Annotated in this window: 48 protein-coding genes and 1 other annotated feature (2 of these 49 only partly in view); of the genes, 38 read left to right on the top strand and 10 right to left on the bottom strand. The window is 43.2% G+C overall.

What is annotated here, in order from left to right; all coding sequences use genetic code 11:
- Positions 1-98 carry the 5' portion of a hypothetical protein gene (locus MKY15_RS02430; RefSeq protein ID WP_156476081.1) on the bottom strand. It extends 64 nt beyond the left edge of the window, so 98 of the gene's 162 nt are visible here — the first part of the coding sequence; the start codon lies at positions 96-98; its stop codon lies off the left edge, out of view.
- 85 nt (positions 99-183) lie between these two features.
- Between MKY15_RS02430 and MKY15_RS02425 the strand changes: the two genes are divergently transcribed.
- Both MKY15_RS02425 and MKY15_RS02420 read left to right on the top strand, forming a co-directional pair.
- Positions 184-606 carry a MarR family transcriptional regulator gene (locus MKY15_RS02425; protein WP_067211991.1) on the top strand — a complete coding sequence of 141 codons (423 nt, stop codon included), beginning with the start codon at positions 184-186 and terminating at the stop codon, positions 604-606.
- Positions 607-722: 116 nt separating this feature from the next.
- Positions 723-1,745, top strand: coding sequence for an NADH:flavin oxidoreductase/NADH oxidase (locus MKY15_RS02420; RefSeq protein ID WP_067211988.1), 1,023 nt, complete (start codon positions 723-725; stop codon positions 1,743-1,745).
- 217 nt (positions 1,746-1,962) lie between these two features.
- Here the strand turns inward: MKY15_RS02420 and MKY15_RS02415 are convergent, their stop codons facing one another.
- On the bottom strand, positions 1,963-3,960 hold the full coding sequence (locus tag MKY15_RS02415) for a methyl-accepting chemotaxis protein (protein WP_342538860.1): 1,998 nt from the start codon (positions 3,958-3,960) through the stop codon (positions 1,963-1,965).
- A 250-nt stretch (positions 3,961-4,210) separates the two neighbouring features.
- Here MKY15_RS02415 and flaG point away from each other — a divergent pair, with 250 nt between their 5' ends.
- The 19 genes from flaG to MKY15_RS02320 all read left to right on the top strand — a co-directional run bounded on the left by flaG (position 4,211) and on the right by MKY15_RS02320 (position 24,949).
- The gene (flaG, locus tag MKY15_RS02410) at positions 4,211-4,582 is read left to right on the top strand and encodes a flagellar protein FlaG (protein ID WP_342538859.1); all 372 of its coding nucleotides are present in this window, start codon (positions 4,211-4,213) and stop codon (positions 4,580-4,582) included.
- Positions 4,583-4,599: 17 nt separating this feature from the next.
- Positions 4,600-6,144, top strand: a complete 1,545-nt coding sequence (locus tag MKY15_RS02405) for a flagellar hook-associated protein 2 (RefSeq protein ID WP_342538858.1) — start codon at positions 4,600-4,602, stop codon at positions 6,142-6,144.
- Positions 6,145-6,177: 33 nt separating this feature from the next.
- Positions 6,178-6,579 carry a flagellar export chaperone FliS gene (fliS, locus tag MKY15_RS02400; protein ID WP_342538857.1) on the top strand — a complete coding sequence of 134 codons (402 nt, stop codon included), beginning with the start codon at positions 6,178-6,180 and terminating at the stop codon, positions 6,577-6,579.
- A gap of 29 nt (positions 6,580-6,608) precedes the next feature.
- On the top strand, positions 6,609-6,929 hold the full coding sequence (locus MKY15_RS02395) for a hypothetical protein (RefSeq protein ID WP_342538856.1): 321 nt from the start codon (positions 6,609-6,611) through the stop codon (positions 6,927-6,929).
- Positions 6,930-7,087: 158 nt separating this feature from the next.
- The gene (locus MKY15_RS02390; RefSeq protein WP_342538855.1) at positions 7,088-8,557 is read left to right on the top strand and encodes a methyl-accepting chemotaxis protein; all 1,470 of its coding nucleotides are present in this window, start codon (positions 7,088-7,090) and stop codon (positions 8,555-8,557) included.
- A gap of 589 nt (positions 8,558-9,146) precedes the next feature.
- Entirely contained in the window at positions 9,147-10,622 is a 1,476-nt protein-coding gene (locus MKY15_RS02385; protein ID WP_342538854.1) for a methyl-accepting chemotaxis protein, read from the top strand.
- A 63-nt stretch (positions 10,623-10,685) separates the two neighbouring features.
- A complete protein-coding gene (locus tag MKY15_RS02380) occupies positions 10,686-11,081 on the top strand; it encodes a PilZ domain-containing protein (protein WP_067211970.1) in 396 nt (131 codons plus the stop codon).
- Between the two features lie 119 nt (positions 11,082-11,200).
- The gene (gene raiA / locus MKY15_RS02375; protein WP_342538853.1) at positions 11,201-11,767 is read left to right on the top strand and encodes a ribosome-associated translation inhibitor RaiA; all 567 of its coding nucleotides are present in this window, start codon (positions 11,201-11,203) and stop codon (positions 11,765-11,767) included.
- Positions 11,768-11,990: 223 nt separating this feature from the next.
- Positions 11,991-14,498, top strand: a complete 2,508-nt coding sequence (gene secA / locus MKY15_RS02370; protein WP_067211966.1) for a preprotein translocase subunit SecA — start codon at positions 11,991-11,993, stop codon at positions 14,496-14,498.
- 38 nt (positions 14,499-14,536) lie between these two features.
- Positions 14,537-15,638, top strand: a protein-coding gene (gene prfB, locus MKY15_RS02365) for a peptide chain release factor 2 (RefSeq protein ID WP_156476176.1) whose coding sequence is annotated in 2 segments (ribosomal slippage) — positions 14,537-14,608 and positions 14,610-15,638 — 1,101 coding nt in all. Because the reading frame shifts where the segments join, the coding sequence is not laid out codon by codon here.
- Between the two features lie 326 nt (positions 15,639-15,964).
- On the top strand, positions 15,965-16,306 hold the full coding sequence (gene cccB, locus MKY15_RS02360) for a cytochrome c551 (protein ID WP_067211961.1): 342 nt from the start codon (positions 15,965-15,967) through the stop codon (positions 16,304-16,306).
- A gap of 862 nt (positions 16,307-17,168) precedes the next feature.
- Positions 17,169-17,852, top strand: coding sequence for a cell division ATP-binding protein FtsE (ftsE, locus tag MKY15_RS02355; RefSeq protein WP_067211958.1), 684 nt, complete (start codon positions 17,169-17,171; stop codon positions 17,850-17,852).
- Positions 17,842-18,726 carry a permease-like cell division protein FtsX gene (ftsX, locus tag MKY15_RS02350; RefSeq protein ID WP_067211956.1) on the top strand — a complete coding sequence of 295 codons (885 nt, stop codon included), beginning with the start codon at positions 17,842-17,844 and terminating at the stop codon, positions 18,724-18,726. The genes ftsE and ftsX overlap by 11 nt, the downstream gene beginning before the upstream one ends.
- Before the next feature lie 34 nt (positions 18,727-18,760).
- On the top strand, positions 18,761-20,074 hold the full coding sequence (locus MKY15_RS02345) for a peptidoglycan DD-metalloendopeptidase family protein (protein ID WP_342538852.1): 1,314 nt from the start codon (positions 18,761-18,763) through the stop codon (positions 20,072-20,074).
- 121 nt (positions 20,075-20,195) lie between these two features.
- Positions 20,196-20,843 carry a hypothetical protein gene (locus MKY15_RS02340; protein WP_342538851.1) on the top strand — a complete coding sequence of 216 codons (648 nt, stop codon included), beginning with the start codon at positions 20,196-20,198 and terminating at the stop codon, positions 20,841-20,843.
- Positions 20,836-21,417 carry a redoxin domain-containing protein gene (locus MKY15_RS02335; RefSeq protein WP_342538850.1) on the top strand — a complete coding sequence of 194 codons (582 nt, stop codon included), beginning with the start codon at positions 20,836-20,838 and terminating at the stop codon, positions 21,415-21,417. The genes MKY15_RS02340 and MKY15_RS02335 overlap by 8 nt, the downstream gene beginning before the upstream one ends.
- Positions 21,418-21,490: 73 nt before the next feature.
- Positions 21,491-22,939 (top strand): S41 family peptidase, encoded by a 1,449-nt coding sequence (locus MKY15_RS02330; protein WP_342538849.1) that lies wholly within the window; start codon positions 21,491-21,493, stop codon positions 22,937-22,939.
- Positions 22,940-23,489: 550 nt separating this feature from the next.
- On the top strand, positions 23,490-24,659 hold the full coding sequence (locus tag MKY15_RS02325; protein ID WP_342538848.1) for a PDZ domain-containing protein: 1,170 nt from the start codon (positions 23,490-23,492) through the stop codon (positions 24,657-24,659).
- A 38-nt stretch (positions 24,660-24,697) separates the two neighbouring features.
- Positions 24,698-24,949: a CsbA family protein gene (locus MKY15_RS02320; protein ID WP_067211939.1), complete on the top strand. Its 252-nt coding sequence runs from the start codon at positions 24,698-24,700 to the stop codon at positions 24,947-24,949.
- A gap of 432 nt (positions 24,950-25,381) precedes the next feature.
- Here MKY15_RS02320 and MKY15_RS02315 read toward each other — a convergent pair whose 3' ends face one another.
- Both MKY15_RS02315 and MKY15_RS02310 read right to left on the bottom strand, forming a co-directional pair.
- Positions 25,382-25,690 (bottom strand): AzlD domain-containing protein, encoded by a 309-nt coding sequence (locus MKY15_RS02315; protein WP_342538847.1) that lies wholly within the window; start codon positions 25,688-25,690, stop codon positions 25,382-25,384.
- A complete protein-coding gene (locus MKY15_RS02310) occupies positions 25,690-26,415 on the bottom strand; it encodes an AzlC family ABC transporter permease (protein WP_342538846.1) in 726 nt (241 codons plus the stop codon). The genes MKY15_RS02315 and MKY15_RS02310 overlap by 1 nt, the downstream gene beginning before the upstream one ends.
- A 157-nt stretch (positions 26,416-26,572) precedes the next feature.
- On the opposite strand from MKY15_RS02310, the gene MKY15_RS02305 reads away from it, so the two are divergent.
- The 10 genes from MKY15_RS02305 to MKY15_RS02260 all read left to right on the top strand — a co-directional run bounded on the left by MKY15_RS02305 (position 26,573) and on the right by MKY15_RS02260 (position 43,011).
- The gene (locus tag MKY15_RS02305; protein WP_342538845.1) at positions 26,573-27,196 is read left to right on the top strand and encodes a TVP38/TMEM64 family protein; all 624 of its coding nucleotides are present in this window, start codon (positions 26,573-26,575) and stop codon (positions 27,194-27,196) included.
- A 428-nt stretch (positions 27,197-27,624) separates the two neighbouring features.
- Positions 27,625-28,434 (top strand): alpha/beta hydrolase, encoded by an 810-nt coding sequence (locus MKY15_RS02300; protein ID WP_342538844.1) that lies wholly within the window; start codon positions 27,625-27,627, stop codon positions 28,432-28,434.
- A gap of 20 nt (positions 28,435-28,454) precedes the next feature.
- Positions 28,455-29,429: a sensor domain-containing diguanylate cyclase gene (locus MKY15_RS02295; RefSeq protein WP_342538843.1), complete on the top strand. Its 975-nt coding sequence runs from the start codon at positions 28,455-28,457 to the stop codon at positions 29,427-29,429.
- Between the two features lie 816 nt (positions 29,430-30,245).
- Positions 30,246-33,743, top strand: coding sequence for a helicase-exonuclease AddAB subunit AddB (addB, locus tag MKY15_RS02290; RefSeq protein WP_342538842.1), 3,498 nt, complete (start codon positions 30,246-30,248; stop codon positions 33,741-33,743).
- On the top strand, positions 33,721-37,428 hold the full coding sequence (gene addA / locus MKY15_RS02285; RefSeq protein ID WP_342539694.1) for a helicase-exonuclease AddAB subunit AddA: 3,708 nt from the start codon (positions 33,721-33,723) through the stop codon (positions 37,426-37,428). Before addB ends, addA begins: the two co-directional genes overlap by 23 nt.
- 2 nt (positions 37,429-37,430) lie before the next feature.
- Positions 37,431-38,627 (top strand): DUF418 domain-containing protein, encoded by a 1,197-nt coding sequence (locus MKY15_RS02280; protein ID WP_342538841.1) that lies wholly within the window; start codon positions 37,431-37,433, stop codon positions 38,625-38,627.
- A 43-nt stretch (positions 38,628-38,670) separates the two neighbouring features.
- Complete coding sequence (locus tag MKY15_RS02275) at positions 38,671-39,570, top strand: fumarylacetoacetate hydrolase family protein (RefSeq protein ID WP_067211921.1); 900 nt, start codon at positions 38,671-38,673, stop codon at positions 39,568-39,570.
- Positions 39,571-39,643: 73 nt separating this feature from the next.
- On the top strand, positions 39,644-40,018 hold the full coding sequence (locus tag MKY15_RS02270; protein ID WP_067211918.1) for a YisL family protein: 375 nt from the start codon (positions 39,644-39,646) through the stop codon (positions 40,016-40,018).
- A gap of 54 nt (positions 40,019-40,072) precedes the next feature.
- Positions 40,073-40,204 carry a hypothetical protein gene (locus MKY15_RS02265; RefSeq protein WP_255428477.1) on the top strand — a complete coding sequence of 44 codons (132 nt, stop codon included), beginning with the start codon at positions 40,073-40,075 and terminating at the stop codon, positions 40,202-40,204.
- A gap of 1,346 nt (positions 40,205-41,550) precedes the next feature.
- Complete coding sequence (locus MKY15_RS02260; RefSeq protein ID WP_342538840.1) at positions 41,551-43,011, top strand: alpha-amylase family glycosyl hydrolase; 1,461 nt, start codon at positions 41,551-41,553, stop codon at positions 43,009-43,011.
- Positions 43,012-43,156: 145 nt separating this feature from the next.
- Here the strand turns inward: MKY15_RS02260 and MKY15_RS02255 are convergent, their stop codons facing one another.
- Genes MKY15_RS02255 through MKY15_RS02245 form a run of 3 tightly spaced genes read right to left on the bottom strand, consistent with a single transcriptional unit; the run spans position 43,157 to position 46,200 of the window.
- Positions 43,157-44,482: a CoA-disulfide reductase gene (locus MKY15_RS02255; RefSeq protein WP_342538839.1), complete on the bottom strand. Its 1,326-nt coding sequence runs from the start codon at positions 44,480-44,482 to the stop codon at positions 43,157-43,159.
- Between the two features lie 14 nt (positions 44,483-44,496).
- Complete coding sequence (locus MKY15_RS02250; protein WP_342538838.1) at positions 44,497-45,363, bottom strand: DegV family protein; 867 nt, start codon at positions 45,361-45,363, stop codon at positions 44,497-44,499.
- Between the two features lie 27 nt (positions 45,364-45,390).
- Positions 45,391-46,200 (bottom strand): Cof-type HAD-IIB family hydrolase, encoded by an 810-nt coding sequence (locus tag MKY15_RS02245; RefSeq protein ID WP_342538837.1) that lies wholly within the window; start codon positions 46,198-46,200, stop codon positions 45,391-45,393.
- A gap of 135 nt (positions 46,201-46,335) precedes the next feature.
- Here MKY15_RS02245 and MKY15_RS02240 point away from each other — a divergent pair, with 135 nt between their 5' ends.
- The 4 genes from MKY15_RS02240 to MKY15_RS02225 all read left to right on the top strand — a co-directional run bounded on the left by MKY15_RS02240 (position 46,336) and on the right by MKY15_RS02225 (position 51,068).
- A complete protein-coding gene (locus MKY15_RS02240) occupies positions 46,336-47,103 on the top strand; it encodes a prolyl oligopeptidase family serine peptidase (RefSeq protein ID WP_187045530.1) in 768 nt (255 codons plus the stop codon).
- Between the two features lie 54 nt (positions 47,104-47,157).
- Complete coding sequence (locus tag MKY15_RS02235; protein ID WP_067211901.1) at positions 47,158-47,466, top strand: metal-sulfur cluster assembly factor; 309 nt, start codon at positions 47,158-47,160, stop codon at positions 47,464-47,466.
- 828 nt (positions 47,467-48,294) lie between these two features.
- Positions 48,295-48,777, top strand: a complete 483-nt coding sequence (rraA, locus tag MKY15_RS02230; protein WP_067211899.1) for a ribonuclease E activity regulator RraA — start codon at positions 48,295-48,297, stop codon at positions 48,775-48,777.
- Positions 48,778-48,932: 155 nt separating this feature from the next.
- Positions 48,933-51,068, top strand: a complete 2,136-nt coding sequence (locus MKY15_RS02225) for an AAA family ATPase (RefSeq protein WP_342538836.1) — start codon at positions 48,933-48,935, stop codon at positions 51,066-51,068.
- Between the two features lie 836 nt (positions 51,069-51,904).
- Here the strand turns inward: MKY15_RS02225 and MKY15_RS02220 are convergent.
- Positions 51,905-52,087: a DUF2929 family protein gene (locus MKY15_RS02220; RefSeq protein WP_067211898.1), complete on the bottom strand. Its 183-nt coding sequence runs from the start codon at positions 52,085-52,087 to the stop codon at positions 51,905-51,907.
- 186 nt (positions 52,088-52,273) lie between these two features.
- Between MKY15_RS02220 and MKY15_RS02215 the strand changes: the two genes are divergently transcribed.
- Both MKY15_RS02215 and fabF read left to right on the top strand, forming a co-directional pair.
- Positions 52,274-53,206 (top strand): beta-ketoacyl-ACP synthase III, encoded by a 933-nt coding sequence (locus MKY15_RS02215; RefSeq protein WP_067211895.1) that lies wholly within the window; start codon positions 52,274-52,276, stop codon positions 53,204-53,206.
- 79 nt (positions 53,207-53,285) lie between these two features.
- On the top strand, positions 53,286-54,521 hold the full coding sequence (fabF, locus tag MKY15_RS02210) for a beta-ketoacyl-ACP synthase II (RefSeq protein WP_342538835.1): 1,236 nt from the start codon (positions 53,286-53,288) through the stop codon (positions 54,519-54,521).
- 681 nt (positions 54,522-55,202) lie between these two features.
- Here fabF and trpS read toward each other — a convergent pair.
- Positions 55,203-56,189, bottom strand: coding sequence for a tryptophan--tRNA ligase (gene trpS / locus MKY15_RS02205; protein WP_187045527.1), 987 nt, complete (start codon positions 56,187-56,189; stop codon positions 55,203-55,205).
- 251 nt (positions 56,190-56,440) lie between these two features.
- Positions 56,441-56,695: a binding site (T-box leader), on the bottom strand.
- A 59-nt stretch (positions 56,696-56,754) separates the two neighbouring features.
- Entirely contained in the window at positions 56,755-57,099 is a 345-nt protein-coding gene (locus MKY15_RS02200; protein ID WP_067211888.1) for a DUF3899 domain-containing protein, read from the bottom strand.
- Positions 57,100-57,337: 238 nt separating this feature from the next.
- On the opposite strand from MKY15_RS02200, the gene MKY15_RS02195 reads away from it, so the two are divergent.
- Positions 57,338-57,671 carry the start of a peptide ABC transporter substrate-binding protein gene (locus MKY15_RS02195; protein WP_067211885.1) on the top strand. Its footprint extends 1,379 nt past the window's final position, so 334 of the gene's 1,713 nt are visible here — the first part of the coding sequence; it begins with the start codon at positions 57,338-57,340; the stop codon falls past the right edge of the window.

Genomic DNA, 57,671 nt, shown 5'->3' with positions numbered 1-57,671 from the left:
TCTGTCGCATCTGTTACAGACTGAATCGCGCGAAGTTGTTCGTCTGTTGAAGCACTTACTTTATCACAGGCTGCTGTTTCTGGTGTCGTTGTCGCCATTGTTTGGATTGAGTATAACGCTTAGTTACTCTATAATTAAGTTTGAAGTACAGAATTATTTGACTTAGAATAGGTGGAATAGTATATGACAACTAATCATGATTTTATGAATAACTGGTTATCCATAGACTCAATACAAAATAAAGTGAAGAAAGAATTGGAAAACGTTCTGCAGGCTGAGTACAGTCTATCGCTAAAAGAATTCTACGTGCTTTATTATCTTTCCATGGCGCCTGACAAGAAATTGAGATTACAGCAATTGCAAGAGATGATTGGATTGAGTCAGAGTGCACTTTCCAGATTAGTGGGGAAGATGGAAGCGAAGAACTGCGGTGCGTTAGAAAAGCATGATTGTACAGATGACCGTAGAGGTACCTATACGCATCTTACAAACCTAGGTGAGCAGAAGCTACAAAAAAGTCTAGTCTCTTTCCGTGAAATACTTAGATTGCACCTCTCCGCTATTGATGTTGAAGGATTGATAAAACAATTAGTAGAAAAGCTATAAAATGCCATGTTCTATCGAAGTGCTCAATAGAAGCACTTTGATTTGACAAGGAGAATAGATAGCACTAATATATATGTATGTGTAATGCATATATATTTTAAAAGGGAGTTTTTGCAATGAAAGATTTGTTTAGTCCATACAAAATAAAGAATTTGGAGTTAAAAAACCGGGTTGTCATGCCACCGATGTGTCAATATTCCGTTGACCAGAAAGATGGCATTGCCAATGACTGGCATTATCTGCACTATGTCAACAGAGCAATCGGTGGAGCGGGTTTTATCGTGATTGAAATGACGGATGTAGAGCCTGATGGAAGAATTTCGGATTATGATTTGGGTTTATGGTCTGACGATCAAATCCCTGCGTTGGCGAAGATAGTGGAAGCTTGTCATCGCTATGGAGCTAAGGTTGGGATTCAGATTGCACATGCTGGTCGTAAAGCAGAAGATGCAGCTGTGCCTGTTGCGCCTTCTGCAATCGCATTCGACGAGAAGTCTAAAACACCAAGAGCGCTTTCAACAGATGAAGTAAAAGAGATGGTGGAGAAGTTCCGTAAAGCAGTAAGACGCGCGGTTGAGGCTGGATTTGATTCAATCGAAATCCACGGTGCTCATGGTTACTTAATCCATCAATTCCATTCTCCACTTACCAACAAAAGGGAAGATGAATACGGACAGGATCTAACCAAGTTTGGCCGCGAAGTCATTCTAGCAGCTAAAGCGGAAATGCCTGCCGATATGCCACTATTGATGCGTATCTCTGCAAAGGAATATGTAGAAGGTGGTTATGGAATAAACGAAAGTATTGCGTTCGCTCGCGTTTATCAGGAAGCTGGAGTGGATATGTTTGACGTCTCTTCTGGTGGAGAGGGTCAAATCGCAGCTTGGGGGAGACCAGGAACACATGTAGCTTACCAAGTACCGTTAGCTAGACAAATCAAAGAAGCGCTTCAGATACCAGTCATGGCTGTCGGTAGATTGGATGATCCAAATCTAGCCAATGCAATCATAGGGAATGAAGAAGCAGACCTTATTGCTGTTGGAAGAGGTATGCTGAGAAATCCTTATTGGACATTGGAAGCTGCTAAGCAATTGAGAAAAGAAACTGCAGTGCCGACACAGTACTTAGCAGGATTCTAATGAATTTCATGTTGTCTTGTTGCCTCGTCTAAATCGTGTTTGTTTGTGAAGTGTGCATATTCGGATAGGTAAGTTGTCGTTAAAAGTAACCCCTTTTATTCTTTATATAGAAGGGGAATGGGGTTTAGGATACATTTTCGTGATTTTTTTTTGCGAGCGACGCTATAACATAAATAAAAATTGCTTACGACAAAATGTCGTAAGCAATTTTTTAAATTCACACCTTAAATCGATTAACCGCCAAACTCAATTCCTCACTTAACTCCGTCAAAGTCTCCGCAGCATCAGTTACAGATTGAATCGCGCGAAGTTGTTCGTCTGTTGAAGCACTGACTTCTTCGCATGCCGCGGCAGTTTCTTGTGAAGTTGCTGCCATTGTCTGGATTGTTTCAGCAACGTCGTCTTTGTGTGTCGCGACTTTCTGAATTTCTTCATACACTGCATCGATTGAATCTTGCATATCGGACATCAATGTTGAAATTTCACCGAAAGTGATTTCAGTGTCATGTACGACTGTACCTTGGCGTTGGAAATTTTCACGTGTTTCGTTCATTTGCTCTGAGACAAGTCTAGATTCCATTTGAAGTTCCTGAACTGTCACTTTTACTTCTTCTGTTGAACGGGCCGATTGTTCCGCCAGTTTTCGTACTTCATCCGCAACGACTGCGAATCCTTTGCCGTGTTCACCTGCACGGGCTGCCTCGATGCTTGCATTTAATGCTAGAAGATTCGTTTGCGATGAAATCTGAGTGATCGTTTCCATGACTCCGCCAATCGCATTTACTTTACCTTCAAGTGTACCGATTACTTCGGACATGGACTGTAAATTGGTTTCCCAGTCATTGAAAGACAGTTTCAGCTCTTGCATTTGCCCTTGACCACTTGTATTCATTTCGCCGGCTTTCGTTGCAATGTCAGACATGACGACGGCCTTCGTAGTGATTTCATTAATTTGTTGGCCAAGAAGATAGGCTTTTTCTGTAACGATTTCAGCATCTTCCGCAGATTTTGAAGCGCCATGTGCAATTTCAGTCACTGCATGAGCAACTTCTTCCCCTGATGCATTCGTTTCTTCCGCAACAGCGCTTAAACTTTCGGAACTTGCCCGGACGTTCGCTGCGGAACCGTTGACGACAGTAATGATAGCGTTCATGTTGTCGATCATTGTATTGAAATTATCTCCAAGTTCGCCAATCTCATCATTTGTTTTGACCTCGGAACGAACTGTCAAATCACCTTGGGATACGGAATCCATGAGTGACTTTAGCTGGCCAAGTGGTTTGATGGTGTGACTGATGATGAAATAGAGCGCTGCGAAGATGACAAGCAACGTGACAAGTGCGACGACAATCATTGAAGTACGTAAATTATTTGCCGCGGCATTGATATTTTTTTCATCATAGACGGCGGCAATTTTCCAACCGAACTTCGGTATTGTGGAATAGACGTTTATATAGGAGTTACTTTCATAATCGTAGTGGATGGCACCCTTTTCATTTCCACCTTTGTACATGTCCGCGATGAAAGGCTGGTCCATATAGTCAGCCCCTTGGCTTTCCGGGTGTGCGAGCACGATGCCTTCTTTATCGAGTAGCATTGGGTAGCCTTTATAGCCGACATCACTGGAAGCTATTTTATCAGTCAATGCACCGAGTTGAATATCAAGGCCCATAACGCCAATTAATTTGCCATTTGATAGCACGGCTTTTGAGGCAGCGATGACCAATTCTCCTGTAGCTGAGTCAATGAAAGGACTAGACCATTGGACAACGTCTGGATGTTCAACCGCATTTTTATACCAATCCCGAGTGGTCGGGTCAAAATCTGCTCCGAGATCTGCATTCGGCATGATCATTATTTCTTTAGTTGGAAGCGTCAAATAGACTGACGTTGTATCTTCGTAAAAGCCGAGGAAGCTCTCTAGTTCAGCTTCCAGTACAGAGATCGAATTGGTTGCTGTAGCATCTTCTTCAGGAAGTGTAAACCCCGTCACTGTAGGAGAGGTGGATAATTGTGCTATGCCTTTCTCGTACTGACCAAGAAAATTTTCAATTGCATAACCCATTTCATTGGTGAGTGCACCACTCGATTCGATAATACTTTCTTCGGTATTATTTTTCACTATCGTATTGCTAATGAAAGTCATAGTGGATACGCCTATGAGGAATAGCACCATTACTGTCATAATTATTTTTGTTCGGATTGATTTGAACATTTATCTTGCACCTTCGCTTTCTCTTACATTAAATGAACTACTTTATATTCTTCGGCAATTATTCTTGTTTATTTAGATAGTAGATGAAATAAATAAGAGAGAATAGTAGTGTTGAACTATTTTGATTCAAACGAGCAAACATGACTTTGGCGGAAACCCAATACTTTTTATTGCCAATTTGCTTAACTTCCTTATGGGTTTGCCGATATAAATCATATTGAATGTTGTTAAGTACAGGGAGGTTTGGCGAATGGTAAGTCGTATGGATGGCGGAGCCGTAGTGAATCAAGTGAATGTATTAGCAGGAAAAATGGCACCGGACACGGAAGTCTCGGTGGTGCAAGTGCAAGCGATTCAGGAGAAAGTGCAGCAGAAAGCCAGCAATGAACAACAGTTGCCGGCTGACAAGGCAAAGCAAATGACTGACAGCATGAACACGTTTTTAGAAAGTGCGAATACACAATTGCGATTCAAGTTCCATGAGAAGCTCAACGAATACTATGTAACAATCGTTGATTCAACCACGGACGAAGTCATACGGGAAATCCCGTCCAAAAAACTTTTGGACATCCATGCGGCAATGCGCGAATTTGTCGGCTTGCTTGTCGATCGGAAAATTTAAGGAAGGCGTGAGATAATATGCGAATTAGTGGACTAGCTTCAGGTTTGGATACGGAGAAAATGGTAACGGATTTAATGAACGCTCACCGTATACCTCTCGATAAAATTACACAGAAAAAACAATACTTAGAATGGCAGTTGGACGATTACCGCACAACAAACCGCCAGCTGTTTGATTTCAGTAAAAAGACGTTTGACACGATGATTCTTTCGACTTCATTTTCAGCGAAAACGGTGAATATTTCTTCGCCGAATGATGTAGCGATTAGGAATATGGGGTCTACTAGTGATTTTTCGGGGACTATACAGATTCATCAGTTGGCGAAAAATGCTACGATGCAAAGTAACATATCTCAAGAGCAGCGTATTTTTACAAAAGAAGCGGATATGTCGAAAAAACTTTCTGAGCTTGGCATCGAAACGCCTCAGTCTATAACTATTAAAGCAATTAATGAAAAGGGAGAACTGGATGAAAAAGGGTATACCCTAGATTTTAATCCTGCAGACGAAACACTTCAGTCAGTTCTTGAAAAGATTAATAAAAATTCGGGCGTAAATGCTTTTTACGATTCATTCTCTGGGAAAATAAGTATTGTAGCAAAACATAGCGGTGAAGTTCTTAATGGTTCTGAAATTGAAATGAGTGGTAGTTTCGCAGATATTTTACAAGTAAGTGGGACAAATACTGCTGCCGCTGCCTCCATTAATAAAGCTGGAACTACAGGTCAAAATGCCGACATCACTATTAATGGACTCAGAACACAACGTTCAACAAACACATTCCAACTGAATGGTTTTGAATTTTCATTAAAACAAATAACTGCACCATTAGGGACAGACGGCAAAGTTATAGAAGATGCGAAAACAGTCTCATTCAGTTCCGCACCAGACACCAATAAAATCTTCGACTCCGTCACTAAATTCGTCGACGAATACAACAAGCTTATCGAAGACTTGAACAAACAAATCCGTGAACCTAAATATCGTGATTTCCAGCCGCTTTCAGCTGCGCAGAAGAAAGATATGACGGATAAAGATATCGAAATGTGGGAAGAAAAAGCGAAAAGTGGTACGCTTCGTAACGATTCCACTATTTCCAGTATGCTGACGCAAATGAGGACAGCCCTTATGGGGACTGTAGGCAGCGATACATTAAAAAGTCTAGGTATTACAACGTCTAAAGACTACTTAGCTAATGGTAAGCTCGTCATAAATGAAGAAGAATTGAAAAAAGCAATTAGTGATGATCCGAATAAAGTTCATGAAATGTTCTCGAAAGATGGAGCTACTGTGGCTGAACAAGGATTTGCACGTAAACTCCGAACTATAGTTGATAAAACTCAAACGTCAATCGCTCAGCGTGCGGGAAAAGTGGGCGATGTAAACGATACGTTTTCACTCGGCCGCTCACTGAAAGAAATGAATAACCAAATTGAACGTTTCGAAGATCGATTGAAAATGATGGAAACCCGCTACTGGAAACAGTTCTCCGCCATGGAGACGGCCATCAATCGCGCAAACTCACAGTCGGCTAGTCTTATGAATGCATTTAGTAACAATTAACAACAGCAGTGAACTAAAGGAGACAGATAAGATATGGCTATCAACAACCCCTATGCAACCTACCAAAATAACTCTGTAAATACATCAACGCCAGGCGAGTTGACACTTATGCTCTACAATGGTTGTTTGAAATTCATTCTACAAGCAAAAAGAGCGATGAATGACAATAATATTGAAGAAAAGAACAAGGCTGTCCAAAAAGCACAAGCAATCATTTCTGAGCTAATGTTGACTCTAGATAAGTCGTACCCTGTTTCTCAAAATATGCTTGTCCTCTATGAGTTTGCGAACAGCAGACTGGTTGACGGCAATATTAAAAACGACAGTGCTCTGTTCGATGAAGCATCTGCTATCATTACGGAGTTCCGCGATACATGGAAGCAGGTTATTCAGATTAACCGGCAAAAACAGTATGCGAATGTAGATGAAATATGATTCGGCCTGCGCTGGTAGCGTGGCGTGATGTGACGGAAAAGTTAGTGAGGTTGTCGCAAGAAACAGCGGTAGATAAGCGGGATGAGACGATTGCGGGCATCGAAGCACTTCTCGATGATCGTGATAAGTTGCAACCGCATATTACCGCCCCGTTCACGCCCGAAGAAGAAATGTTCGGCAAAAGTCTTGTCGAAACGGAAGTGGATGTCCAAAAGAAACTTGCTCAATTTACACAACTGATTCGTACAGACATCGTGGAATCACAAGCGAAGAAAGACAATATGAAAAACTACGTCAACCCTTACAGCAATGTAGCGCGAGATGGTACATTTTACGATACGAAGCAATAACTACTACCCGGTTGGAGATTACTTCTCTGACTGGGGTTTTTTATTGAATAATTAGTTATTTTAACCTGTATGAATGATGGTTCATTAATGGTACATTTTACATAGAACGATTAATGGGAAATTTAGTGTAGGGAAAATTGATGTCAAAGGGGAAATAGATGATGAATATTACTCAATTAAAGCGGGCAGATTGGCTTCGGAAAAACTCGATTATGATGATTGGATTTGCACTTGCTGCAGGGCTGGGTTTACTAGCCCAACTCATACAACGCTCGCCGATTGCTATTCAATTGTCTGTTGCCATACCTTTTGCACTCGCGATTCTATTCTATTTTCTTAGTAAAAAAGTTGAGGTATTGTCACTTCTTCTGCCATATCTATTACTCGTCATGAATTTTGCAATAGCGATGGGGGTCATCTTTTTTTCAGAAGCGAATCTAGGGACAATAGGGATCATCATCCTTATTTTGGTGATAGGTTCAATTCATGGCAAGATGGCCATTATGGCGTTTGGTTTTGTACTGAGTTTCATTGCCATGATAATAAATAATCAATTTTTTATTGCTCCTGAACTCGTCGGAGGAAGCGGGACAAATCTATTACTACTTCATTTCCTAGCAGGGCTTGTCTTATTCTTGCTTGTCCGTCAAAATGGGCGGATGTTCATGCATGTGGAGGAGCTTGTCGAACTAACAGAACTTAAGGTGCGCGAAGAAGGGGCACTTGCTGCAAAGCTTGACGAGGCGGTTGGAAAGATTACATCGAACCTTGCGTATCTTCGTTCAAATTCGGAGACATCTGCCACATCTCAGCGTGAAATGCTTGCGGCTGTTAATGAAGTAAGTGTTGGTAGTCAACATCAAGCGGATCATATTTCAGATATCGCGGAAAATGCGGAACACACTTACGAATCGGTTCAAGTCATTGCAGAAGGCTTAGGTCAGGTCGTGATTCAGGCGAATAAAGCAGGTCGAAAAGCCGAAGATGGAACTATGAAAATTGCACAATTAAAAGAAAGCATTGACTCTTTCAACACTTTTTTTACTGATTTAAATGAAACGTTTGGTATATTATCACGTAAAATTGACGAAACGAACGTTTTCGCAAGTGCAATTAAAGCCATCACAGAACAGACAAATTTACTTGCGCTCAACGCCTCGATTGAAGCTGCACGTGCTGGAGAACAAGGAAAAGGATTTGCAGTAGTTGCGGAAGAAATTCGGAAATTGGCCGGACTCACAAGAGAGACTTTAACTAAAATTGATGCAAACTTGATAGAAGTAAACAATTACAACGAAATAGCCGTTAAAAAACTTGGAGATGGATTAGAACAAGTAACGATGCAGACTGCAGTAGCAGACGAGTCTAGTGCGTCTTTTATAGATTTGTTTGAAACGATGACGAAGTTGCAGAAGGTATTATCGATTTTCATCCAAGACTTCGGCAAAATTACGGAAGACAGTGCATTAATTCAGGAACGAACGATGGATTTTGCGGCGATTGTCGAGCAAAGTACCGCGGCTGTGGAAGAACTGAATGCTACGTTGACCGAACTGACTGAAGAACAACAACAAATCGCCACGTATATCAATGAAACGCATGAGGAAGCAGTTCGGATAAGAAACTAATGCGATGTTGCCCCGTTTTTTGGGGAATTATTTGCCGGTCGTGTATTGTATACGATTGATTAGGGTGATATATACTCGGTGTGTGCTGTTTATGATTGGTTGGCGTGTAATATTATCGATTGTGCGTTGTATATGCTTGGTTGGGATGATATATGATCGGTTGTGCGTTGTATATGCTTGGTTAGGAAGATATATGCTCGGTCGTGCGGGGTTTATGCTTGGTTAGGATGATATATGGTCGGTTGTGCGGGGGTAATGCTTGGTTAGGAAGATATATGCTCGGTCGTGCGGGGTTTATGCTTGGTTAGGATGATATATGATCGGTCGTGCGGGGTTTATGCTTGGTTAGGAAGATATATGATCGGTTGTGCGGGGTTTTTGATTGGTTAGGAAGATATATGCTCGGTTATGCGTTGCTTATGATTGGTTAGGGTGATATATGATCGGTCGTGCGTCATTTATGATCGGTTAGGGTGATATATGCTCGGTCATGCATTGCTTATGATCGGTTTACAGTAATGTGTTGGATAATTCAATCAACGGCAAGTAAGATAGGTATATAGATAGGAACTTCTAAGGGGGATTATGAATGCACACTGTGGATACCATGCGGCAGAAGGAATTTTCGAATAAGAACTTCATACTATTTATAACACTTGGTGGCTCTAGTTTCATCGGTTTGATTTTTTATTTTGTTACGGGGCAAGGTATGCTGAAGACAGTGAGTATGGCGATACCGGTTGTTGTTACGTTATTGTTTTATGCATTGGCGAAAAAGGTCGCTATTTTTGAACGCATGTTTCCATGGATTGTCCTAGGCGTGACGGGATTTGCCGCGATATTGAATGGGGTTATAGGGGAACCATCTGTTGCGACAGCTGGAATCGCGTTTTTCATAGCAGGTATTGCAAGTGTTCATTTATCCATGCGGATTATGACCTATGGTTTTGCGCTGTCCCTTGCTGTTCTGGTCGTATTTTTAATGAACTATCCGTATCAAGAGCAAATTGCAGCGAGCAAAGGAAGTTTGGCGCTTGTGCTGATCTTGATGTCAGTGGGGCTGTTCATCCAAATAAAGCAGACGAAAAAGCTGGAAATGCAAGTCGATTTGTTCACGACTGAGCAGGCAGCACACACGCTTTTAGAAGAGAGCAAGCATCGTTCGTTGAATGAAGGGATTGAACAGGTTGCAGCTGATTTGACGGCGATTGGTGAGACGGCTGGACGACATTTGGAAGCACAGAAGGAACTGTTGACAATTATGGATGGCGTTTCAGCAAGTGTTGAACAGGAAGCATTTCAAATTGCGAACATCGCAAAAAATGCACAACGCACGCAAGATGATGTAGCTGATATGCATAAGGAAACGCATCTTATGAATGAAGATACAGCTAGTCTTCGCGCTGAATCTGCTGACATGGTGGAAGTCATGCAAAACTTGCGTACAGGTATGGAAGAAGTGGAAATTTATCTCACTGATTTGAACGGATCATTTGATGCGCTTACTGAGAATATCGAGAAGACGAATGCGCTTGCCAAGTCGATTGAGACGATTACGGGACAAACGAATCTTCTTGCATTGAACGCGTCGATTGAAGCGGCTCGCGCGGGAGAGCACGGCAAAGGGTTTGCGGTTGTCGCGGATGAAATCAGGAAACTTGCTGGATTAACGGCGGTGACATTGGTTGAAATAAATGGCAATTTGGAAAACGTCAACACGATGAATGATCGCTCGCGTGCCAATTTGACGAACAGTACAGGGAAACTTGTTACACAGGCAGCATTGTCGGTGGACGCTGAAATGAAAATCGGACTCATGCACAACACATTGAGTGACCTTCACCGGAAGTTTGGCATGTTTGATGACAAGATGGCTTCAATTACAAAGGAAACGACGGACATCGGGCGTATGACAAGCTCATTTGCTGACTTACTGACAGAATCGAGTGCATCACTGGAAGAAGTGAACGCTACGATTCATGGAACGGTTGTAGACAATGAGCAGATTGTGACGACGCTGGACGGGACAATGCGAAGAACGGCAAGCTTGGCTGAAGTTCGTTGAAAGTTAAGTAGTCTGCTATAATGAGAGAAACAAATCTTGGTGCGTTAGAACGGAGTGGAGAAGATGCTTTATAAACGGACTGAATATTTTAGGTATACATTTGGGGAACCGCTTGTAGCTGAATTCCGGATTGTCGTTGAAAATGGAACGGATATAGAATCGAGCCCGGGCGAATGTCATTTCTTGGACATCAGTCCTGGTGGTGCAAAGCTTTTTGCGAAGTTCGATATTCCTCTTGAACGTGAATCTGTCCGCTTGCATATCAAATTCACACTTTATGAAAAATTAATCGACCTGCAAGGCGTAATTGTGTGGAAGAAGCCATATAGTGGGGGATACATGTACGGTTATGATTTTGATGAAAACGTAGAAATTGAACATTTAATCGTCGAAGAGCTTAAACTTCGCAGACGCTCTGAAAGTGCATTGGGTAGCGCTATAAAGGACGAAAAAAAGTGATTTTTGAACGTATTCGTCACAAATCGACAATATATTTAATTTTCTAAATGTTTTTAGAAGGACTTTATGGGGAATGTGTAGAAGTGTACTGTATAGGTTAACTTAAAGGAGGAGTTCATATGTTAGATTTTAATATTCGCGGTGAAAATATCGAGGTAACTCCGGCAATTCGTGAACATGTCGAGAAGAAATTGCAAAAAATCGAAAGATACTTCGATGAAAATGCGAACGCAACTGCACATGTGAATTTGAAAGTTTACAATGATAAGCAAACTAAAGTGGAAGTAACAATTCCTATGAAAAACTTAACGCTTCGTGCAGAGGAACGTCATAACGATTTATATGCAGCTATCGACTTGATCGTTGACAAGTTAGAGCGTCAAATTCGAAAATATAAAACAAAAGTAAACCGTAAGTTCCGCGAACGTGAAGGTGTTGCAGCATTCTTCGCATCAGTCAATAAAAGCGAAGAGAAAAACAGTGATACAAATGGGGAAGAGGATCAGGCATTTGCGATCGTCCGAACAAAGAATTTTGATCTAAAACCGATGGACCAAGAAGAAGCAATTCTTCAAATGAACATGCTTGGCCACGATTTCTTCGTCTTCACAGATTCCGATTCTGACGGCACAAACATCGTTTATAAACGTAGCGATGGTAAATATGGCTTAATTGAAACAAGCTGAATAGATAATGGAGTTTGGAAGACCCCTAAGCGGGAATACTGCTTAGGGGTCTTCTTTTGATTTCCAATAGTGGGGGACGAGCGGAAAAACCTATTATACCCGTGTATTATGGCCCTCCTATCGCGCAATACAAAATTTCCTTAATGTGTTTTGGCTAGACCATTTGCACCGTGCAATTCACAGTGTTAAAATGAAGGGTGAACCTAATGAGGATGTGACCTAAATGCTTAGCGTATTGAATAAAATGTTTGATATGAATAAACGAGATTTGAAGCGTCTTGACAAGATTGCGGACAAGGTCGAAGCGCTTGCAACACAAATGGAACAGCTTACGGATGAACAACTGACAGCAAAAACAACTGAATTCAAAGAACGTTTCTTAAAAGGAGAAACGCTTGATGATCTTCAAGCTGAGGCTTTTGCAGTCGTTCGCGAAGCGTCGAAACGTGTTCTTGGCATGTATCCATTCCGTGTGCAAATTATTGGGGCTGCTGCTTTACACGAGGGCAATATCGCGGAGATGAAAACCGGTGAAGGGAAGACGTTGACGTCAACGCTTTCGGTTTATTTGAACGCACTTGCGGGTCAAGGCGTACACGTTGTAACCGTGAACGAATACCTTGCAAGTCGTGATGCGACGGAAATGGCGCTACTTTATGAGTTTCTCGGATTCTCAGTTGGTCTGAACTTAAATAGTTTATCGAAAGAAGAGAAACGGGAAGCGTACAGTGCGGATATCACGTATAGCACGAACAACGAACTCGGTTTCGATTACTTACGTGATAACATGGTGCTTTATAATGAACATAAAGTGCAGCGTCCGCTGTTCTACGCAGTTATAGATGAGGTTGACTCGATCTTAATTGACGAAGCGCGTACACCACTAATCATTTCAGGGCAAGCTGCGAAAGCGGCAGAATTGTATCGCTTGGCAAATAAATTTACACAATCACTCAAAAAAGAAGAAGATTATTCATATGATGAGTCGACGAAAGGTGTCGTCTTGACAGAAAGTGGTATCGAGAAATCGGAAGCTGCATTCAGTATTGATAACTTATTCGATTTGGAACATACGACACTTAACCATGCGATTAACCAATCGTTGAAAGCACATGCGAGTATGCATATTGATGTTGATTACGTCGTTCAAGAAGGCGAAGTCGTCATTGTCGATTCATTTACAGGACGTCTTATGAAAGGTCGTCGCTACAGTGATGGACTTCACCAAGCGATTGAAGCAAAAGAAGGCCTAGAAGTTCAGAATGAAACGATGACTCTTGCAACAATTACGTTCCAAAACTACTTCCGTATGTATGACAAACTGTCCGGTATGACTGGGACAGCGAAAACGGAAGAAGAAGAATTCCGTAATATTTACAACATGAACGTCATTGCTATACCGACGAATCGTCCGCTAATCCGTGATGACCGTGCAGATCTTATTTACTCTTCAATGGAAGGTAAATACCAGGCAGTTGCGGAAGACATCAAAGAACGGAATGACAAAGGGCAACCAGTTCTTGTTGGTACAGTTGCGATTGAAACGTCTGAGATTATTTCGAAGCATTTGACAAAATACGGTGTGAAGCATAATGTTTTAAATGCGAAAAACCACAGTCGTGAAGCGGAAATCATTTTGGAAGCCGGTCATAAAGGCGCTGTTACAATCGCGACGAATATGGCGGGCCGTGGTACGGATATTAAACTTGAAGAAGGCGTGCAGGAACTTGGCGGTCTCGCGGTTCTTGGTACAGAACGACATGAGTCGCGTCGAATTGACAACCAGCTACGTGGACGTTCTGGTCGTCAAGGGGATCCGGGTGTAACGCAGTTCTATTTATCGCTTGAAGATGAATTAATGCGCCGTTTCGGTTCGGACCAAATGAAGTCGATGATGACGAAACTTGGTATGGATGACACGACGCCAATTCAGTCGAAAATGGTATCGCGTTCGGTTGAATCTGCTCAGAAACGGGTAGAGGGAAATAACTTTGATGCACGGAAACGTTTGCTGCAGTATGATGATGTATTACGCCTGCAGCGAGAAATCATCTACAAAGAACGTAATGAAATTCTAGAGTCAGAAAACATTCGTGGCGTACTAGAGAAAATGCTGTCGAATGTAATTGCAAATGCTGTGGCAATTCATACGACGGAAGAAAAAGAAAGCGATTGGAATCTAAAAGGACTCGAAGATTTCTTGGGCGCAAATATACTCCCAGACGGTCGTATAACAACTGTGGCTATGGAAGAGAAATCGGTTGAGGAATTGACGTCGTTGATCCAAGAAGCTGTTACTGAACGGTACGATGAGAAGGAAGAGGAAATGTCGGAAGAGCGCATGCGCGAATTCGAAAAAGTCGTCTTGCTTCGTGCCATTGACTCGAAATGGACAGATCATATTGACGCGATGGATCAATTGCGTCACGGTATCCATTTACGTGCTTATGGTCAAACTGATCCGCTTCGTGAGTATCAGGCGGAAGGATTTGCAATGTTTGAGGAAATGGTCGCATCGATTGAAGCCGATTCAGCGAAATATGTGATGAAAGCAGAAATTCGCAACAACCTTGAACGTGAAGAAGTTGTTAAAGCACAGGCCGTTAATCCGAAAGAGGATGGCGAGCAAGTGCGTAAGAAACCAGTGCGTCGCGCAGTAAACATCGGTCGTAACGATCCATGCCCATGCGGCAGCGGGAAGAAATATAAAAACTGCCACGGTAATGCATAAGTTACCGGGCAACCCAAATTCAGGAGGAAACTATTATGATGGAATTATCCGATGTACGCAACGAGCTCGACAAATCAGCTAAGAAATTAGCGGACTTTAGGGGGTCTCTTTGACTTAGAAAACAAAGAGGCACGAATTCAAGAGTTAGATGAAGCAATGCTAGAGCCAGGTTTCTGGGATAGCCAGGAAGGTGCACAAAAAGTAATCTCCGAGTCGAATGCGTTGAAAGACGTTGTCGGCGAGTACACGGAGTTGACTGATGAACAAGAAAACCTTGAAATGACGCTTGAACTATTACGCGAGGAAAACGATGCAGAGATGCAAGAAGATCTTGGCGTAGAGTTGAAGGGATTCAAGAAGAAGCTCGATGAATTCGAACTGCAAATGCTACTCAGTGATGAATTTGATGCGAATAGTGCGGTTCTTGAACTTCATTCGGGTGCAGGCGGTACGGAATCCCAGGACTGGGCTTCTATGTTGCTTCGCATGTACACACGTTGGGCTGAACATCGCGGCTTCAAAGTCGAAACACTCGACTACCAAGCCGGGGACGAAGCTGGCGTGAAATCCGTAACATTGGCAATTAAAGGCCATAACGCATATGGTTATTTAAAAGCAGAAAAAGGCGTTCATCGCCTCGTTCGGATTTCTCCGTTTGACTCATCAGGCCGACGCCATACGTCATTCTCTTCAATAGAAGTAATGCCGGAGTTTGAAGGCGAAGTTGACATTGACCTTAAAATGGAAGATGTTAAAATCGATACGTACCGTTCAAGCGGTGCGGGTGGACAGCACGTCAATACGACAGATTCAGCAGTCCGTATGACGCATCTTCCAACTGGCGCAATTGTTACATGTCAGACAGAACGTTCACAAATTAAAAACCGTGATCGCGCAATCAATTTATTGAAAGCGAAAATTTACCAGATCAGAGTCGAAGAAGAAGAAGCACGTCTTCTTGAAATTCGAGGAGATCAAAAAGAAATCGGTTGGGGAAGCCAGATCCGTTCATATGTTTTCCACCCGTATTCCATGGTAAAAGATCATCGGACGAGTGCAGAAACAGGAAACGTCAGTGCGGTAATGGATGGCGATATCGACCTGTTCATCAATGCTTACTTACGTTCACGTATATCTTAATAAAATGAAATGAAAAGGAGTGCACTTCGGTGCGCTTTTTCATTTGCCCACATCTTTAATGAAAAAAATGGATAGTCCTATAAAGAGGTTTTGGAAGCATGGATTATGTGTATATTAACTAATACAGACGTAATTTTAATGTTATTAGTCGTTTGGCACGTCTAATAATGGAGTTCACAAAGTTGAGACAAACTGTAGTGGAGGTTGAGAAGACGCTATTTGTCGACGGTTTGATGAATTTAGGGTAATCCCTAGGTGATTTTAATGCACGTTGTTTTGGTATACTTAGGTAGGTAGTACAATAATTCATAAATGGAGGTAAGAAAATGAAAACTAAGTTTTTAGCAATTATGTTGGGAGCTGTTCTTGTCCTTGGGGCATGTGGCGGCGACAAAGCAAAAGAAGAAGATAAGGGTACAACAGGTACTGGTAATGAAACAGCATCAGTAGACGTTGAAAAAGTGGTTAGCACGAGCTGTATCGCTTGTCACGGCGGTAACCTTGAACTTAAAGGCGGCGTGGGTCCCGATCTATCAAAAGTTGGTGACCATATGTCTGAAACAGAAATCCATGACGTAATCATCAACGGCCGCGGCAGTATGCCACCTGGTCTTATCAAAGGTGAAGAAGCAGACGCAGTTGCAAAATGGCTTGCTGAGAAAAAATAACTTTTACAATGAAACCGCAACTGGGCGATATGCCTGGTGCGGTTTTTTTGTTTATTGGCGGGATGGGTGGGGTTTGGTAGTAGAGTATGTCGGCTTGCCGTGACAGTTCTGCGGTTAGCCCTCACAGTTTGCAGAAATACCCTGACAGTTTGGCGTTGCCCTTAGAGTATGTCGACTTGCCGTGACAATTTGGCAGTAAGTCCTCACAGTTAGCGGAAAAGCCATGACAGTTTGGCGTTGCCCTTAGAGTATGCTGGCTTGCCGTGACAGTTCTGCGGTTAGTCCTCACAGTTAGCAGAAATACCCTGAAAGTTTGGCGTTGCCCTTAGAGTATGTCGACTTGCCGTGACAATTTGGCAGTAAGCCCTCAGAGTTAGCAGGAAAGCCATGACAGTTAGACGTTGCCCTTAGAGTATGTCGGCTTGCCATGACAGTTCTGCGGTAAGTCCTAACAGTTAGCAGATTAGCCATGACAGTTTGGCGTTGCCCTTAGAGTATGTCGAAATGCCGTGACAGTTCGACAGTAAGCCCTCACAGTTAGCAGAAATACCCTGACAGTTAGACATAGCTCCCGCATTTCCCTCACAGTTCAACGGAACTCTTCATCATTTGATAAAACCATCCGCTAGTTCAAATATTATTGTCAAAAAAAAGAGGAGTTACCTCCTAAAGGTCGAATACAAACAAGTGAGTTAGACTTTTGGTCTACTAGTTTTACTGTATAATAGTACTACGTTCTATGTTTATCGACGTTATATTCAAGTTTTAATTGAAACACAACTGTAATACTTAGAAAGGTGAATCATGTTATAATGGGGCTGTTGGAAAAAAAGAGAGACAAAAATATTCAGGTGGTTTTAGAATGATTGTGATGAAAAATGTCTACAAAAAGTATCCAAACGGTGTCGTAGCAGCAAATGGCATTAACATCGAAATCGACCGGGGAGAATTTGTTTACGTGGTCGGTCCGAGTGGTGCAGGTAAATCGACATTTATTAAAATGATGTATCGTGAAGAAAGACCAACAAGTGGAGAAATTCTTATTAATGGTATAAATCTTGCAACATTGCGTAACAAACGTGTACCCCAATTGCGCAGGCAGATTGGTGTCGTTTTTCAGGACTTTAAATTATTACCTAAATTGAATGTTTACGAGAATGTGGCGTTTGCGCTCGAAGTCATTGAAGCACCGCCAGCAGAAATACGAAAAAAAGTGAACGATGTTCTTGCGCTTGTCGGACTTACGCAAAAAGCGCGGATGTTCCCGAACGAATTATCAGGTGGAGAAGAGCAACGTGTTTCCATCGCGAGGTCAATCGTCAACGTACCGAAAGTTGTCATTGCAGATGAACCGACAGGAAATCTTGACCCTGAAACATCATGGGAGATCATGAGGATCTTCGAACAGATTAATGCTCGTGGAACGACGATTGTCATGGCCACCCATAATAGGGAGATTGTTAACGCTATAAAACACCGTGTTATCGCAATAGAAGGCGGACTCATTACCCGTGACGAATACGGAGGTGAGTACTATGAAGGCTAGAACACTCGGTCGGCATGTACGCGAAAGCTTCAAAAGTATTCGCCGTAATAGCTGGATGACATTTGCGTCAGTCAGTGCTGTTACTGTCACCCTCCTGCTTGTCGGTGTATTCATCGTGATTATGATGAATTTTAATCATCTCGCGCAAAGTATCGAGAATGACGTGGAAATTAAAGTGGTTGCGGATCCAGCTGCAGATAAGTTGATAATTAAAGAGCTGGTAGAAAAAGTTCGTTCGACAGATGGCGTTCTCGAAGTGGTCTATTCGTCGAGAGATGCTGAGCTAGACAAGATGATTAAATCATTTGGTGACGAACTTAGTTTATATAAACAGAGTAATCCGCTTGGCGATGCACTCTATGTAAAAGCGAAGGATCCACAACAGACTGCTACTATTGCTAAGAAAATTGATACATACGACTATACATATGAGGTCGTGTATGGCGAAGAAAAAGTGGAGAAACTCTTCAATGTACTTAACCTGAGCCGGAATATCGGTATTGTTTTGATATTGGCACTGTTATTCACGGCGATGTTCCTTATTTCGAACACGATCCGAATAACTATCGTTGCTAGAAGAACTGAAATTGAAATTATGAAATTAGTCGGAGCGACGAATAACTTCGTGCGTATTCCGTTTTTGTTGGAAGGAATGTGGCTTGGCATTTTGGGGGCATTAGCTCCAATGCTCATCATTTCTATATCCTATTACAAACTATTCGAGCTTTTGGAACCGAAGCTACAAGGAGAATTGTTCCAATTACTAAACACGACACCATTTATAATCCAACTGAACGGACTGATTCTGTTTATGGGGATCTTTATTGGTATTTGGGGCAGCTTTATGTCTGTGCGTAAATTTCTTAAAGTGTAATTGATAGATAGAGTGTGAGAGGGGAACTGGGAAGTTGAATAGATATAAAAAGCTGTTGTCAGGTACAATTGCAATCGTTTTCCTGTCCACTATTATTAGTGGAGCGGGAGTTTTAGCGAGTCCTTTGGATGACCTGAAAAAAGAACAGAAATTACTTGATAAGAAGAAAAGTGAATTGAATACGGGAATTAGTAAAAAGAATACTGAAATTAAAAGCAAAAAAACGACTATCGAAAAAATTACGGATCAAATTTTAGCACTTAACGCTAAAATAAACGAATCCAATGAACAGATTAACCGTGTTATCGGACAAATAAATAAAACAACCGAAGAAATTGATGCGTTACGCATTTCAATTGCTGATCTTGAAAAGAAAATTGAAGAGCGTGACGTGGTATTGCGTGAACGTGTTCGTGCTATGCAAGTAAAAGGCGGACAAGTTAGCTATCTTGACGTTCTTCTCGGAGCCAATAGTTTTGCAGATTTCATAGACCGTTTTTCGGCTGTCAATTCTTTAATGGATGCAGATCGAAGTATTATGGAGCAACAAGCGAGTGATATTGCGCAGCTTGAAGAAGAAAAAGCACTTGTCGAGTCAAAACTTGCCAAGCAGGAAGCCGCTAAAAAAGAACTTCAAAACTTGAGAGCATCTCTTTTAGCACAGAAAAGTGATAAGAATAAGTTAATCGATAAACTAGAAGCAGAACAACAGAAATTAGCCAACGAAAAAGAAAAGCTAGAAGTTGATTTGCATGAAACTTATGAAGTTAGTAAGGATGTTGAAAAGAAAATTATAACAGAACAAAAACGTATTGCTGAAATTGCGCGTCAAGCTGAAATTGCACGTAAAGCAGCGGCAGCTCAAGCCGCGAAAGACAAACAAAATAGTAGTGGTAGTGGGGGTTCATCTTCTTATCTTCCACCCGTCTCAAATGGGACATGGACGAAACCTGCTTCCGGAACTTACACGTCGTCATTCGGTTGGAGAACGCATCCAATCTACGGCACTCAAAGGCAGCACCGTGGAGCCGACATTGCGAATAGCACTGGAACATCTGTTGTATCGGCGGGTGACGGTGTTGTTTCCCACGCCGGACCAATGGGAACTTACGGCAATGTAATCATGGTGACACATTCAATTGATGGGCAGATTTTCACAACAGTTTATGCACATTTGTCCAGCATTAATACAAGCGCTGGTCAGCAAGTTGCGAAAGGCCAGTTCATCGGGAAGATTGGAACCACAGGCGCATCGACCGGGCCTCACCTCCATTTTGAAATGCATATCGGAAACTGGTCTGCATCTGGACCAAGTGCCGTGAATCCATTACGTTATGTATCATTCTAACTAATTGTGTCCGCCTCAAGACTGAGGCGGACTTTTTTTGTTTCTTTCAACTAGAATGATGGCTTTCGATGCTATTTTTGGATACGATTATGGTATTAGGTGTTGAAGGGGGCAAATGCGAATGCCAGTCACTTCATTTTTCACGATAGGAAGCCTTAGTGTTCCCTCGTCTTGGATTGCCCTCATGGTAGCATTTGTTGTTGCATATAGTGCAGTTCGGTTCAGATTTGGGAAGAAGCAGGCGGAAATCATAGGAGATGCGTTCTTTTACTTGGTGATTGTTTGGAAATTGAGTATAGTACTCACTGATTTCAATTCGGTTCTTCGGTCACCACTTGCGATTGTTTATTTCCACGGTGGGGCAGTCGGTTTTTACTTGGGGCTGCTATTTATTGTCGGGAAGACCTTATGGGACATGAAGAAGGGGCGGCTTGATGCTAATGGATTTCGGGCACTTTTTACGGGTGCAGTTTTAGTTCAAGTTGTGTATCAGGTGATAATGGTTTTATTGAATGAAGGCGAAATGATTACGCAAGTAGTAACGGTAGTTGTATTTGGGTTATTCGCGGTATTTTTCTGGATGAATAGTGGGAAAGCGGATAATTGGCCGGTTCAACTTGCACTTGTGTTTATGGCGGTTCATGTTTTTGTGGCTGCCGTCCAACCAGATGAATTTATTCAGACACCGCTTATTACGACTGTAGTCATGGGATTGTTTTTTGTGATTGTGTTTATGCGAAAGTTAGATTGGAGGGATATCTATGAATAAGAAAACACTCGGATTCATCATAGCTGTACTGCTTATCGGATCGATGGTGGTCATTATGGTGAAATCGAATTTGGATAAACCAAAACCAATTGATGAATTTCTGATTGGTGCCGACTTTAGTGCATTAGACGATGAGCCTGGTTTGGAAAAAGGTTCGGTTCCGCCTGACTTTGAACTGTCTACGATGTCTGGTGATGTGGTGAAGTTATCGGATTTGAAGGGCAAAAAAGTAATATTAAATTTCTGGGCTTCGTGGTGTGGTCCATGTAAGGCGGAAATGCCGCATATGCAGAAATACTATAAGAAATATAAGGATACCGATAATGTGGAAATTATTGCGGTCAATTTGACGACGGAGGAAAGGCGCGGCCTTAAGGGCGTTGAGGAATTCATCAAACTCTATGGATTAACGTTCCCGATTCCGCTGGATAAAGAAGGTACTGTTATCGATGATTATCGGATTATCCCAATTCCAACAACGTTTATGATTGGCACTGATGGTGAAATCAGTCAGAAAATTGTTGGGCCGATGGATGAAAAAGCATTGAGGAGCCTTGTTAAGAATTTAGATTGAAGAAAGCCGGTTTTCTGCTGTCGTAATGTTCCTTTATCGTTCATATAGTGGACGGAGGAGGGGACATTGCATTATGCAGAGAAGCCGGTTTATGTTATTCGTCATACTGGCCGCTTTGGCGACGGTCGTCTTTCTTCTGTTGGATGGTTGTGCAGGAGAAGGAAGTGCTAAGAAGGAAGAGGGGACGCTAAGTGCGTCGTTTCCGGTAATCGATGAAGCGTTCAACGTCATCAAGAAACAAGGCGTATACCCAGTGGATAAGGACAGGTTGATTGAAGGGGCGCTGCGCGGAATGGCGGATGTCATCGGCGATCCGTATTCGACGTATCTGTCGCAGGAAGAGGCGGCCGCCCATAAGGAATCGCTGGCAGGAGAGCGAATCGGGATCGGCGCTGAAATTACGCGCTCGAATGGGAAATACATCATTGTGGCTCCGGTGAAAGGGTCTCCAGCTGAAAAAGCGGGTTTGCAGCCGTATGACGAAATCGTTCGTATTGACGACGAGCGAATTGAAGGGGAATCACTGCAAGACGTAGTACAGCGAATCCGCGGCAAGAAAGGGACAACGGTTTCCATGACGATTTTCAGACCTGATTTGGATAAGCATATCGAAGTGTCGGTCGTGAGGGACAGTATTCCTGTCAAAACTGTATCCACTGAAATGATTGAAGAGCGTGGACAGAAGATCGGTTACATATCGATTACGATGTTCGGCAATGAGAGCCGCCAAGAGTGGCTGGATGGAACAAACAAGCTCATTAAGGACGGGGCACAGTCACTGATAATCGATGTGCGCGGCAACCCCGGCGGTTACCTGCATACTGTTGGCGGTATCGTGGGCAGTTTAGTGAAGAAAGATACGACTTTTGCCTATATGCAAGATGCGGCTGGAACGCTGGAACCGCTCGTTACGGAAAAGACCGACAAGTTTCCATATGATGAAAAGCTGCAAAAAATGCCGATTGTTTTACTGCAGGATAAAGGCAGTGCCTCCGCAAGTGAAGTGATGAGCGCTGCATTGAAAGATTTAAAAAGAGGCTACATCATTGGTGCAACGAGTTTCGGAAAAGGAACGGTTCAAGAAACATTGGACTTGTCAAACGGTGGAGAGATGAAGTTGTCGACTCATAAATGGCTCACACCAAAAGAAAAGTGGATTCACGGAAAAGGTGTGAAAGAAGACCTTGAAGTTGTTCAAAGTGAATTGTTTGGCGAGCATATCCGACTCGTCACAGAAGTCTATACGGAAGGCGATTATCACGACGATATCGCTTATGGCCAGAAGTTGCTGACGGGCCTAGGATATAGTGTCGCCCGCAACGACGGATTTTTTGATGAATCAACTTCTCGTGCAGTTAGCGCTTTTCGGGAAGATGCTGAAGTAGAAGCGGGACCGACCATGGATCGATTATTCTTCTCAACGGTAAAAATTAAAGTGGAAGAATTCCGAAACGACCGTAAAAATGACGATCAGCTGCAAATGGCAATTGGCTATATCCATCATATAGTAGCTGGAAAGTAAAAGTTGACTCCCGACGTAACGATGTCGGGAGTTTTTTTGTTTTATTTGTTTTATTGGATGAGGTGGATGCAGGTGGCCATGACTTCGGGGAGACTAGCCATGACAAAGTCGGTATTTGCCCTTACTAACTTTGTCGGCCATGACTTCGCGGGGGATAGCCATGACTTCCAGGAGACTAGCCATGACAAAGTCGATATTTGCCCTTACTAACAGGTGCGGCCATGACTTCGCGGGGGATAGCCATGACTTCAAGGAGACTAGCCATGACAAAGTCGGTATTTGCCCTTACTAACTTTGGGGGCCATGACTTCGCGTGGGATTGCCGTGACTTCAAGAAGACTAGCCATGACAAAGTCGATATTAGCCCTAACTAACTTTGATGGCCATGACTTCAAGGGGAAGAGCCAAGACTATCGCCTACACAACACCAAAACTATAAGCGGTTTTTACCATTTAATGAATAATTCAATACCGTTTCACATAGAGCAGGATTCTTTTGTTACAATGTAGAAACATGATAGTGTAAACGAAGATTGGATGGTGACGGTTCGTGTCCGAGAAAACGATGTTTGACATAGTAGAAGCGGTTGCGCTGTTTTTCCTGAATCCATTATTCATAGCGGTTCTTTTTACAGCAGTTGGAGTTGGGTATTTCCGTGTGAAAAAAGAGCGTCGGAGTTTTAAAGTCCGATTGTTGCCGGGGTTAACAGAATTGAAGCGGCTTTTGGCTGAGTCATGGCACTATGCGCTCGTACTCTCCGTTTTGATTTCCGGGGCAGGTTTGCTAGCAGATCCGGGTTGGCTTGTGCTATTTTCTGCGTCAGCACTTATTGCACTGCTGACATTCTATTATAAAGTGACTTCACCGATTTATTTTGCGTCTGCGGCTTTTTTCGCTCTTTATTTCATAGAAAAGTATATGGGGAATTTCTCGTTTCGTGGCTGGACGCCAGGGCAGGCGGATTTACTTGGCGATCTTGCGGTAACGATTCCAGTCATCGCTGGGTTATTCTTAATTGTAGAAGGACTTCTTATTAGACGTCATACGATCCGCTATGCGTCGCCGTCCTTGATGCATACAAACCGTGGACTGCGTGCTGCAGCCTTCAAGACGAAGCGGCTATGGCTGTTGCCAGTAGTATTTTTGGTGCCAGGGGATATGATTTCGGCTTTCGTACCATATTGGCCGCAATTCACATTTGGAGAGAGTGCATTCAGTTTTGTTCCGGTTCCTGTTATAATCGGATTTTCACAAGTGGCTCGCTCGCTGTATCCAGATGTTTTATTCCCGAAAATTGGCCGCGCTATCGTTTGGACAGGCGGTATTGTCGTTATCGTAGGGCTTGCTGCATTATGGCTTCCGATTTTAGGATGGGTAGCTTTACTACTAGGGGTAGTGTGTCGCGCCGCCATTTCCATTACGGCTTCGGTACGTGACAGGCAAGGTGGGTTCGCTGTTGCGCCGCGTCCAGCGGGGGTTGTCATCGCGGGCGTTGTACCAGGATCTCCAGGAGAAAAAATGGGGCTTCTGCCGGGTGAATACATTCGTGCTGTAAATGGTCTTCAGGTAAGCAACGAGAAAGAACTATACGACGCGATTCAGCTAAATGCTGCACATTGTCGCTTGCAAGTGATTGATCGTAACGGGGAAGTTCGGCTTATGCAACAGGTTATTTATCGACATGACCACCATCGCCTAGGACTTCTCGTCGTTCGGTAAACATCGAGTGAACGATTACTCTGGAAGGAATGTTGAAAATGGATTCATTCGATACTAAACTGTTACTTGCCTTGCTTTTGCCAGGATTACTTGTTATTTTATTCACCCGTGTGACATTTCACCACGTCGTCGGCCTTATTTTGACGGTTGCGTTGATTGCAGCTTCAGTATATGCCGGTTATACGCATAACTGGCTACTTTACGGGGCGGATGCGCTATCGCTCACGGTCGGGTTTTGGTATGCGACACGTATGATGAAGATTGCAAGGCAGCATGAACAAGAGGATTGACGAATAGAGCCGCTCGCTGTTAAAGGAGCGGTTTTGTTGTGGGATGAAATAGTGGGGCAAATAGAGTGTTGGACCGAGCATATCCGGCGTGAACCGATCAAAACACATGGCCAACCGAGCATATCCGCCGTGAGCCGATCAAAAGACATGGCGACCCGAGCATATCCGCCGTGAATCGATCAAAACATGTGGCGACCCGAGCATATCCGCCGTGAGTCGATCAAAACACGCGACTGACCGAGCATATCCATCGCCGCCCGATTATAAGACGTGGCGACCCGAGCATATCCGCCGCGAACCGATCATAACCCACGGCGACCCGAGCATATCCATCGCCGCTCGATCATAAGACGCGGCGACCGATCATATCCACCGCCGTCAACCAACCAATCATCCTAAAAAAAAAAGACCGCAGCCAAGCGGCCCCCATCCTCACATAAACAAACTATAAACAGCCAACACTGCAATCGTGCCAAGAACAACAGACATCACCCCGCCGCCAAAAATGGCGATTAAAAACGCGGCACCAGCTCCAAGCACCCCAAATAATATATTCCCTTCCTGTACAAACAAAATTGCTGGGAAGATGAGTGCACCTAGGACGGCATAGGGAATGTTGCGCAAGACACCTGACACAATCGGCGGCAGCTCTTTACCGTCTAAAACAGTCAGCGGAATCATACGCGGAATGTATGTCACAAGCGCCATACCAAGAAGCATCCACCAATAACTAGGCCCCATTAAACTTCCTCCTCTCGTTTGAACATTGTTTCAGTCGTTTTCCCGCGCCGTGAATAAACAATCTCTACTAGAATAGAAGATGCAAGTGTTGCGACAAGAATGGACCAGCCCGTCGACAAGGCCTCTGTTACGTACAGGACGCAATGGATGACCGCCGCAAGTGCAGCGAGCATGACAACTTTGCGGTTGCCCTTCATCGAAGGAACAAGTAATCCGATGAACATTGCGTAGAGTGCAATCGACATTGCGGCTTGTAAAAACTGTGGAAGATTTGCGCCGATAATGTGACCGATAACGGTGAAGATGACCCAACTGCCATACGCAATTAACGATACCCCAAATGCGAATGCGGTCGGAATCTTTCCTTTCTTTCCTGTTGCGAGTACTGTAAATGATTCGTCCGTAATGCCGAACGCATAGATCGCTTTTACCCATTTTCGTGCGGGCTGCATCTTTTCATTGAGCGAAGCCGTCATAAGAAAGTGTCGAATATTGACGACGAATGTATTCATGACGATCAACAGCGGGTCGATGCCTAATGTAATTAGGCTGAGCGACATGTATTGTGCGGCACCGGCGTAGACGAATATACTCATTGCCGTAGCTTCTATAATGGACAAGCCGGCAGTTTTTGCGAGCAGTCCAAATGTAAGAGCTACGGGGAAATATCCGATTGCAATGCTCGTCCCTGCTTTTAGACCAGCTGAGAATTGGTTATTCTTCATTGTATTCACATCTTCCCAAAGTATATTTAAGCGATTATACTATACTTCAGGGTTTAAATGTTCATATTTAAAGGAAAACTCTAAATACGGGGTATTTTTATGTAATCAAAAAGTAGAAAGCCTGACGAAAAAAGTTTTTGAATTGAGGTTGTTACTAATGAATGAGTGGATGAATCCTGATAAAATAATCGAATTAGCACAACACTATAAATCACTTGGGCCGTTTCTTGGGCTATTACTGCCATTTATCGAGTCATTTCTACCGTTTCTTCCGCTCTTTGCATTTGTTCTGGCGAATGCAGGCGCTTACGGTCTTTGGTATGGATTCCTTCTGTCATGGGCGGGAACTGTTGTGGGTTCTTATGCTGTATTTTTGATCATCCGAAAATATGGACGCAATCGGTTACTTAATTTCTTGACAAAAAGTGCCCGTATCCAAAAGTTGATCAAGTGGGTAGATAGAAACGGTTTCGGACCCTTATTTTTATTTCTGTGTTTCCCGTTTACACCGTCCGCACTCGTAAATCTTGTGGCTGGCCTATCTGATATGAAGAAAAAGAATTATTTAGTCACACTGATGGCCGGAAAGTTTGTCATGATTTTCATGATTAGTTATATCGGCTATGACATTAAAGCATTATTCACGGATCCAAAGCGAACTGCGGCTGTCGTAGTCGGTATCTTTTTACTATGGCTCGTGGGTAAATATTTTGAGCGCAGGCTGAATTCAAAAGTGGAGGCCGATTTCCGTGCATCTGCTGCTTCGCGTAATGACAAGTAATCACTCCCTATTATGTGAAATGGTTCCTGTCATCCCTATCTTAGACATCAAGTAAAGTAGGGATGATAGGTTTTTTTAGAGGTATGAATCACAGACTTTCATCCAAACAGTATTAGCCAATACGTTGTTCGGGGAGATAAAACGTGGTCATCAATTTGAGTTAGACGACAATAATTTAGGTTCCGACCTACCATTGAGGTCGTTCAAGAATTGAAGTTGACACAAAGTAACTGATTACAAATGGACGTCCCCTATTTTTTGTTTTGCTAAAGGGAATTGATTGTAGGTGTTTATAACTTGTTTTATAAAGGGAATGACTTTATTGTGGTTATATAATACTATTTACATGTAATGAATTTGTCGGTCGATAGAAAAACAATATCTATGCTATTTGCTTATATTGATTTTCGGATAAAAGGGGTTATCTTATGGAAGAAAATATTCTCAAGCGTAACAATGTGAATGTTACTGGTGGAGGTACAAAGACAATCATTTTTGTTCCAGGATTCGGATGTGACCAAAATATTTGGAGGTTTGTGGCACCTTTCTTTGAAAAGGAATATCGGGTTGTCCTTTTTGATCACGTAGGATCGGGGAAGTCAGATACGAATGCTTACAGTTCTAGTAAATATAGCGATCTTCATGGTTATTCACGAGATGTTCTTGACATTTGTGCAACATTAAATTTTGAAAATGTAGTTTTAGTAGGACATTCAGTTGGCTGTATGATTGGCATGTTGGCATCTATTCAAAAACCCGAGTATTTTGAGCGTCTAATCATGATTGGCCCCTCGCCTTGTTATTTGAATGATCCTCCTGATTACATGGGGGGATTCGAGAAGGTGGATCTTGAGGGATTACTTGACATGATGGATATGAATTATATTGGATGGGCAAACAATTTTTCGCAAGTTATTATGGGAAACCCTGAACGTCCGGAGCTGTTTAAAGAATTGGAAGAAAGCTTTTGTTCAACGGACCCAATTATCGCTAGCCAGTTTGCAAAGACCACCTTCTTCTCTGATAACCGGGAAGATTTGAAGAAAGTGGTGGTTCCATCCTTAATTATGATGTGTTCAGAAGATACAATTGCTCCAATTGAAGTCGGTGACTATATTCACCGCCATCTGTCAGGAAGTACATTGATACTAATGCAGGCAACGGGGCATTGTCCTCATATGAGCCATCCGGAAGAAACGATTCGCCTGATTTGCGAGTATTTATCAGCTAGCAGATGAGTTAAGGAGTAGATTTTCGTATGGATGAACAATTGAACTATGCACCGTGCGGCTATCTCTCACTTGCCGATGACGGAACAATATTGACGATCAATGAAACCTTACTTCAATTACTAGGGGGTGACCTTGTCGACGTACAGGGAAGGCATGTCAACTTAATCTTGACAGTCCCTAGCCGGCTCTTTTACCAACTTTATTTTTTTCCGATGATCAGATTACATAAAAAGGTGGATGAAATGTATCTCACCCTCAAGTCGAAAAGCGACCAAGAGATTCCTGTGCTCATCAATGCTTTGCGCAAGAATCGAAGCGGGATGCAGGTAAATGACATTATTATTACTCAAATGCATCGTCGCACCGAGTATGAGCTCCAACTACTTGAAGCTAAAAAAGCTTCTGAAGAGGCCGTTAGGATAAAAAGTGAGACCATTGCTGAGCTTAATCAGCTACAAAAGGATTTGAAAAGTAAGCAAACAGAACTTCAAGAACTGAACGCCCAGCTGCAGATTTTAGCCGAGACAGATGAATTAACCGGACTTAAAAATCGGCGTAGTTATCAAGAAGATTTGGCTACGAACATCGCCGCAAGTGCAATAACAGCACAACCACTGTCACTAGTGCTACTTGATATTGATCATTTTAAGAAGGTTAATGATACGTACGGACATTTGATGGGTGACAGGGTCCTGCAGAAGTTGGCACAACGTCTGAAGACTGCATGCGAAGAAGGCAATATCGCTGCCCGTTATGGAGGGGAAGAATTTGCATTGATTCTTCCGCGCATGGACGAACATGGTGCGCTAACTTTTGCAGAAGGGATTCGATCATATATCGAAAGTACTTCTTTGGGAGAAATCCCAATTACAATTAGTATCGGCATAGCAACTATGAAAAAAGGAGACACTGAAACAACTCTCCAATCCAAAGCGGATCAAGCACTTTATTCATCCAAAGAAAGCGGTCGCAATCAGGTCACACATGCACTTCAGTTGTAACATGGACAGCCAATCGAAAAAGAAGCAGCCCAACCGCTCAATAGGTTGGGTTTTTTTGATAAATAGAAGCCGTAGACATCGTTATGCTAAGTCCTACTATTTCTGTACAATAGAAAGAAAGGGTTACAGGGAATTTTAACTAGTTATATTTAATTAAAGAATCCTGTTGAATCTGCTGTGGCGCGAAATAATGAGAGAGTTGTTATTCGGGGTGTGCTTTGTAGATCGCTTAGCGGTTCGGAGTGTGGATTGTAGATCGCTTGGCGCTTTTTGGGGATGCCTCTAGCCATGAGCCTGGATTGGCGCTTCGCATCCAGTCTCATGGCTACGGCTACCCCTTTGCCGCGCCTGCGCTAGAGTGTACATTATCGGGGGAGTTTTTATTTTAAAAAGTATAGACTGAAATTATAATGTGATTAGTATTTGATATTAATTTCAATGAAGAAAGACGCACTTTAGGTCTTATCCCCGACAATGAAATGCGCTTTCTAAGATCGAGACCACCCAGCGAAGGCGCGTCTTCGTGGTAGCCGGAGCGATAAGACTGAAAGTGTTCTTCTTTCTGGCTTATCGCGGGAGGCATCCACAAAGCGCCGAAGCGGTATTAGTAGGATTTCTAATTCTATCCGTTGCAAATGGACTTTTATAAATTTTCTCTGCAAGGATAGATAACGAAATGCGCTTTCTACATAGACCACAAAGCGCCGGAGCGGTATGATGGGAAATCTATATCAACCTAGTTGCCGCGCTTCTACACTAAATGTTCAACCAGGATAGAAATAAATAACCTACATTCATTAAAAAGGAGGACGCAAAATGTCACTACGTTTCATAACCGGTAGATCGGGCGCTGGAAAGACGACGTTCATTGAGCGGGAAATGGCTGCTGAACTGGAACGAGATCCAATGGGAGCGCCTGTTATTGTCATTGTGCCTGACCAGATGTCGTTTTCGATGGAGCATAGCTTGTCCGTTAATTTCGGATTAAAAGGGATTATCCGTGCACAAGTATTGACGTTCAAGCGGTTGGCGTGGCGTGTATTGCAGGAAACTGGCGGCATTACGCGTAAGGAAATAGATGGTTTCGGGTACAGGATGCTTGTACGAAGCGTTTTAGAAGACAATCGGGACCAGTTCAAATTGTTCCGACAAGCGGCTAATAAACGTGGGTTCACGGAACAAATTAGGGACTTATTGAAAGAGTTTAGTCGCTATTGTCTCGATCACCAAACGATGAGCAATCTCCATGATGCGCTAGCTTCAACAGGTGCACCACGCACTTTGCTCGACAAAGCGGAAGACTTGTCATTATTGCTGACAAAAATTGAAGAAAAGCTGGGTACAACTTATGTCGATAGTGAAGGACACTTGGCTCTACTTGCTTCACAAATTGCCCATTCAGACCTGTTAAAAGGGGCAGATATTTATATCGACGGTTTTGAAAATTTCACGACGCGGGAATATGAAATAGTCACGGAACTGATGAAACACGCCAATCGACTGACAGTTGTGTTGCCGATGGAAGGCGCTCTCACAGGGTTTGCGGACCATGAATTATTTTTCAATCCCGTAAGGACCTCCCTCAAATTGCGTGAACTGGCACGTGCTGAATCGGTGGAAGTAGAGGAAGATGTCCATTTGGCGAATTCGCCACGTTATCAAAATGAAGACTTAAAACATTTTGAAGCGGAATTCGACCACTATCCTGCGAAGCAACAACCGTCAGCTGGCAATGTGGTCTTGATTGAAGCAGCGGACCGTCGTGCGGAAATCCACTCAGTGGCGCGTACAATCCGTGAGTTAATGATTGCAGGCAAGCGTTACAAAGACGTTTCAATTTTGTACAGGCAGCCTGAAAAATATGATGAATTGATTGAGACCATTTTTCCACATTATGATATTCCGGTGTTCATCAGCCAGAAGAAACCGATGTTGCATCATCCGCTTATCGAGTTTTCACGTTCGGTGTTAGAAGCGGTGACAACGGGTTGGTCATATGAATCGGTGTTCCGCGCAGTAAAAACAGATCTCTTTTTCCCACACCGAGAAACCAAGTTATTATGGCGTGATCGAGCAGATAGACTCGAAAACTATGTTCTTGCACATGGGATTTACGGACAGCGTTGGTTCGATGACAGCCGTTGGCGCGTGAAAAAATACCGCGGTCTTGAATTGCATTCAAATGTGCAAACCGACGAAGAAATCGCGATGGAGCAAGAACTGCATGTGATTCGTGATGAAATTCGGGATCCGCTTACTGATTTTGAAAAACGTTTGAAACGGTCCAAAACGGGACGTGATGTCGCGGAAGCGCTGTTTTTATTCATGGAAAACTTAAATGTCTATGATAAAATCATCGATCTGCGTGCGGAAGAAGAGCGTGCAGGACGACTACTTGGCGCAACGGAACATGAACAAGCTTGGAACGGCTGGATTAATGTACTAGATCAGTTCGTCCTTATGTTCGGCGATAAAAAAATGGATGCTGTAGAAGCAGCTCGGATTTTGGATGAAGGATTTGATTCACTCGAATTTGCTCGCATTCCGCCGTCGCTCGACCAAGTGACGGTGTCGACTGTCGAAGTTTCAAGCTTAATGGAAATTGACGCTGTATTTGTCCTTGGGGTGAACGATGGCGTCATGCCGAAGCGGGTTGACAATGAAGGGCTTCTGTCGGATGCCGACCGTGAATGGTTCTCGGAAATCGGCTTTGAACTAGCTCCGACGTCGAAGATGAAATTGATGGATGAAACGTATATGGCCTATCGCGCATTTACGGCACCGCGCGAAAAATTATATGTGTCGTATCCAGTTGCAGACGAGGAAGGGAAAGCACTTATTCCGTCGCTGTATATTACGAGAATTGCGCAAATGCTGCCAGGAACTGAAACTAAAATAGCGGTCACGGATCCGTCTGAATTGCCGCTAGAAGCCAATCAATTCGATTACATTAGCCACCCGCGTTCGGCACTTCCTTATGTATCAATGAAGTTGAAAGAGGCGGAACAGTCGGGTGTGTTGGAACTTGAATGGCGTGCAGTGATGGCGTATTACGACGAGGATCCGTATTGGTCGTCTGTCATCAGTCATATCATCCGCCCGATGAACGCGAAAAATGGGGCGGAACGACTGCGTCCAGAAATAACGGAAGGGCTATACGGGGAATCATTTGTTTCCAGTGTGTCACGGATTGAATCCTATTACAGCTGTCCGTTCCAGCATTATGCGTCGTTTGGACTTGGCTTGCGCGAACGGACGGAATTTACGCTGGAAGCACCGGCTATCGGGGATTTATTTCACGCGGCTCTAAAATGGGTGTCAGATGAAACAATGCGTCTCGATAAGTCGTGGGCAGAGCTGACGCGCGAAGAATGTTGGAAGCTTGCGAGAGCAGCGGTGGAAGATATTTCTCCTTACTTCTTTAATCGAATACTATTGTCAACGAATCGTTATGTTTATATTAAACGTAAGCTCATGCATATTATTCAGCGGACAATTTATTCACTGAGTACACAGGCCAAATCGACGGTATTCAAACCGGTTGCCATTGAGGCAGGATTTGGACCTGGTGAAGAACTGCCAGCGCTTGAAATTCCATTGCGCCGTGGTGATTCGATGAAACTGCGTGGCCGAATTGACCGTGTCGATGCGACCGAAATTGGCGGTAAAAACTATGTCCGTGTTGTCGATTACAAATCATCCGCCAAAAGCCTTGATTTAACAGAAGTCTATTACGGCTTGTCCTTGCAAATGATGACCTATCTTGACGTAGCGCTAGAAAATGCAGACGAATGGCTCGGCATACATGCGGATCCAGCGGGCATTTTGTATATGCATATTCATAACCCGATGATCCGCTCCGGTTCCGAATTAACACCTGCACTCCTTGAAGCGGAAATCGCGAAATCCTATAAGATGAGAGGCTATTTGCTCGATAATCAGGAAGTTGTCATCGGCATGGATGCTGATATTGGCAGATCCTCTTCAATCGTGCCAGCCTCTATTAAAACGGATGGAACTTTTGCGAAAACGTCAAAAGTATTGTCATCCGATGATTTGCAGATGTTGCGGTCGTTTGTCAGAACGCGCCATCAAAAAGCCGGAGATGCCATGCTTGCGGGAGATACCCGCGTCTATCCCTATAAATTAAAAAATAAAATGCCATGCGAGTTTTGTTCGTATCGATCCGTTTGTCAGTTCGATCAAACAGATCCGTCAGCAGAGCATCGGTCTTATGCCGAAATGGACCCAGAATTGTCTCTCGATAAAATGCGTAAGGAGGTGGGGGATGATGCACATACCCGTGAAACCTGAGGGACTAACATTTACGGACGCCCAGTGGAAAGCAATTTGGGCGACAGGGAAAGATATTCTCGTTTCCGCTGCCGCTGGTTCGGGGAAAACGAAAGTGTTAATCACACGAATGATTGAAAAAGTACTGGATGAAAATAATCCAATCGATGTCGATGAACTGCTCGTTGTGACATTTACCAATGCCTCTGCTGCAGAGATGCGACACAGGATGGCGGAAGCGTTGGAAGAAGCGATTGCTGCAAGGCCGGAATCTGTCCACTTGCGCAGGCAGTTGAATTTATTGAACAAAGCACAGATTTCTACACTGCACTCATTTTGTATGAATGTCGTTCGACAATATGCTTATTTAATCGATATCGACCCGGGATTCCGGATTGCGGATAGTACGGAAGCGGCGCTTTTAAGTGACGATACAATTGGGGCTGTACTTGAGGATGCCTATAGTGCGGAAAATCCGGAAGCAATGTACCGGCTGGCAGATAGTTTTACGTCTGACCGCAATGATCAGTCCATCGAAACACTGATTGATCGTTTGTATGATTATTCCCGCGTTCACCCGGTACCCGAACAATGGCTGCGTGAAATTCCCATGCAATATGAGATTAGTGACCAAGCTTCTATCGATGATCTTGAATTTATCAAACCGCTCAAAACGGCCATTCTCCATACGCTTGAAGAAGCGGCGGCGTTAACTGTCGATATGCGAAATATTGCGCTGATGGTGGACGGACCGGAACCACTTGCTGCTACGGCTGAAGCAGATTTGATGTGGATTAATGAAGCAATTCGACGCATCACGGATGGTACATGGGAAGAAATGTACGCATTTTTTGGCTCTCTCAAATGGGCAAAGGCGGGGACAATCCGCAAAGATTCATGTGATGAAGAACTTGCAAAGCGAGCGAAAGCGCTGCGTGATGCGGTGAAGAAAATTATTAATACGTTGAAAGAATCTTATTTCACGAGAACACCAGCCCGTTTATTAGATGAAATTCGCTTGATGGCGCCGACCATGCATACGCTCATTGACTTAGTGATCGACTTCGGAAGGCGTTTCGAACAAGTGAAAATTGACCGAGGGATTGTCGATTTCTCGGATTTAGAGCATTATGCGCTACGGATTTTATCGAATGTTCAAGATGGAGAACTGGTGCCTTCTGATATCGCAGTTGACTACAAAAATCGCTTTTCAGAAGTTCTTGTCGATGAGTACCAGGATGTCAATATGTTGCAGGAGACGATTATCCAGCTCGTTAAGCGCGGCGAGGAAGAGGATGGCAATCTGTTCATGGTTGGCGATGTAAAACAGTCAATTTACCGCTTCCGTCTTGCTGAACCGATGCTGTTTCTTGGAAAATACAATCGATTTACGGCAACGGATGGCCATCAAGGCTTGAAAATCGATTTGAATGCCAACTTCAGAAGTCGTAAAGAAGTGCTCGATGCGACAAATTTCGTCTTTTCACAAGTGATGGGCGCGCGTGTCGGAGAAATCGAATACGATGATGCGGCGGCGTTGAAATATGGCGCTAACTATCCTGAAAAAGCCGTAACAGCTGGTTTGACGTTGCTCTATGAAGAAGAGGAAGATGAGCAGGAGTTAGACGATGCAACGGAATTAGCAGGCCAAAGCTTGAAGAGTTCGCAGGCGGAAGCACGATTTATGATTAAGAAAATTCGTGAACTGATCGCATCTGGCGCTGAAGTAACTGATGCATTTAGCGATAAAAAGCGTCCACTTGAATATAGAGATATTGTTATTTTGATGCGTTCAATGACTTGGTCAGGTGAAATCGCAGAGGAATTTAAACTAGCGGAAATTCCAATCTATGCTGAACTAAAACGCGGTTATTTCGATGCGTTAGAAGTGATGATTATGTTGAATACATTGCGTGTCATAGATAATCCCTATCAGGATATTCCACTTGCATCCGTCCTCCGTGCTCCGTTTATCGGCATGACGGAAAATGAATTGGCACAAATTCGTCTTGCCGGAAAAAGCGAGCCGTTCTTTGAAGCGTTGAAGCGTTTCGTTACAACAGGCGGAGCAGGTGTTGCAGCAGCAACGCAGGAAAAATTGCAACGGTTTTTCAATCAGTTCGAGGATTGGCGTAACTTGGCACGACGCGGTTCGTTGTCCGAATTGATATGGCAAGTCTATTCCGATACACATTACTACGAAATGGTCGGTGCAATGGCAAATGGTAAACAGCGCCAGGCCAATCTACGTGCGCTGCATGATCGGGCAATCGATTATGAAAAAACGTCGTTCCGTGGGCTGTTCCGTTTTCTACGTTTCGTTGACCGTATGCGAAAACGGGGCGATGATCTCGGTGCCGCACGTTCGCTTACTGAAAAGGAAAACGTTGTCCGTATCATGACCGTCCATTCATCAAAAGGACTGGAGTTTCCTTTCGTTTTCATCGCAGGGGCAGGTCGGAAATTCAATAAGATGGATTTCAATGAACCGTATTTGTTCGATCAGCATTTTGGTCTGGCAGTGAAAGCGATTGATCCGGACAACCGGATTACCTATACATCATTGCCGTTTCTTGCAATGAAGGAAAAGAAAGAACTTGAAATGCGTGCGGAAGAAATGCGTGTGTTATACGTTGCTATGACACGGGCGAAAGAACATCTTGAGATTATTGCTTCTGTAAAAGATATTGAAAAGTCGATTGTCAAATGGCAAGATGCCCAGCTGATCGACCCTGACCTGATGTTGCCTGAGTATACGAGGTCACGTGCAAACGGTTATTTAGACTGGATTGGTCCAGCAGTCGCGAGACATCCGGCATTTGCGAAATTCGGAAGTATCCCGGGAGGTCAGTCTGTAATCGATGCCTCAGTTTGGCAGATAGATGCGCTGCCTGTTTCGGCATTATTTAGTAAGCTTGGAGATAGCGATGAGGAACCAGTGAAATCATTGGATGTCGTTCCAATTGAAGAAGTCGACGCAGGGATGTTGTTGGAAGTGAAACGCAGGTTTGACGCGACATATCCGCATCTTTCATCGGTGACAAAACGGTCTAAGCAGACGGTCAGTGAGTTGAAACGGCTGTCGATTCTAGAACAACAGGCGGACGATGATTTGTTTGTGTCTACGAATGCGGATGTCAGTACGGCATATCTCCATAATCGACCAGCCTTTATGCAATCACGGGCACTATCTGCAGCGGAAGTCGGGACGGCGATGCATACGATTATGCAGCATATCGATATCCAGAAAGAAAGTAGTGTTACTGACGTTGAGAAGTTGCTAACAGATTTGACGGTTCGCCAGTTGCTGACTACAGAAGAAGCGATTGCAGTCGATGCCAATACGGTTGCACATTTTTTCAAAACGTCGATTGCGAAACGGCTTATGAAAGCTGAGAAAGTAGAGCGCGAATTGCCGTTTACGTACGCTTATGATGATAACGACGGGGATTACCAAATATTGCAAGGGATCGCGGATTGTTTATTCGAAGAGCAAGATGGTTGGGTCCTGCTAGATTATAAAACTGACCGAGTCAGCGGACGCTTTGGTTCGGATGAAGAAGTCGACGCAGAAATGCAGGTCCGGTATGGCATCCAGTTGAACTTGTACAAGAAAGCGATTGAAGAAATTGTGGGAATCGACATTAAAGAGATGGTCCTTTATTTATTTGACGGACAGAGGACTATAAATATTCAGGGGGAATAAAATTGAAATTAACACCAACAACGCTTGGAAATCGTATTGAGGCGCTCGATATGCTGCGCGGGTTTGCATTACTCGGGATATTCATCGCGAATATGCTCGTATTCCATTCACCGTATTTGTATATGGATCCGTATTCATGGTTTAGTGCATCGAGTGATATGGCGGTCTTTAAATGGGTTGATATCTTCGTGGAAGCGAGTTTTTACCCGATTTTCGCCATGCTGTTCGGTTATGGTTTAAATATGCAATATGAAAAATCAATGGCAAATAAGATGTCATTTGCGCCAGTCATGGCACGTCGTATGGGCGTTTTGCTCGTCTTCGGTTTACTTCATGTATTGTTCATCTGGATGGGTGACATTTTGTTTACGTACGCGTTAATGGGCTTTATGATGATTGCGTGTGTTAGGATTCCGAAGAAGTGGATGTTACCGATTGCTGCTTTCGTCTATATTGTGCCTTCGGGAATCATTTATGGAATCACTTATTTTCTCAATAAATTGGATTCGAATGCAATAATGGAAGGCTACGCAGATATTCATCAAATTGAACGCTCGCTTGAAGCGTATGCCTACGGTAGTTATGGCGAAATCTTTAGCTTCCGTTTTACTGAATGGCTAACTTTGGGATTGACGAGTTCGTTACTGGGTATCTTCGTCGTATTGCCACTCATTATGATTGGGGCAGGGTTGTCTAAATGGAAAGTAATTGAGCGCGCCGCGGAATTGAAAGTGGGCATCGCAGTCGTGACTGTTGTTTCACTTGCTGCGGGCATATGGATGAAAGCTATACCACATACTAGTGGTCCTTCAATGGATGCACTTGTATTGCAAGAGCAATTCGGCGGTCCTGTTTTAGCAATTGGTTATATAGGTTTGTTGCTCTTACTCTATCAACTACCGTTTTTCCGCGCGATATTCCGTCCTATTTCAAAAGTAGGTAGGATGTCGTTGACGACGTATATTACGCAATCGATTGTGGCGACACTTATTTTTTACGCCTACGGTTTTGGCATGTATGGCAAAGTAGACTTGGCAACGGGAGTGGGTATTGCAGTTGGTGTGTTCATCATTCAAGTTCTAATTGCTGAACTTTGGCTGTCGAAATTCCGCATGGGTCCATTAGAGTGGTTGTGGCGCAAAGGAACATACGGAAAGAATTTGCCGAATAAAGAGGAAAAGGATCGGCCTTTGTCGTAGTAATCAGAATAAGGGTTTTACTAATGAAGGGATGGGCTGACAGATGAAATTATTATCGTTCCGTTACGAAGGCAGGACGTTATTTGGACCTAAAGTGAAGAAGGAAGATGCAGTATGGGATATGTTAGCGATTGCAGAAGCATTTGAGGATACTGATTTTCCACAAACAATCACGGAAGGTATTGCATCTGGTCTGGATTTCGTTGAAAAAGTACGGAAACTTGCTGAACAGGCGCGGTCGGATGAGAATTCGGACCGATTCAAATATGCATTCACTGCTATAGAATGGCTTTCGCCAATTCCGAGAACGCCTAAAAATATCCTATGTGTAGGCAAAAACTACGCTGACCATGCGGCGGAAATGGGCGCAGATGCACCACCTGAAAAGTTGATGATTTTCACGAAATCACCAACCGCTATTGCAGCGGATGAACAAGACGTTTCAGTCCATGCCGATGTGACGGATAGCCTTGATTATGAAGGGGAACTTGCGGTTGTCATTAGCAAGGGAGGACGTAATATCCCGAAACAATTGGCCTATGATTATATTTTCGGTTACACCATTGCAAACGATGTGACGGCGCGTGACGTGCAAGCGGCACATGGCCAGTTCTTCTTAGGAAAAAGTCTCGATGGATCGTGTCCAATGGGACCTTATATTGTGACGAAAAATGAAATACCGAATCCACATAATTTATCAGTTGTGACAAAAGTGAACGATGAAGTGAGACAAAATGGCAATACAGCGTCGATGATTTTCAAAATCGACGAACTGATTGCTGAAATATCACGTTATGTGACACTTGAACCAGGCGATGTCATTTTGACTGGTACACCTGCTGGCGTCGGTAAAGGCATGACACCTCCGACATTTTTAAAACAAGGCGATACTGTAAAAGTGTCCATTGAAAGCATCGGAACTCTCGTAAATAAGTTTGTTTGAGCAGTTTCCCTTTTGCGAATTAGTCAATTGTGATACGATTATTTAGTATTACTAATTAAATGAGGTGACTAATTTGGACGTATTAACAAACGCTACACATCTTCATATTTTCACATGGGTTGTTGGAATTATCTTATTCCTCGTTGCTGCAAGTATGGACACAGAGTCAAAAGGCAGAAAAATTCTTCATATGATTGCACGTCTATTCTACGTGCTGATTGTAATTACAGGCGCGGCGCTATTCTTTGAATATTCATCGCTTGATGGCGCGTTGTATGGCGTCAAATTCTTATTGGGTCTTCTAACAATTGGTATGATGGAAATGGTGCTCGTCCGTTCTGCGAAGAATAAGAGTGTCAAAGTAGTATGGATCCTATTTTTCGTCTTCGTATTGGCGACGATGTTCCTAGGATTTAAATTGCCATTTGGCATTACTTGGTTCGCTTAATCTTTACGGGAATGATTACTGAAAATGCGTTGTTTACGCAAACGGGGGATGAAGATGGAATCTAGTATCGGACCGATATTACTTATCGTTGTTTTGATGTTAATGGCATTTTTTGCTGTTTCCGTCATCCTGTTTTCCCGCAAAAAGCGGTCATCTACTGATGACGATGAACTGTTTGATGAATGAGACACCTGCTGGCGATTGTGCTGGCGGGTGTTTTTTATCGTTTTGATAACAGGTCTATTGATTAACCAAACAACTAGTAAATAACTTAATCAAACACTAGGCGCTTCGTGTACAGTATATTTGGATTACTTTGGATTGAACGACCTCTATACGATTACCGAGATGTCTTGATGTGTAGGGATGCGACTTCGTCGCATCCCTACACATTTTTTCGGTAATCGTATGGTGCTTATTCATCCGTCGCGCTCCAAATGCATTAGTACACAAAGGAGGCCACTGAAAAAGTCCAATTTCCTTCAATCCCGTTGATTTCCGTTCCGAGCGGACGCTTTCCGCGGGCACGGCTTCAGCCTCCTCGTCACTGCGTTCCTGCGGGGTCTTCAGCTCGCGCTGTTCCCGCTGGAGTCGCCGCTCTCCACTACAATCAACTATTTCTTACTATAAAAAGAACTTTTTCAGTGGCCTCACACAAAGTGCAAAAGCTTTTTTGTACGAAAGAATAGAGGGGCATCTACCTAGTTGAAACTTTCTTTAGGGTTTTCTCTTTTTTTACTAGTAAAGAAGTGTTACTTTCTACAAACTATCACATGATTACATACATAATATTTTCTAGAAGTAAGCAAGGAACGCATTGTACAAAGTGCAAGAGTGCCCGAAATTGCATCTACGGGCACTTACAATCTCTATAAAAAGTCATCTATTTTTTTCATTCAAACATAACTGCATTTTTCACTTGAACATTGAAGGTACGCGATAGGCAACTATTCACAACAGAATGACCGAAAAAAGTGTGGCTAGAAGTGACGGAGTCACTTCTAGCCACACATGCCTCTCGGAAAATGTGTCGTGATTATTTCGCCGAAAGCGAACCGCAAATGACCCAGTAAAAATGGATATTAACCATTTACCTGCTTTATACGCAAGTAAATGGTTAATAAAACAGACGTGAAAAGTTAATAATGTATAAGCTTATTCAATTTAGGTTGCTGTCTAGACTTCAGGTGCCAGCCCCTGGTCCCACACGAAGTGGGGCATGCAGTCGGTGCGACAGGACGTCGCGACTTTAGACTGCCTTCCTTTAAATTCAGTCTTGTTGAAAAGGCAAAGGGCGCCTTTATCATCAAGCCTTTCGACGTACAGGACGTACTAGTGCCGACGTTGCCACAGGACGTGGCGAATTTAGTCGGCCAGCGCTTTTCGGGGCTAAACGGCACCTTGCGCTTTTCCTTATTCACAATATCGACCTATTTCATTGGGAAGGATGAGGTTTTTGGCGTAAACAATGGCGACATGTGGCGGCGTTTGGTAAAATGACGAGTGACAGCTCGTATTGAGGAGGCAATTTTGTGAAAGCGAATAAATGGTTTGGACTTATTGCAACTTTTCTATTACTGGTATCTACCCTATCTCCAGCAGGGGTGTTTGCAGAAACGGAAAGAACAATAGAGGATGAAAGTATATATGATTTGCTTGTGGACCGGTTTAATAACGCCGATGGCAAGAACGACTTTGACGTAAATACGAAAGATTTGACGGCATTCAGTGGAGGAGACTTCACAGGTGTCGCTACGAGACTTGAGCATATTGTCCGAATGGGCTTCACGCTTATTTCACTTGGACCCGTCTTTGAAACGGAAACGTATGATGGGAGTAAAGTGCTTGATTATGCGAAACTTGACCCGCATTTTGGGACTTCAGAAGAATTTAGCAAGATGATTAAAGCAATTCATAAGCAGGATATGTCCGTGATTGCTGACTTCCCACTTGCGGGAGTGAGTTCGAATCATGTTTGGGCAAAAGAGGGAACTGTCAAAGTACTTCCTATTGCTGACGGAACAATCGATTGGGATACTTCGGATGCAGCAACACAAAAAGCATTGAAGGAAGCCATCGTTGATTTCATGGAAACGTATAAGTTGGATGGAATCCGTTTAACGAAGATTGATAAAATCGATACGGCGTTTTTGAATGAAATCATTCAAGCTGTAAAAACGGTTAAACCAAAAGCATATGTACTGACGAATGAAGAAAGTGACGCTGACTTCGATTCTGCTCCGAATAACGAAAAAATGAACGCAATGAGAAATTCATTCGTTAAATATGACGTAGATTCTTCACCGCTATCGATAGTGTCAAATGCAACCGAAAAGGAATTAATCCAGTTCGATGAATTAACAGGACCACGTTTTACATACGATATCGTGGAAGCAAGAATGTTCCCGCCGACACGGTGGAAGCTAGCCATTACGGCACTATTTTCAATGCCAGGCGTACCGATTATGCCTTATGGTACCGAAATTGCGGTAAATGGAGAATCTGCTCCTGAAAGTCATCAAATCATGAATTTCAAGATCGATGAGGAGTTAATTGACCATATCGGTGACCTTAACCAGTTGCGCAACCAATCAGAAGCTTTCCGTAACGGTGACTTTGAGATGTTACACAATGAGAATGGATTTACAGTGTATAAGCTTTCAAATGATAAAGAGACATGGATTGTTGCACTTAATAATACGACTGAGACAGCCAATGTAGAAATTCCGAAAGAAGTAATCGGGGACAATAAAAAATTACGTGGTCTACTTGATGGTGATTCGGTACGGGAAGGTAAGGATGGAATTTACCGCGTCGTACTAGAACGTGAAGTTGCAGAGATTTATATCGCTGATGAAGACAAAGGATTCAATACGCCTTATCTAATCGCATCGATTTTAATCTATGTCCTGTTCTTTGGATTCCTATTCATGGCTTGGAGAAAAGGACGTCAAGGCAGAAAAGATAGAAAAGCTGAAACGAAGGCGAAGTAAGACAGAAAACACCAGCATCGGCAAAGTTGCCGATGCTGGTGTTTTTTGATGTCTAGCTTCAGTCTTGCCGAAAAGGCAAAGAGCGCCTTTGTCGTCAAGCCTTCCAGCGCTTTTCGGGGCTAAACGGCGCCTTACGCTTTTCTTGTTATCGCGCTTTATAACCAATCATATTTACGGGATCTTTCGGCGATGAATAGGGTGGGGAGTAGCCGAGTTCAAGGGCTGCAAGGTCATCGACAGTCATTTTGCCCATGATTGCAGTTGCAATGACGTCAATTCGTTTGTCGACTCCTTTGTCACCGACCGCTTGTGCACCCAAGATGAGCCGGGATTGTTCATCATAATGAACACGCAGTAAAATACGCCCATGGTCAGGGTAATAGCCTGCATTCGTTCGGCCTTCATAGACTGCCGTGCCAAACTTGATACCTTCATCTGTTAAACTTTTCGCCGAATGGCCAGTCATAGCTGCAGTCAGCGCAAACAATTTTGTAATCGTCGTGCCGAGAAGCCCATTCATTTCGATTGGATTGCCGGCAAGATGGCGTGCGACGATGAATGATTGCCTATGCGCTGGCCAAGCGAGTTTCACGTTTTTCGGTTTACCGGTGAACCAGTCTTTGCATTCTGCCGCGTCACCAATTGCATAAATGTCAGGATCATTTGTCTGCATATAGCTGTTGACGACGATCCCTTTCGTCGGCCCGATATGTAAATCAGCTTCAATCGCGAGTTGCGTATCAAGATCGATTCCTATACTGGACGCGATAAAGTCAACGTCAAAGTTCACACCATTTTTCATAATCAAGCGCTTGCCTTCAATGCGTTCGATGGCATCTTCAAAGTAAAAGTCTACCTTATTATCTTTCATTTCCTTGCCAAGTACTTGTGAAATTTCAGGATCCATTAATGTCATGACGCGTTCATTGCGATCAATAAGCGCCGTTTGTAATCCTCTATGGATGAAGTTCTCAATAAGTTCAATCCCGATGAATCCGCCTCCAATAACAGCGCACGACTTCGGTTTTTCACGCTCTATATAGTCGATGATTTCTTCCATATCCCCAAAGCTCTTCAGCGTAAATAATGGCAAATCACCGAGACCTTTTAAGTCAGGTATACGGGCGATTCCGCCGGGCGATAAAATAAGTTTGTCGTAGGATTCTGTAAAGACATGATCTGTTTCCATATTACGTACTTCAACCGTTTTCTGTTCCCGATTAATGGCCAGTACATCATGCCCTAACTTGACGGTTATATCTCGTTGCTCGCTGAACTTTTCGGGAGACGAGCCGACTAGCTGCCATTTATCTTCGATTAATCCTCCGATGACATATGGCATACCGCATGTCCCATAGCCAAGTACCGGATCACGTCCAAATAATATGATTTCAGAATCTGGAACTGCGCGTCTAATTTGTGCGGCGACAGTGGAACCACCCGCGATTGCACCGACAATGAGTACTTTCATCAACAAATCCTCCTTTAAATCAATTCCTGATTAAATTTATTCAGGAAAAAGACGCCTACTGTACCAGGACCAACATGTGCACCGATAACAGATCCAATCATATGGATTTCGATATTTTTTGGATGAAATAACTCTTCTATTATGGCTTTTAATTCGAGTGCTATTCCTTCGTCGTCGCTATGGCAAATTGCAATTGTCTGTTCAGCTAAATTATCGCCGCGCTCCGCCATAAGATCAGCCATACGGCGCAATACTTTTTTGCGGCCACGGTGCTTTTCGATAGGAACGAGTTTGCCGTTTTCGACATGGAGTAATGGCTTAATGTTGAGCAGCCCGCCGATGAATGCACTCGTTTTAGATACGCGACCGCCGCGTGCCATATAATCAAGGTCTTGCACGGTGAAGAGGTGCTCAATATGTGCCGCCATGTATCGGATTTTACGCTCAATCGTTCGAACATCGTCTTCTCCCGCATCGCGTAGCCGAACTGCTTCTTTTACAAGAAGACCGTAACCAAGCGAAGCGCATCTTGAATCGATAATAATAAGGTTCATTTTTGGATTCGTTTCTTTTGCTTGGTCTCCGGTCATGATTGCGGTGTCGAATGTCCCGGATAACGCTGAAGAAAAAGCGATGTAAATCCCACTTTCACCTGATGATGCGAGTTCCTTCCACTTTCGAAGGAACAGTTCAGGTGATACTTGTGATGTTTTAGGGTGCTTACCGTTGCGAATTGCTTGGTAGACTTCTTTTGAATCAATCGTCATTATATCGTCGTACTCTTTGTCATCGATGAGGACGCGTAATGGGAAGAGCGTTACATCGTTGTCTTCGAAAAATGACTTTGGTAAATCACTGGCACTGTCCGCAAATATTTTCATATAGACCCCTCCGTTGGTTAATTGTAGTTATTCCAAGTGTAACCTTTCGCGGAGCACTCGTGCAATGCCATCCTCATTATTCGTGTCTGTCACTTCATTCGCAATCGATTTCAATCTGTCGATTCCATTACCCATTGCCACTCCGACCCCGGCATAGTCTATCATTTCAAGGTCGTTGTCTTCATCCCCGAAAGCAATAATTCGATCTTTTGGAATATCCATCCACTTCGAGACATGTGAAAGTCCGACAGCCTTATTCAAGCCATGCCGAACGATTTCAATGACTTTCCACGGTGCTCCCCATTGACGATGATCAATGACTTCCGCGTGTACATCACCAAGATGGCGTCTGATTGCATCAACTTTATCGTCAGGTGCATGGATCAGTAAACTTGTAGGATCGACTTGCAAAAATTCACGAATATCTCCCTGCGTTATTTTAGGATCACCAAATCCAAAAATGTCGAGCAGTTTTTCATCGTGATGGTGCATGTATACATCATCCATCACTTCTGCAACAATATTATGGAATGTAAATTGCTGCATAGCATCAATGACATCTTTCACCACGGGAAGAGAGATCGTTTCATGGATTGTTTTCCAAGAACGATTATCAGGATGGTGAACGAACGCACCGTTGAAGTTGACAATCGGTGTTTTAAGCCCGAGTTGACGGTAATACACTTCGCTTGCTCGGTATGGCCTTCCGGTCGCAATCATAATGTGATGACCTTTTTCTTCTGCTTTTTTCAGTGTTAGCTTGGTTTTATCTGAAATTACTTTTTCGTCTGTAAGTAATGTCCCATCAAGATCGAGGACGATTAAATGTGGCTTCAAAAAAACGCCTCCTTCTATAAATAGTCTATCGCTAACATATGAATCAAGTCAAAAAATCCAGTCATGAAATCGTGCCTTTTGTTTTTTCAGAAAAACTTTGGTACGCTCAAGTGAAAAGGAAAAGGTGTGATTTCAATGAATGTTACTGAAGAGTTATGGGGCGATATCCCCTTATTACATATAGTTGAGGATGAGCTTAAAGACAAACAAGTTCCAGTCGTTATTTTTATTCATGGATTCATGAGTGCTAAAGAACATAATTTGCATTATGCCTATAATATGGCGAAGAAAGGCATCCGAGTTCTCTTACCTGACGCGCATCTACACGGTGCTCGGGAAGATAATCTTGATGAAGTCCAACTGAGTCTACGTTTTTGGGAAATCGTTTTGACGTCAATTGAAGAAGTGAGTGTCATTCGTGAAGAGTTAGTGCAACGCGGACTTCTTACTACAGGTAAAATTGGTTTAGGAGGCACATCGATGGGCGGTATTACGACGCTCGGCTGTCTTGCTGTCTATGATTGGGTCGATGCTGCCGCTGTTATGATGGGAGCTCCAGGCTTTGTCCAGTTAGCGAAAGCACAAATGTCTGAGTTCGAACGTCGCGGTTTTACATTGCCTGTTACTGAAGATGAAAAGAAAAAATTACTCGCCACATTATCTACGTTTGATTTAACGAAACATCCATCGGCATTGAACAATAGACCTGTCTACTTTTGGCATGGTAAGCAGGATGCGGTTGTGCCATACGAACCGACACACAACTTCTATCAGGCCATCAAGAAGGAGTATGCTACTGAACCGGAGCGAATTGAATTTGTTTCAAGCGCTACCTCGGGGCATGCCGTTTCTAGAGCCGGAATGCTTCAGGCGGCTGATTGGCTTGCCTGCCATTTGAAATGAACAGCCGAACTCTGCTATGATGAAGCTAGTAAAAACAAGGAATGAGGGATGAAGATGAGCCAGGATATGAAAGATAGCATGATGGGGGCACTTGAAAACGTAATTGACCCGGAACTTGGAGTCGATATCGTCAACTTAGGTCTAGTTTATGATGTAGAGCTGGACGAAGAAGGCACGTCAAAAGTGACAATGACACTAACATCGATGGGTTGTCCAATGGGACCACAAATCGTTGCTAACGTTACACAAGAACTGATGGAACTTCCAGAAGTGAAAAACGTAGATGTTAATATCATTTGGAGTCCACCATGGTCAAGAGATAATATGTCTCGTTATGCAAAAATAGCGTTAGGCGTAAGATAATAGAAAATAGTAAAGCCGTGTGACTTAGAGATAAGTCGCGCGGTTTTTTTGTTGGTTTCACGGGTAAATCTTCACAACAGATTATCCTTACGTACAGGTACTTTCGGATCGCTGTGGACTGAACGATTACTATACAATTATCGGAATATCTTGCTGAGTAGGGATGCGACAATGTCGCATCCCTACTCTTTTTTTCGTTAATCGTATGGTGTCCGTTCGTCCGTAGCTCTCCAAAAATACCGGTACACCAAGTGCCAAAGCTTTTGGGAATGAATGAATAGCCACTTTGCTATCCAATAAAGGAGCAGCCAAAGATACAATTTTGGCTGCTTACTCCTTCTTTGTAATATTTCCTTTTCAAGTTTAAGGCAGGGTTACTTTCTATCTAGTGTCACACTGTTACTTGTCGCAAAGAAGGCTTTATTAAAAGTAGTTAAGTGCCCGAAATTTCATCTTCGGGCACTTGCAACCTCTCTAGAAAGGTAGTTATTCTTTCATCTTCAAGAGTAGTTGCATTTTTCACTTGATCATTGTAGGTATGCGACAGACAGATAGTCGCAACAGGATGACCGAAAAAAATGTGGCTGGAAGTGACGAAGTCATTTCCAACCAGATTGAACCCGCGGTAATAGTATTGTGATTATTTCGTCCAAAGCAAGCCAGAAATGTACACGTGCAAATGCAGACTTGTATGCTTTTCTATCAGGTGCTTCATCTGAAAAAGTGGTTCATCAACAGACATTATATTTCTCACTTAAAAAGGAATATCGAAATAATGTCGAATGGTAATAGATATGAGAAAGAATTCCAATAAGGGAGAGTGTTCAAATGTCGATAAAAACTGCGGATGTATGTGATGATTTTTCAAACGAATTGCAAGTGTGTTCAACGGTATTTAAATCGTATGGCAAAAGCAAAAGATTTTCTGGCCCAATTGCTACTGTGAAAGTATTTGAGGATAACGTTCTTGTGAAAGAAGCACTGCAAACTATTCCGGAAGGTAGTGTTCTTGTTGTCGATGGCGGAGGTTCAAAAAGATGTGCGTTAATGGGCGGCAATTTAGGTGTTATCGCTGAAACCCGTAAACTCGCAGGGGTTATTATCTACGGATGTGTTCGCGATACAGCAGAATTAATCGAACAAAATATTGGTGTGCTGGCACTAGGCAGTCATCCGTTGAAGAGTACAAAAGAGGGAAAAGGGGAACAGGACAGTAAACTGCTTTTCGGAGATGTAGAGTGGAATCCCAATCACTTTGTATATGCGGACGAAGACGGCGTAGTGGTAGCCACTCGTAATTTGTACAGCTAATGACAAACCCTAAGATGCTCCTTTGTAGAGGTCTTTTGTTATCTTTAATCGCCGTGCAAATCGCTTTACTTTCAATCAAATTCATCTTATAATTTAATTAATCAAAGATAGTCAAAGTCAGACGTTGACTTATAGAAAGGCGGATGTATATGCGAATGGACGGACAGCAAGAAGACCAGCGTACACCTCTAGAACAATTTGGACGGAATCTCGTTGAAGAAGTTAAAAAAGGGAAAATGGATCCCGTTATTGGTCGTGATGAGGAAATACGTAACGTCATTCGGATTTTATCAAGAAAGACTAAAAATAATCCTGTTTTAATCGGGGAACCGGGTGTCGGCAAGACGGCAATCGTTGAAGGACTTGCGCAACGAATTGTGAAGGGCGATGTGCCAGAAGGATTGAAAGATCGCCAAATTTTTGAACTTGATATGAGTTCACTTATCGCGGGTGCAAAATACCGTGGTGAATTTGAAGAGCGTTTAAAAGGCGTACTGAAACAGGTGAAAGATAGTGCAGGGGAGATCATTTTATTCATTGATGAAATCCATACAATTGTCGGCGCGGGGAAAACAGAAGGCGCAATGGACGCTGGCAACATGCTGAAACCAATGCTAGCACGCGGTGAATTATACTGTATCGGAGCAACGACACTTGACGAGTACCGGTTATATATCGAAAAAGATCCTGCGCTTGAACGCCGTTTCCAGCAAGTACTCGTGCGTGAACCGTCCGTCGAGGATACAGTGTCGATTTTACGGGGATTGAAAGAACGCTATGAACTTCATCATGGTGTGCGCATCCATGACCGTGCAATTGTTGCAGCGGCAGCATTATCAGACCGTTATTTAACAGAGCGTTTCTTGCCGGATAAAGCAATTGACTTAATAGATGAAGCGAGCGCGATGATACGGACTGAAATCGATTCAATGCCATCCGAATTGGATGCGGTGACACGCCGGATTATGCAGCTTGAAATTGAAGAGCAAGCGTTACGTAAAGAAAAAGACGCGGTCAGTAAAAATCGTCTTGAAGTACTTCGTGATGAACTGACAGAGCTGAAAGAATCGTCTGCAGGCATGCGGGAGCAATGGGATTCTGAAAAAGAAACATTGCGTGGAATCCAGGATAAGCGAGAAAAGCTAGACCGTTTCCGACGTGAACTGGAAGAAGCTGAAAATCGGTTTGACTTGAATAAAGCTGCAGAACTTACTTATGGAAAAATCCCGAATCTAGAGGAGGAGTTGCATGAACTTGAGGCCGCGCTTGTAGAGGGACAGGAAAATCGACTGCTCCGTGAAGAAGTGACGGAAGAAGAAATTGCAACAATTGTCGCGCGTTGGACGGGTATTCCGGTAACGAAACTTGTTGAAGGTGAACGTGAAAAACTACTTCGTCTGCGTGAAACACTTGAAGAGCGTGTAATTGGGCAGGATGATGCTGTACAACTTGTGACGGAAGCCGTGTGGCGCGCACGTGCGGGCATTAAAGATCCAGATAAACCAATTGGTTCATTCCTATTTTTGGGACCAACTGGGGTCGGTAAGACAGAGCTGGCGAAAACGCTCGCTGCGACATTGTTTGATTCGGAAGATCATTTCATCCGCATCGACATGTCGGAATATATGGAGAAGCATAGTATATCACGGCTTGTTGGTGCACCTCCAGGCTACATCGGTTACGAAGAAGGTGGTCAATTGACGGAAGCAGTACGACGCAATCCGTATTCAGTGGTGCTGTTAGATGAAATCGAGAAAGCGCATCCGGATGTCGCAAACATCTTATTGCAAGTATTAGATGACGGCCGAATTACCGATAGCCAAGGCAGACTCGTCAACTTTACCAATACTGTCGTCATTATGACCTCGAATATCGGCTCTGCCTACTTGCTTCATGGGCTAGACGATACAGAAAACCATGCAGCAGAAGATCTAGTCATGGCCGAATTAAAAAATCATTTCAAACCAGAGTTATTAAATCGAATGGATGACATCATTATTTTCCATTCACTGACAGGTGATTCATTCCGCAAGATTGCACGGAAAATGATTGAAGACCTAGTTAAACGATTACGTGGACAGGAAATCATTATGGAATATAGTGAAGATGTGCTCGATTGGATTGTCAATGAAGGAACAGATGCCGATTTCGGAGCTCGTCCATTGAAACGCTTTATCCAACGACATGTTGAAACGATGGTTGCAAAAGAAATTATTAAAGGTGATCTTAAACTAAATGATAAACTCGTTCTAGCTATGGAAGACGGGAAATTAGTTATTCAAACAGATTAAAACAGAAAAAGCCGCAGGAAGTTTGAACTTCCTGCGGCTTTTTCTATAGTATCCAATCACGTCTATTGATTAACCATTTTCTTACATGAAGAGCAGGTAAGAAAGGCTTAAAAAACGCCATTTTCACTGGATCATTTCCGATCCGCTTTCAGAGAATTATTCACGACAACCTTACCGAGGGGCAACTGTGGCTAGAAACGACTTCGTCATTCCTAGCCACACCCTTTTCAGTAATCCTGTTGCGAATCGCTGCCTATCGCGTTCCTACAACGTTCAAGTGAAAAATACAGCTGCTTTAGAATAAAAGAATAGATGACTTTTTATACATGTTGTAAGTGCCCGAAGATACAATTTCGGGCATTCTAGTACTTTGAACAATGTGTTCCTTGCTTACCTTTAGTAAAGGGTATGCATCTTATCATGCGATGGACTATAAGAAAGTGACTCTTTCTTAACTAAAAAAGACAAGACTATGGAGAAGGTTTCAGCCGCCAAAATTGTATCTTTGGCGGCTATTATCTAGATAAGAAGCCCCGCTATTCTTTCGTCCCAAAAAAAATTAGCACTTTGTGTACTTAGGAATTTGGAGCGCGACGGATGAATAAGCACCATACGATTACCGAAAAAATGTGTAGGGATGCGACAAAGTCGCATCCCTACACATCAAGACATCTCGGTAATCGTATAGAGGTCATTCAATTCAAAGCAATCCAAACAACCTGTACACGAAGCGCTTAGTGTTTGATTCAGTTATTTACTGGTTGTTTTTGGTTAATCAACACAAGTAGTATCCAATATAAAAACCATCCCCAGCGAGGGAGATGGTTTTTTGTTGATTAATGATCTGCAATTTCGCCTTCTGGGAAAGATTCAGCCAGTAAGATAACGATTACAGAAACGACAAGCGAAACATATACGCCTGGCATGAAGTCAAATGGCAAGTTAGCAATTGCTCCAGAAACATAGTTCAACATAGTGATTAAACAGAAAGACCAGAAAAATGTCATTACGTATTTCATTGAATTCACCTCTACATTACTATTTCATATTTAATCATATCACAGTGGTTACATTGGAGAAACTAATTTCCATGCAAACGGAACTTTATTTGGCGAAAAAGTGTCAACAGGTTGAAAAGTGAGCCCGTTTCTTTTATGATTAAGAGCAGGTACTAATAATAGATGATAAAGAACGGGGGATGCGGAATGACTGCTGGATTTATCGGCATGGGTAAATACGTACCATCACACGTTTTGACGAACGCTGACCTTGAAAAGCGTTTGGATACATCGGATGAATGGATTCGTACAATGACAGGCATCGAAGAAAGACGCATCGCAGACGATTCAACGGATACGTCTCATATGGCATATAACGCTGCAGTGGAAGCGATCAACAACGCAGGGATCAAACCAGAAGAGATCGGACTTATTCTTGTAGCTACAGTCACACCTGATCGACCTTTTCCTTCAGTGTCGACAATGCTTCAACAACAGCTCGGCGCAACCAATGCGGCGGCTATGGACATTTCAGCGGCTTGTGCAGGGTTCATGTATGGCGTCGTAACGGCGAAACAGTTCGTCGAATCTGGCACATATGATTATGTACTAGTTGTCGGAGTTGAAAAATTATCTAAAATCACCAATTGGGAAGACCGCAATACCGCCATTCTTTTCGGAGATGGAGCGGGTGCAGCTATTATAGGAAAAGTAAGTGAAGGACGGGGAATCCTGTCATTCGAACTCGGTGCAGACGGTAGCGGTGGCAAACACCTTTATCAGGATGAAAAACTTGTTATGAATGGCCGTGAAGTATTCAAATTCGCAGTCCGTCAGATGGGCGAATCCGCAGAAAGCGTTATTAGAAAAGCGGGTCTAATGAAGGAAGACGTCGATTTCCTTATTCCGCACCAAGCGAATATACGAATTATGGAATCTTCTCGTGAACGACTAGGTTTACCAGTAGAAAAAATGTCCAAGACAATCCATAAATATGGCAATACATCTGCCGCGTCCATTCCAATTTCACTTGTCGATGATCTAGCTGAAGGCAGAGTGAAAGATGATGACGTTATTGTCATGGTTGGATTTGGCGGAGGTCTCACTTGGGGCGCAATATGCATTAAGTGGGGAAAATAAAAAAGTACACATGTTTTGTAGTGTATGAAAAGTGACAAGAAGCGTCAGTCTTTATAGAATAGAAGGGAAGTTTTCACATATGGGAATAAAACGTGTAGTAGTAACAGGTATAGGGGCAATTTCTCCAGTCGGGAATTCAGCGGAGGAGTCTTGGAAAGCGGTCTTGGAAGGGAAATCTGGAATCGGACCACTAACAAGACTTGACAGTGATAAGTTTCCTGTAAAAGTGGCAGCAGAAGTGAAAGATTTTGATATAGAACAATATATCTCTCGGAAAGACGCGCGTAAAATGGATCGATTCACGCATTACGCACTTGCGGCATCGATTATGGCAATGAAAGATGCAAATCTTGAACTTGAAGGAGATTTAGCTCTTCGCACGGGTGTCTGGATTGGTTCAGGCATCGGTGGTATGGAAACGCATGAGCAACAGTTTCTAACGTTCCAAGAGAAAGGCTATAGACGCGTTAGCCCGTTTTTCGTTCCAATGATGATTCCCGATATGGCAGCGGGCCAAGTATCGATTTATCACGGAGCAAAAGGCATTAACTCTTGTACCGTAACAGCTTGTGCATCAGGCACGAACTCGATAGGAGATGCATTTGAAGTTATTCGCCGCGGTGATGCTGACGTTATGATTACTGGCGGAGCAGAAGCGCCAATCACAACAATGGCAGTTGCTGGTTTTTGTGCGAATACAGCATTGTCGTTAAACCCCGACCCTGCAACCGCATCACGTCCATTTGATATAGAACGTGACGGTTTTGTAATTGGAGAAGGAGCTGGTATCTTAATCCTTGAAGAGTACGAGCATGCAATTGCACGCGGTGCGAAAATTTACGCTGAACTAACCGGCTATGGTGCAACAGGTGATGCGCACCATATTACGGCTCCAGCTCCTGGGGGCGAAGGTGGCGCACGCGCGATGCAACAGGCGATTGAGCAAAGTGGTATCAGTCCAGATAAAATCGATTATATTAATGCTCACGGAACGAGCACGCCATATAACGACCAATTCGAAACAATGGCAGCGAAAACAGTTTTCGGCGAGCACGCATATAAACTCACGATGAGCTCAACAAAATCAATGACAGGCCATTTGCTCGGCGCAGCAGGCGGACTGGAAGCAATCTTCACGGTGAAGGCATTGCAAGAAGGAATCCTGCCACCGACAATGAATTTTGTGAATCCAGATCCTGAGTGTGATCTCGACTATGTAACTGAAGGTGCGCGCAAAGCGGACATTACGTACGCTATGAGCAACTCACTCGGTTTCGGCGGACATAACGCATCACTCGTATTCAAAAAAGTATAAGTTTAAGTTAGCAGGACGTTCCAGTTTACTGGGGCGTCTTTTTGTTTATGTAGTTTTGGGCTTGTTCAGAAAGAATCGCGGCTTGCCCTGATAGTTTGGCGATTAGCCCTTACAGTATGGAAGTTTGCCCTCAGAGTTTAGTGATGCGCTCCCAGTTTCTTGGCTTGCCCTGACAGTTTGGCGATTTGTCCTTACAGTATGGAAGTTTGCCCTCAGATTTTCGCGATGCCATCCCAGTTTCTTGGATTGCCCTGACAGTTTGATGATTTGCCCTCACAGTGCGGAAGTTTGTACTCAGAGTTTTGCGATGCGCTCACAGTTTCGGGGATTGCCCTGACAGTTTGGTAATTAGCCCTCACAGTACCGAAGTTTGTCCTCAGAGTTCCGCAATGCGCCAACCCACCCCGACACATTCAAAGTACTATCTTTTCAAATTAAATGGCCCCCTTCGTCTAAAAGGGGGCCATGCTGTCATATAATCAAAGAAAATCAAAAGGACGATGCTAATGACACGCATATTTTTATTTCTAATTAGTTATGGGCTAATTGTTGTTACTGTTTCACAAATAATATTTTATTTTAATTACAGATCATTCGGTTACGACTGGTATCAAATCATTTATTTTATAATACATACGGCAGATTTTGCGTTATTCGTCGTAGCAACAATCATGATTATTCTTACCGTCTACGTCCGAGTCCCATCGCGACTTCCATCTTCCCGAGAGTGACAGCTGCAATCGCATTTGCTTTCACTGCGCCTTCATCCAAAATTTCATCTAGGACAGGCGAATCCAAAAGTTCGTAGTATCTCTCTTGGATAGGTGATAGATGGTTGATGACGGCTTCGGCTACGCCAGCTTTAAATGCGCCATATCCAAGTCCATCATATTTCACAACAAGATCTTCAATTGAAACATCACTTAACGCTGATTCAATTGTCAATAGATTCGATACACCTGGTTTATTTTCAACGTCGTATTTCACGATGCCTTCAGAATCTGTTACTGCGCTTTTAATCTTTTTCTCGATTTCTTTGGGTGTATCAAGTAGCGAGATAGTCCCTTTTTTATTAGGATCAGATTTACTCATTTTCTTTAACGGATCTTGGAGTGACTTAATGCGTGCACCATTCTTTGGAATTCTGACTTCTGGAATCGTCAAGATACCGCCGAACCTTTTATTGAACCGCTCTGCTAGATCACGCGTCAATTCAAGATGCTGCTTTTGGTCATCGCCAACCGGGACGATATTAGTGTTATATAGAAGGATGTCAGCAGCCATAAGTGGTGGATATGTCAGAAGCGCCGAAGAAACGCCCTCTTTCCCATCTGATTTATCTTTGAACTGCGTCATACGCTCAAGTTCACCGATATAAGCAATACATTGCATCATCCAGCCTGCTTGCGCGTGTGCAGGGACTTCTGATTGGATAAACAATACCGCTTTCTCTGGATCGATTCCACTTGCAATATAGATTGCAGCAAGAGAACGGATTGTTTTTGCCAATTCCACTGGATCTTGCTGAACTGTGATAGCATGCTGATCGACAATACAAAATAGGCATTGATAGTCGTTTTGTAACTCTGTAAATTGACGGAAGGCACCGATGTAGTTGCCAAGTGTTACTGTTCCTGTAGGCTGTACGCCTGAAAAAATGGTTTTCATTTTGAAAAACTCCTCCTGTTTGATGGATAAAATAAATTGTTAAGGCTACCTAATATGATGAAAAAGCTCCGATGGAAGACGGCTTAAGTTCACCACGATGGAAGGCAACCAAAGTTCGCCGATAACGGAAGGTAGTCTAAGAACGCGACGTCCTGTCGCACCGACTACATGATCAGCATCCTGCTGACCCCGGCAATGGTTGCACACCTACATGCTGTAGGCGCAAAAAAAAAATCAGCCGTCCCCGTAAAAAAAGGGACGACTGATGTTTGATCAACCGTGGTACCACCCGAATTGCCCGAAGGCCACTCTGATTCCCATAACGCGGGGGACGTGACGAGCTTCTTTAGGGCTAATTCAAAAAGTCCATATACTTTGAATTAGCTCAAAAGGTTCGCTTATCAAGCTCGGGATCCCATTCTTTCGGTTCAATCTACCTGTTTGCACCACCCACAGGCTCTCTGAAAGACTGATACTGAAATACTTTTTTCCGTCATTGCCATTCGCTCTAAATGTTTCTAATAATTATAAATCTTACACTGGGAAAATGCAATAGGCTTGCTCCTTAAATATAAAAAATAAGGAGCGCGATTCCCATCATAATAAGAATGAGTGTACCGCTTCCGAGCATTGGACTTACGTTTCCTGAAAAAACTTCTGAAGGCTTCCGCATCGCCATAACATCATCCATCCGACGTTTAGGTGTAACTACTTTTCTCATGCTAACGGTAAATACATCGAAAAATCCGGTTGAAAAAACGAAAGAGACCAGACCAAGAAATGTTAGTACGCCACCAACGATGAAAGATGCGTTTATATAAGAGAGTAAAGTGAGCTCTTTAAAATAGAGTAGAATAAGCAGAATAATTATTACATGTGCAATCAGAATATTCCTAACTATTTTCTTCATATTTCCACCCCGTTCCAAAGTAATAGTAAAGTATTGGTAAGAAAAAATCAATATAACAGAAGTATATCAATAAAAAATATGAATTAATTTATCGTTGTAAGCGTTGTCAATGCAGGCTTTGTCTATATAACGCTGTTCTATTACACTAGAAAATTTCAAAAAGGTATGTACAACTGTGAGAATCATTGTATAATATAAATGTACCTAGTTTTCAGACAATTTTGAGGAGGTCATCGATTTGAAAAACCACAAATTTATGTGGCTAATTAGTATCATGCTTGTACTTAGCGTGTTCTTAGCAGCGTGCGGCGACAAAGAAGAAGCAGGCACTACTGAACCGGTAAAAGACAAAGAAGAGGACAAAGGAACTACAGAAGAACCAGCTAATGAAGAAGTGGCGCAAGTTCTGAATCTGATTGAAACAGCAGAGATTCCTTCTATTGACTCATCAATTTCAGAAGATGCTGTAGGTTTCAACGTACTGAACAACATTATGGAAGGACTTTACCGTCTTGACCAAGACAGTCTTCCAGTACCTGCTATGGCAGATGGAGAACCTGAAATCAGTGAAG

It is taken from the genome of Sporosarcina sp. FSL K6-1540, assembly GCF_038620285.1.
In the GTDB taxonomy this organism is placed as follows: Bacteria; Bacillota; Bacilli; order Bacillales_A; family Planococcaceae; genus Sporosarcina; species Sporosarcina psychrophila.
Note: the sequence above shows the minus strand (reverse complement) of the source record. Positions and strands in the feature narration are given on the sequence as shown.

Excerpts from the sequence above, each read along its gene's own strand:
- MKY15_RS02315 (WP_342538847.1), bottom strand. The coding sequence starts at position 25,690 with ATGGGGCCTAGTTATTGGTGGATGCTTCTTGGTATGGCGCTTGTGACA.
- ftsE (WP_067211958.1), top strand. The coding sequence starts at position 17,169 with ATGATTGTGATGAAAAATGTCTACAAAAAGTATCCAAACGGTGTCGTA.
- cccB (WP_067211961.1), top strand. The coding sequence starts at position 15,965 with ATGAAAACTAAGTTTTTAGCAATTATGTTGGGAGCTGTTCTTGTCCTT.
- MKY15_RS02215 (WP_067211895.1), top strand. The coding sequence starts at position 52,274 with ATGACTGCTGGATTTATCGGCATGGGTAAATACGTACCATCACACGTT.
- MKY15_RS02250 (WP_342538838.1), bottom strand. The coding sequence starts at position 45,363 with ATGAAAATATTTGCGGACAGTGCCAGTGATTTACCAAAGTCATTTTTC.
- MKY15_RS02295 (WP_342538843.1), top strand. The coding sequence starts at position 28,455 with ATGGATGAACAATTGAACTATGCACCGTGCGGCTATCTCTCACTTGCC.
- MKY15_RS02320 (WP_067211939.1), top strand. The coding sequence starts at position 24,698 with ATGGATTCATTCGATACTAAACTGTTACTTGCCTTGCTTTTGCCAGGA.
- MKY15_RS02425 (WP_067211991.1), top strand. The coding sequence starts at position 184 with ATGACAACTAATCATGATTTTATGAATAACTGGTTATCCATAGACTCA.
- MKY15_RS02305 (WP_342538845.1), top strand. The coding sequence starts at position 26,573 with ATGAATGAGTGGATGAATCCTGATAAAATAATCGAATTAGCACAACAC.
- MKY15_RS02385 (WP_342538854.1), top strand. The coding sequence starts at position 9,147 with ATGCACACTGTGGATACCATGCGGCAGAAGGAATTTTCGAATAAGAAC.
- MKY15_RS02255 (WP_342538839.1), bottom strand. The coding sequence starts at position 44,482 with ATGAAAGTACTCATTGTCGGTGCAATCGCGGGTGGTTCCACTGTCGCC.
- MKY15_RS02420 (WP_067211988.1), top strand. The coding sequence starts at position 723 with ATGAAAGATTTGTTTAGTCCATACAAAATAAAGAATTTGGAGTTAAAA.
- addA (WP_342539694.1), top strand. The coding sequence starts at position 33,721 with ATGCACATACCCGTGAAACCTGAGGGACTAACATTTACGGACGCCCAG.
- MKY15_RS02335 (WP_342538850.1), top strand. The coding sequence starts at position 20,836 with ATGAATAAGAAAACACTCGGATTCATCATAGCTGTACTGCTTATCGGA.
- addB (WP_342538842.1), top strand. The coding sequence starts at position 30,246 with ATGTCACTACGTTTCATAACCGGTAGATCGGGCGCTGGAAAGACGACG.
- MKY15_RS02390 (WP_342538855.1), top strand. The coding sequence starts at position 7,088 with ATGATGAATATTACTCAATTAAAGCGGGCAGATTGGCTTCGGAAAAAC.
- MKY15_RS02300 (WP_342538844.1), top strand. The coding sequence starts at position 27,625 with ATGGAAGAAAATATTCTCAAGCGTAACAATGTGAATGTTACTGGTGGA.
- ftsX (WP_067211956.1), top strand. The coding sequence starts at position 17,842 with ATGAAGGCTAGAACACTCGGTCGGCATGTACGCGAAAGCTTCAAAAGT.
- MKY15_RS02200 (WP_067211888.1), bottom strand. The coding sequence starts at position 57,099 with ATGAAGAAAATAGTTAGGAATATTCTGATTGCACATGTAATAATTATT.
- MKY15_RS02220 (WP_067211898.1), bottom strand. The coding sequence starts at position 52,087 with ATGAAATACGTAATGACATTTTTCTGGTCTTTCTGTTTAATCACTATG.
- MKY15_RS02225 (WP_342538836.1), top strand. The coding sequence starts at position 48,933 with ATGGACGGACAGCAAGAAGACCAGCGTACACCTCTAGAACAATTTGGA.
- MKY15_RS02240 (WP_187045530.1), top strand. The coding sequence starts at position 46,336 with ATGAATGTTACTGAAGAGTTATGGGGCGATATCCCCTTATTACATATA.
- MKY15_RS02340 (WP_342538851.1), top strand. The coding sequence starts at position 20,196 with ATGCCAGTCACTTCATTTTTCACGATAGGAAGCCTTAGTGTTCCCTCG.
- MKY15_RS02330 (WP_342538849.1), top strand. The coding sequence starts at position 21,491 with ATGCAGAGAAGCCGGTTTATGTTATTCGTCATACTGGCCGCTTTGGCG.
- secA (WP_067211966.1), top strand. The coding sequence starts at position 11,991 with ATGCTTAGCGTATTGAATAAAATGTTTGATATGAATAAACGAGATTTG.
- fliS (WP_342538857.1), top strand. The coding sequence starts at position 6,178 with ATGGCTATCAACAACCCCTATGCAACCTACCAAAATAACTCTGTAAAT.
- rraA (WP_067211899.1), top strand. The coding sequence starts at position 48,295 with ATGTCGATAAAAACTGCGGATGTATGTGATGATTTTTCAAACGAATTG.
- fabF (WP_342538835.1), top strand. The coding sequence starts at position 53,286 with ATGGGAATAAAACGTGTAGTAGTAACAGGTATAGGGGCAATTTCTCCA.
- MKY15_RS02265 (WP_255428477.1), top strand. The coding sequence starts at position 40,073 with ATGGAATCTAGTATCGGACCGATATTACTTATCGTTGTTTTGATGTTA.
- MKY15_RS02310 (WP_342538846.1), bottom strand. The coding sequence starts at position 26,415 with ATGAAGAATAACCAATTCTCAGCTGGTCTAAAAGCAGGGACGAGCATT.
- raiA (WP_342538853.1), top strand. The coding sequence starts at position 11,201 with ATGTTAGATTTTAATATTCGCGGTGAAAATATCGAGGTAACTCCGGCA.
- MKY15_RS02275 (WP_067211921.1), top strand. The coding sequence starts at position 38,671 with ATGAAATTATTATCGTTCCGTTACGAAGGCAGGACGTTATTTGGACCT.
- MKY15_RS02380 (WP_067211970.1), top strand. The coding sequence starts at position 10,686 with ATGCTTTATAAACGGACTGAATATTTTAGGTATACATTTGGGGAACCG.
- MKY15_RS02415 (WP_342538860.1), bottom strand. The coding sequence starts at position 3,960 with ATGTTCAAATCAATCCGAACAAAAATAATTATGACAGTAATGGTGCTA.
- MKY15_RS02235 (WP_067211901.1), top strand. The coding sequence starts at position 47,158 with ATGAGCCAGGATATGAAAGATAGCATGATGGGGGCACTTGAAAACGTA.
- trpS (WP_187045527.1), bottom strand. The coding sequence starts at position 56,189 with ATGAAAACCATTTTTTCAGGCGTACAGCCTACAGGAACAGTAACACTT.
- flaG (WP_342538859.1), top strand. The coding sequence starts at position 4,211 with ATGGTAAGTCGTATGGATGGCGGAGCCGTAGTGAATCAAGTGAATGTA.
- MKY15_RS02405 (WP_342538858.1), top strand. The coding sequence starts at position 4,600 with ATGCGAATTAGTGGACTAGCTTCAGGTTTGGATACGGAGAAAATGGTA.